General features: G+C 67.5%; 45 protein-coding genes (2 of these 45 cut by a window edge). 23 read left to right on the plus strand and 22 right to left on the minus strand.

Going from position 1 to position 57671, the window contains the following annotated elements:
* Positions 1-441, minus strand: partial view of an alpha/beta fold hydrolase gene (locus tag KPB06_RS31910; RefSeq protein WP_059583275.1) — the 5' end (the start) only. 462 nt of this gene lie to the left of the window's left edge; 441 of the gene's 903 nt are visible here — the first part of the coding sequence; its start codon is at positions 439-441; its stop codon lies off the left edge, out of view.
* A 721-nt stretch (positions 442-1162) separates the two neighbouring features.
* On the opposite strand from KPB06_RS31910, the gene betI reads away from it, so the two are divergent.
* From betI to betA, 3 genes are read left to right on the plus strand one after another with little or no spacing between them, the layout of a single operon-like run.
* On the plus strand, positions 1163-1747 hold the full coding sequence (gene betI / locus KPB06_RS31915) for a transcriptional regulator BetI (RefSeq protein ID WP_059583223.1): 585 nt from the start codon (positions 1163-1165) through the stop codon (positions 1745-1747).
* A 32-nt stretch (positions 1748-1779) separates the two neighbouring features.
* Positions 1780-3249 (plus strand): betaine-aldehyde dehydrogenase, encoded by a 1470-nt coding sequence (gene betB / locus KPB06_RS31920; RefSeq protein ID WP_059583225.1) that lies wholly within the window; start codon positions 1780-1782, stop codon positions 3247-3249.
* 16 nt (positions 3250-3265) lie between these two features.
* Entirely contained in the window at positions 3266-4966 is a 1701-nt protein-coding gene (gene betA, locus KPB06_RS31925; protein WP_059583226.1) for a choline dehydrogenase, read from the plus strand.
* 74 nt (positions 4967-5040) lie between these two features.
* Here betA and KPB06_RS31930 read toward each other — a convergent pair whose 3' ends face one another.
* From KPB06_RS31930 to KPB06_RS31955, 6 genes are all read right to left on the minus strand, one after another.
* A complete protein-coding gene (locus KPB06_RS31930) occupies positions 5041-6156 on the minus strand; it encodes a hypothetical protein (RefSeq protein ID WP_275905709.1) in 1116 nt (371 codons plus the stop codon).
* 238 nt (positions 6157-6394) lie between these two features.
* Positions 6395-6898: a hypothetical protein gene (locus KPB06_RS31935; protein ID WP_059642351.1), complete on the minus strand. Its 504-nt coding sequence runs from the start codon at positions 6896-6898 to the stop codon at positions 6395-6397.
* 121 nt (positions 6899-7019) lie between these two features.
* A complete protein-coding gene (locus tag KPB06_RS31940; RefSeq protein ID WP_059583231.1) occupies positions 7020-7844 on the minus strand; it encodes an OmpW/AlkL family protein in 825 nt (274 codons plus the stop codon).
* Between the two features lie 73 nt (positions 7845-7917).
* Complete coding sequence (locus KPB06_RS31945) at positions 7918-9171, minus strand: DUF2957 domain-containing protein (RefSeq protein ID WP_099317787.1); 1254 nt, start codon at positions 9169-9171, stop codon at positions 7918-7920.
* A 71-nt stretch (positions 9172-9242) separates the two neighbouring features.
* Positions 9243-10853: a DUF2957 domain-containing protein gene (locus KPB06_RS31950; RefSeq protein ID WP_275905708.1), complete on the minus strand. Its 1611-nt coding sequence runs from the start codon at positions 10851-10853 to the stop codon at positions 9243-9245.
* Between the two features lie 632 nt (positions 10854-11485).
* Positions 11486-11782, minus strand: a complete 297-nt coding sequence (locus KPB06_RS31955) for a cupin domain-containing protein (RefSeq protein WP_059583237.1) — start codon at positions 11780-11782, stop codon at positions 11486-11488.
* Between the two features lie 425 nt (positions 11783-12207).
* Here KPB06_RS31955 and KPB06_RS31960 point away from each other — a divergent pair, with 425 nt between their 5' ends.
* From KPB06_RS31960 to KPB06_RS31970, 3 genes are all read left to right on the plus strand, one after another.
* Entirely contained in the window at positions 12208-13152 is a 945-nt protein-coding gene (locus KPB06_RS31960; RefSeq protein WP_059583239.1) for an ABC transporter ATP-binding protein, read from the plus strand.
* Between the two features lie 3 nt (positions 13153-13155).
* Positions 13156-13917 carry an ABC transporter permease gene (locus KPB06_RS31965; RefSeq protein WP_275905707.1) on the plus strand — a complete coding sequence of 254 codons (762 nt, stop codon included), beginning with the start codon at positions 13156-13158 and terminating at the stop codon, positions 13915-13917.
* Between the two features lie 160 nt (positions 13918-14077).
* On the plus strand, positions 14078-15502 hold the full coding sequence (locus KPB06_RS31970) for an MFS transporter (protein ID WP_275905706.1): 1425 nt from the start codon (positions 14078-14080) through the stop codon (positions 15500-15502).
* Between the two features lie 67 nt (positions 15503-15569).
* Here KPB06_RS31970 and KPB06_RS31975 read toward each other — a convergent pair whose 3' ends face one another.
* The gene (locus KPB06_RS31975; protein WP_059583243.1) at positions 15570-15800 is read right to left on the minus strand and encodes a hypothetical protein; all 231 of its coding nucleotides are present in this window, start codon (positions 15798-15800) and stop codon (positions 15570-15572) included.
* Between the two features lie 272 nt (positions 15801-16072).
* Positions 16073-16504, minus strand: a complete 432-nt coding sequence (locus KPB06_RS31980; protein ID WP_059583245.1) for a TA system VapC family ribonuclease toxin — start codon at positions 16502-16504, stop codon at positions 16073-16075.
* A 30-nt stretch (positions 16505-16534) separates the two neighbouring features.
* Between KPB06_RS31980 and KPB06_RS31985 the strand changes: the two genes are divergently transcribed.
* From KPB06_RS31985 to KPB06_RS31995, 3 genes are all read left to right on the plus strand, one after another.
* Positions 16535-16705, plus strand: a complete 171-nt coding sequence (locus KPB06_RS31985; RefSeq protein WP_275905705.1) for a hypothetical protein — start codon at positions 16535-16537, stop codon at positions 16703-16705.
* A 115-nt stretch (positions 16706-16820) separates the two neighbouring features.
* On the plus strand, positions 16821-17210 hold the full coding sequence (locus KPB06_RS31990; protein ID WP_059583248.1) for a YciI family protein: 390 nt from the start codon (positions 16821-16823) through the stop codon (positions 17208-17210).
* Positions 17211-17357: 147 nt separating this feature from the next.
* The gene (locus KPB06_RS31995) at positions 17358-18293 is read left to right on the plus strand and encodes an alpha/beta hydrolase (protein ID WP_226094016.1); all 936 of its coding nucleotides are present in this window, start codon (positions 17358-17360) and stop codon (positions 18291-18293) included.
* Positions 18294-18399: 106 nt separating this feature from the next.
* Here the strand turns inward: KPB06_RS31995 and KPB06_RS32000 are convergent, their stop codons facing one another.
* Positions 18400-18630, minus strand: a complete 231-nt coding sequence (locus KPB06_RS32000) for a hypothetical protein (protein ID WP_059583251.1) — start codon at positions 18628-18630, stop codon at positions 18400-18402.
* A 207-nt stretch (positions 18631-18837) separates the two neighbouring features.
* Positions 18838-19737: a hypothetical protein gene (locus tag KPB06_RS32005; RefSeq protein WP_060011993.1), complete on the minus strand. Its 900-nt coding sequence runs from the start codon at positions 19735-19737 to the stop codon at positions 18838-18840.
* 78 nt (positions 19738-19815) lie between these two features.
* Here KPB06_RS32005 and KPB06_RS32010 point away from each other — a divergent pair, with 78 nt between their 5' ends.
* Positions 19816-20154 carry a helix-turn-helix domain-containing protein gene (locus KPB06_RS32010; RefSeq protein WP_012339501.1) on the plus strand — a complete coding sequence of 113 codons (339 nt, stop codon included), beginning with the start codon at positions 19816-19818 and terminating at the stop codon, positions 20152-20154.
* Positions 20155-20306: 152 nt separating this feature from the next.
* On the opposite strand, the gene pqqE is transcribed toward KPB06_RS32010, so the two are convergent.
* The 6 genes from pqqE to KPB06_RS32040 form a co-directional block, all read right to left on the minus strand.
* The gene (gene pqqE, locus KPB06_RS32015; RefSeq protein ID WP_275905704.1) at positions 20307-21446 is read right to left on the minus strand and encodes a pyrroloquinoline quinone biosynthesis protein PqqE; all 1140 of its coding nucleotides are present in this window, start codon (positions 21444-21446) and stop codon (positions 20307-20309) included.
* 1 nt (position 21447) lies between these two features.
* The gene (gene pqqD, locus KPB06_RS32020; protein ID WP_006480620.1) at positions 21448-21729 is read right to left on the minus strand and encodes a pyrroloquinoline quinone biosynthesis peptide chaperone PqqD; all 282 of its coding nucleotides are present in this window, start codon (positions 21727-21729) and stop codon (positions 21448-21450) included.
* The gene (pqqC, locus tag KPB06_RS32025) at positions 21726-22445 is read right to left on the minus strand and encodes a pyrroloquinoline-quinone synthase PqqC (RefSeq protein WP_059583257.1); all 720 of its coding nucleotides are present in this window, start codon (positions 22443-22445) and stop codon (positions 21726-21728) included. Before pqqC ends, pqqD begins: the two co-directional genes overlap by 4 nt.
* Before the next feature lie 2 nt (positions 22446-22447).
* Positions 22448-23371 (minus strand): pyrroloquinoline quinone biosynthesis protein PqqB, encoded by a 924-nt coding sequence (gene pqqB / locus KPB06_RS32030; protein ID WP_059583258.1) that lies wholly within the window; start codon positions 23369-23371, stop codon positions 22448-22450.
* A 61-nt stretch (positions 23372-23432) separates the two neighbouring features.
* Positions 23433-23507, minus strand: a complete 75-nt coding sequence (gene pqqA, locus KPB06_RS32035; protein WP_006485436.1) for a pyrroloquinoline quinone precursor peptide PqqA — start codon at positions 23505-23507, stop codon at positions 23433-23435.
* A 340-nt stretch (positions 23508-23847) separates the two neighbouring features.
* Positions 23848-25905 (minus strand): sigma-54-dependent Fis family transcriptional regulator, encoded by a 2058-nt coding sequence (locus KPB06_RS32040; RefSeq protein WP_099317788.1) that lies wholly within the window; start codon positions 25903-25905, stop codon positions 23848-23850.
* Positions 25906-26252: 347 nt separating this feature from the next.
* Here KPB06_RS32040 and KPB06_RS32045 point away from each other — a divergent pair, with 347 nt between their 5' ends.
* On the plus strand, positions 26253-27230 hold the full coding sequence (locus KPB06_RS32045) for an alpha/beta fold hydrolase (RefSeq protein WP_275905703.1): 978 nt from the start codon (positions 26253-26255) through the stop codon (positions 27228-27230).
* A gap of 38 nt (positions 27231-27268) precedes the next feature.
* Here the strand turns inward: KPB06_RS32045 and KPB06_RS32050 are convergent, their stop codons facing one another.
* Positions 27269-29590: a TonB-dependent receptor gene (locus KPB06_RS32050; RefSeq protein WP_275905702.1), complete on the minus strand. Its 2322-nt coding sequence runs from the start codon at positions 29588-29590 to the stop codon at positions 27269-27271.
* 432 nt (positions 29591-30022) lie between these two features.
* Between KPB06_RS32050 and KPB06_RS32055 the strand changes: the two genes are divergently transcribed.
* The 7 genes from KPB06_RS32055 to KPB06_RS32085 all read left to right on the plus strand — a co-directional run bounded on the left by KPB06_RS32055 (position 30023) and on the right by KPB06_RS32085 (position 40455).
* Positions 30023-31744, plus strand: a complete 1722-nt coding sequence (locus KPB06_RS32055; protein ID WP_059583265.1) for a methanol/ethanol family PQQ-dependent dehydrogenase — start codon at positions 30023-30025, stop codon at positions 31742-31744.
* An 80-nt stretch (positions 31745-31824) separates the two neighbouring features.
* Complete coding sequence (locus tag KPB06_RS32060; RefSeq protein ID WP_104013183.1) at positions 31825-33027, plus strand: c-type cytochrome; 1203 nt, start codon at positions 31825-31827, stop codon at positions 33025-33027.
* Between the two features lie 98 nt (positions 33028-33125).
* Entirely contained in the window at positions 33126-33440 is a 315-nt protein-coding gene (locus KPB06_RS32065; protein ID WP_059583268.1) for a high-potential iron-sulfur protein, read from the plus strand.
* Positions 33424-35304 (plus strand): sigma-70 family RNA polymerase sigma factor, encoded by a 1881-nt coding sequence (locus KPB06_RS32070; protein WP_275906022.1) that lies wholly within the window; start codon positions 33424-33426, stop codon positions 35302-35304. The genes KPB06_RS32065 and KPB06_RS32070 overlap by 17 nt, the downstream gene beginning before the upstream one ends.
* Positions 35305-35554: 250 nt before the next feature.
* Entirely contained in the window at positions 35555-37537 is a 1983-nt protein-coding gene (acs, locus tag KPB06_RS32075; protein ID WP_275905701.1) for an acetate--CoA ligase, read from the plus strand.
* A 212-nt stretch (positions 37538-37749) separates the two neighbouring features.
* On the plus strand, positions 37750-38820 hold the full coding sequence (locus KPB06_RS32080; protein WP_104012540.1) for a porin: 1071 nt from the start codon (positions 37750-37752) through the stop codon (positions 38818-38820).
* Positions 38821-39048: 228 nt separating this feature from the next.
* A complete protein-coding gene (locus KPB06_RS32085; protein ID WP_275905700.1) occupies positions 39049-40455 on the plus strand; it encodes a methyl-accepting chemotaxis protein in 1407 nt (468 codons plus the stop codon).
* Positions 40456-40476: 21 nt separating this feature from the next.
* Here the strand turns inward: KPB06_RS32085 and pbpC are convergent, their stop codons facing one another.
* Together pbpC and KPB06_RS32095 are read right to left on the minus strand one after the other, a co-directional pair.
* Complete coding sequence (gene pbpC, locus KPB06_RS32090) at positions 40477-42906, minus strand: penicillin-binding protein 1C (protein WP_275905699.1); 2430 nt, start codon at positions 42904-42906, stop codon at positions 40477-40479.
* A gap of 54 nt (positions 42907-42960) precedes the next feature.
* Positions 42961-48957, minus strand: coding sequence for an alpha-2-macroglobulin (locus KPB06_RS32095; RefSeq protein WP_275905698.1), 5997 nt, complete (start codon positions 48955-48957; stop codon positions 42961-42963).
* A 251-nt stretch (positions 48958-49208) separates the two neighbouring features.
* Here KPB06_RS32095 and KPB06_RS32100 point away from each other — a divergent pair, with 251 nt between their 5' ends.
* Positions 49209-50477, plus strand: coding sequence for a lipoprotein-releasing ABC transporter permease subunit (locus KPB06_RS32100; protein ID WP_104012537.1), 1269 nt, complete (start codon positions 49209-49211; stop codon positions 50475-50477).
* Positions 50478-50503: 26 nt separating this feature from the next.
* Here KPB06_RS32100 and KPB06_RS32105 read toward each other — a convergent pair whose 3' ends face one another.
* The gene (locus tag KPB06_RS32105; protein ID WP_104012536.1) at positions 50504-51316 is read right to left on the minus strand and encodes a hypothetical protein; all 813 of its coding nucleotides are present in this window, start codon (positions 51314-51316) and stop codon (positions 50504-50506) included.
* Between the two features lie 554 nt (positions 51317-51870).
* Here KPB06_RS32105 and KPB06_RS32110 point away from each other — a divergent pair.
* From KPB06_RS32110 to KPB06_RS32120, 3 genes are all read left to right on the plus strand, one after another.
* The gene (locus tag KPB06_RS32110) at positions 51871-53829 is read left to right on the plus strand and encodes a Xaa-Pro dipeptidyl-peptidase (protein ID WP_275905697.1); all 1959 of its coding nucleotides are present in this window, start codon (positions 51871-51873) and stop codon (positions 53827-53829) included.
* Between the two features lie 492 nt (positions 53830-54321).
* Positions 54322-55284 (plus strand): SAM-dependent methyltransferase, encoded by a 963-nt coding sequence (locus KPB06_RS32115; RefSeq protein WP_099317796.1) that lies wholly within the window; start codon positions 54322-54324, stop codon positions 55282-55284.
* 43 nt (positions 55285-55327) lie between these two features.
* On the plus strand, positions 55328-56431 hold the full coding sequence (locus KPB06_RS32120) for a terpene synthase family protein (protein ID WP_146075214.1): 1104 nt from the start codon (positions 55328-55330) through the stop codon (positions 56429-56431).
* 120 nt (positions 56432-56551) lie between these two features.
* Here the strand turns inward: KPB06_RS32120 and KPB06_RS32125 are convergent, their stop codons facing one another.
* Positions 56552-57481: a 2-hydroxyacid dehydrogenase gene (locus KPB06_RS32125; RefSeq protein ID WP_059575365.1), complete on the minus strand. Its 930-nt coding sequence runs from the start codon at positions 57479-57481 to the stop codon at positions 56552-56554.
* A 166-nt stretch (positions 57482-57647) separates the two neighbouring features.
* On the opposite strand from KPB06_RS32125, the gene osmF reads away from it, so the two are divergent.
* Positions 57648-57671: the 5' end (the start) of a glycine betaine ABC transporter substrate-binding protein OsmF gene (gene osmF, locus KPB06_RS32130; protein ID WP_104012533.1), read on the plus strand. 900 nt of this gene lie beyond the right edge of the window; 24 of the gene's 924 nt are visible here — the first part of the coding sequence; its start codon is at positions 57648-57650; the stop codon falls past the right edge of the window.

Below are 57671 nucleotides of genomic sequence, written 5' to 3' on the forward strand. Positions count from 1 at the left end.
CGCGATGTGGTCGCGGGCGCGCGTCACGTAGTCCACCATCGCGTCGTTCAGGAATGGCGAGAACGAACAGATCGCCGCGCGCCGCACGCTCGGGCAGCCGCGCGCGAGCGCGAACAGCGACGCGACGCCGCCCCACGACACCGACACGAGGAACGCCGGCGCGAAGCGCTCGACCAGGTACTGGAGGATCGCGGCTTCGTCGTCCTTGGTCAGGATGGAGCAGCCGGGGTTGTGCTGCCGCGACTGCCCCGCATACGGCAAATCGAAGCAGATTGTGTTCATCCGCTCGCCGAGATACTGGACGGTCTGGCCGAACGACGCGGTCGTCGCGAGCGCGCCGTTGACGAGCATCGCCGTGTCGAAGGCCGGGTCGAACACGTTCCGTTCGACGTAGACCTTCAGACCGTTCGGCAGCGGGACCACGTGTTTTTCGGTCGGCATCGTCGTTCTCCGGTGAGTGCGGCGTCTCGACGTCGCGGCATGCTGCAGGTGCACAATGGCCGGCGCCGGGTCCGTGCGCGATCGATCGACGCGCGCGATTGCCGACGCACCGCGGCAATCGCGCGCGGCGCCATTCATTCCTCGTGGTGCGGCGCCATACTAATACGGTCGACATTGCCCACTCAAGTCATTCCAAAAATCCCTCTACTCGGCCATGAAATACGCCGAATTCAAATTGATTTATCGATTTCTATGGTATGCGGAATCCATCCGAGGACGATCGCAATCGTTTGCGCGCAACGCTTCCTGGCGTCGAAAAATTGACATTTGTACTTATTTTTCAACTACTTATTGAGTTTAAATCGCCGAATTCAAACGGCTTTCACAAAACCGCACGCATTCACAATCCGATTTGGCAATTTCACATCGTGAATAATATTACAGACCTCGACATTCTTTCGCCTTGTAATGAAATCGAGCGCAGAAACGGTCCTCCGCATTGCATCATTTTTTCACAGCGCGTTTTAAACAGATTCAAATTTAATTAACCTTCTTTCAATGCGTTTTTCCGCATCCGCACATGGCTCCGGGCGTGACGAGTCGTTCCGTTTGGAACAGGGCCCGCCGTTCAGCCCCGATTTTTTGTTGATTGAACAATCAATAAAAAACCGCTAAGCTCTCGACTTCCATCAACGGCCCGTCCGGGCGAAGGGGAGTCGCGATGCCGAAAGTCGGAATGCGGGAGATACGCCGCGCCCAGTTGATCGATGCCACGCTGCGCTCGATCGACGAAGCGGGCCTGCCCGGCACGACGCTCGCATCGGTCGCGCAACGCGCGAACATCTCGACGGGCATCGTCAGCCATTACTTCGGCGACAAGGACGGCCTGCTCGAAGCGACGATGCGGCACGTGCTGCGCGACCTGTGGTCGGCCACCACGCGCCGCCGCGCCGCCGCACGCAAGGACCCGCGTTCCCGGTTGCGTGCCGTCGTCGCCGCGAACTTCGACGACACGCAGGTCAGCGCGCCGGTGATGAAGACATGGCTCGCGTTCTGGTCGCAGAGCATGCACGACCCGATGCTCAAGCGGCTGCAGCACGTCAACACGCGGCGCCTCCATTCGAACCTGTGCGCCGAATTCGCCAAGGCATTGCCGCGCACGAAAGCGCGCGAAGCCGCCAGCGGCCTCGCCGCGCTGATCGACGGCCTGTGGCTGCGCGGCGCGCTTGCCGGCGGCCCGATCGACACCCGAGCCACGTTGAAGCTCGCCCACGATTACATCGACCTGCTGCTCGCGTCCGACTGACGCGCCACGCAGTCGCCTACCAGGAGATCCTCATGTCCGTATACGGTTTGCAGCGCCTCTACATCGGCGGCGGTTACGTCGACGCCACCAGCGGCAAGACTTTCGACACCTTCGACCCGGCCACCGGCGAGCTGCTCGCGCAGGTGCAGCAGGCGAGCGCGGCCGACGTCGACCGCGCCGTTGCGTCCGCGCGGGAAGGCCAGCGCGAATGGGCGGCGATGACCGCGATGCAGCGCTCGCGCATCCTGCGCCGCGCGGTCGACCTGCTGCGCGAGCGCAACGACGAGCTCGCGGCGATCGAAACGCGCGACACCGGCAAGCCGATCGGCGAGACGCTCGCGGTCGACATCGTCACCGGCGCCGACGTGATCGAGTACTACGCGGGCCTCGCGACCGCGATCGAAGGGCTGCAGGTGCCGCTGCGCGCCGAGTCGTTCGTGTACACGCGCCGCGAACCGCTCGGCGTGTGCGCGGGCATCGGCGCATGGAACTACCCGATCCAGATCGCGTGCTGGAAGACGGCGCCCGCGCTCGCGGCCGGCAACGCGATGGTGTTCAAGCCCAGCGAAGTCACGCCGCTGACCGCGCTGAAGCTCGCGGAAATCTATACGGAAGCCGGCGTGCCGGCCGGCGTGTTCAACGTCGTGCAGGGCGACGGCTCGGTCGGCGCGCTGCTCACCGGCCACCCGGACATCGCGAAGGTGTCGTTCACCGGCGGCGTCGAAACCGGCAAGAAGGTGATGTCGCTCGCCGGCGCATCGTCGCTGAAGGAAGTGACGATGGAGCTCGGCGGCAAGTCGCCGCTGATCGTGTTCGACGATGCGGACCTCGACCGCGCGGCCGACATCGCGGTAACCGCCAACTTCTTCAGCTCGGGCCAGGTCTGCACGAACGGCACGCGCGTGTTCGTGCACCGCTCGATCAAGGACGCGTTCACGCAGAAGGTGCTCGAACGCGTGAAGCGCATCCGCGTCGGCAAGCCGACTGATGCCGACACCAACTTCGGCCCGCTCGTGTCGGCCGCGCAGCTCGACAAGGTGCTCGGCTTCATCGAAAGCGGCAAGGCCGAGGGCGCGAAGCTGCTCGCGGGCGGCACGCGTCTGACCGATGGCCACTTCGCGAACGGCCAGTACGTCGCGCCGACCGTGTTCGGCGACTGCCGCGACGACATGAAGATCGTGCGCGAAGAGATTTTCGGGCCGGTGATGAGCATCCTCGATTTCGAATCGGAGGACGAAGTGATCGCCCGTGCCAACGACACGCACTATGGCCTCGCGGCCGGTGTCGTGACCGAGAACCTGTCGCGCGCGCACCGCACGATCCATCGCCTCGAAGCGGGCATCTGCTGGATCAACACGTGGGGCGAATCGCCGGCCGAGATGCCGGTTGGCGGATACAAGCAATCGGGTGTCGGACGCGAGAACGGCATCACGACGCTCGAGCACTACACTCGAATCAAGTCGGTGCAGGTCGAGCTCGGCCGCTACAACCCGGTGTTCTAATACAAGGAGAGCCGTCATGACGACACGCGAATACGACTACATCATCTGCGGCGCAGGTTCCGCGGGCAACGTGCTCGCGACGCGCCTGACGGAAGATCCGAACGTCACGGTGCTGCTGCTCGAAGCGGGCGGCCCCGACTACCGCTTCGACTTCCGCACGCAGATGCCGGCCGCCCTCGCCTACCCGCTGCAGGGCCGCCGCTACAACTGGGCATACGAGACCGATCCCGAGCCGCACATGGACAACCGCCGGATGGAATGCGGCCGCGGCAAGGGGCTCGGCGGCTCGTCGCTGATCAACGGGATGTGCTACATCCGCGGCAACGCGCTCGACTACGACAACTGGTCGACACACAAGGGCCTCGAGAACTGGACGTATCTCGACTGCCTGCCGTACTTCAAGAAAGCCGAGACGCGCGACGTCGGCCCGAACGACTATCACGGCGGCAGCGGCCCCGTGTCGGTCACGACCAGCAAGCCGGGCGTGAACCCGCTGTTCGAAGCGATGGTCGACGCGGGCGTTCAGGCCGGCTATCCGCGCACCGACGACCTGAACGGCTATCAGCAGGAAGGCTTCGGGCCGATGGACCGCACCGTCACGCCGAAGGGCCGCCGCGCGAGCACCGCACGCGGCTACCTCGACCAGGCGAAGATGCGGCCGAACCTCGAGATCGTCACGCATGCGCTCGCCGACCGCATCCTGTTCGACGGCAAGCGCGCATCGGGCGTCACGTACCTGCGCGGCACCGAGCGCGCGACCGTGCATGCGCGCCGCGAAGTGCTCGTGTGCAGCGGCGCGATCGCGTCGCCGCAACTGCTGCAGCGCTCGGGCGTCGGCCCCGGCGCATGGCTGAAGGAACTCGACATTCCCGTCGTGCTCGATCTGCCCGGCGTCGGCCAGAATCTGCAGGACCACCTGGAGATGTACATCCAGTACGAGTGCAAGGAGCCGGTCTCGCTGTACCCGGCGCTCAAATGGTGGAACCAGCCGAAGATCGGCCTCGAATGGATGCTGAACGGCACGGGCCTCGGCGCGAGCAACCACTTCGAGGCGGGCGGCTTCATCCGCACGCGCGACGACGACCCGTGGCCGAACATCCAGTATCACTTCCTGCCGGTGGCGATCAACTACAACGGCTCGAACGCGATCGAGATGCACGGCTTCCAGGCGCACGTCGGCTCGATGCGCTCGCCGAGCCGCGGCCGCGTGAAGCTGCGCTCGCGCGACCCGAACGATCACCCGAGCATCCTGTTCAACTACATGGCCGAAGCGCTCGACTGGCGCGAGTTCCGCGATGCGATCCGCGCGACGCGCGAGATCATGCGGCAGCCCGCGCTCGACCGCTATCGCGGCCGCGAGCTGAACCCGGGCGCCGACTGCAAGAGCGACAAGGAACTCGACGCATTCGTGCGCGCCCGCGCGGAAACCGCGTTCCATCCGTCGTGCTCGTGCAAGATGGGTTACGACGACATGGCGGTGGTCGATGAAGAAGGCCGCGTGCACGGGCTCGACGGGCTGCGCGTCGTCGATGCGTCGATCATGCCGATCATCACGACCGGCAACCTGAACGCCCCGACGATCATGATCGCCGAGAAGATCGCCGACAAGATCCGCGGCCGCACGCCGCTCGCGCGGGTCGACGTGCCGTACTTCGTCGCGAACGGCGCACCGGCGCGCAATGTCGCGAAGGCCGTGCGGCAACCCGAGACCGTCTGATCGATCCAGCGCCCGCACCGGGCGCCGCGATACCCTCCCCCGCGGCTCGCGGCGTTCTCGCCCCGAGCCGCGTTTCATTGCGTCTTCCCGCTTGCGCCGCCTGCCCGGGCTACGGAAACGCCTCGCATCCGTTTCGCACGCACGATCGGGTTCCTGCGCGACGTCAGGCTCATCGCGTCGCGCAGGCGCTCGAATGCCGTATCGTCCTTCGGCCCGAAGCGGCTGACCGCCGGCCACGCGAGCACGTGATCAAGCCATTCCTGCCAGGTGTCGCCATGGAAGCCGCGGCCGATTTCCCGCACCGTATCCGGCGCGGCGATCATGACGCCCGCCAGCAGGTAGTAGGCCCAGAAACTGCCGGCGCCTGTCAGTCGATCGAGCCGGCACACGGATAGCGCGGCGAACAGCCCGTCCACCGACGCAAGATCGGCGCGGTGCGTGCGGATCGCCCGCGCGACGAGGTTGTGCCGGCCGCCGTACGCCTGAACCGAAACGCCGTTGCCTGCGGCTAGTTCTGCCGAAAACATCACGAATGCGGCCATCTCGTCGATGCGCGCCGCGTCGTCGCGCGGGCCGCATGCGCGCAGCACCATCGCGTCGATGACGGCGCCGGGACGAGTCGGCGCTTCCGTGCTCGTTGCCACGACCGCGGCGAGCCTGTCTCTCAGGTTCTTCGCATTGGGTGTCTCGCGCTGCCCGTCGGGTTCGCTCGCGAGGCGTGCGCCCGCGTCTTCGCCGCTGCATTCGACGCCATCGGCAATCCGTTCGAGCGCGGCCCAGCCGACGTCCGGATCGTCGAATGCGCAGGCATCGATCAGGCCGTGCGCGGTGTCGAATACGGCACGCGAGCCCGGGCAGCGACGTTCGGCTTCGGCGAGTTGCCGGACGGAAGGCACGTGCGAGCACGCGCCGAGCGGATCGGCCGGGTCGCATGCGCAGCCGCCGCCATCGGTCGCGATCCACGGGACGAGCCGGTGCAGGGCCGCGGTCGCTTCGCGGGAGAGGCTCGCGCCAGTTCCCGCACGTCGCGCGTGCGACGCGACGACGGGCGGGTCGCCGGCGTCGCTCGCGGTCATCGCGCAGGCCGCCGTGTCGAGATGGTCGATCAGGTACTGCAGCCACGCGGCCGTGCGCAGCCGGTCGGGCGTCGCGCCGTGGGCATCGCCATACTTTGCTGGATCGGTAAGCATGGTTCCGGCCAATTGGAATAGTCTCGTTTCAATCGAATCGGGAGGCGCGGTGCGTCACGCCTGCCCTGCAGGTCCGCCCGTGCCGGATCTCGACACGGGCGGCCAACCGGTCGTCACGCGGATAAGCGCGACGACGCGAATACATCGAGGAAGCGAAAGCGACAACCCGCGTGCGAACCGCCCGATCCTCACGCACGGCCCTCCCGCGCGGCGGGTCCCCGCTTCGGTCGCGCGCCGCTTACTGCACGTGGAACTTCGGCGACGTCAGGATCGTGCCGCCCACCGTGCAGTCCGGCGTCAGCGTGGCGTTGTTGAACGTCAGCGACGAGTTCGCGTCGCTCCACGCCATCACGACCTTGCTCGGCCCGCACGTGCCGAGCAGCGTGACGTTCACCTTCACGTTGTTGATCGACAGTTGCGTCGTGCTGTCGGCCTGCCCCGTCCACGGCGACGTGCTGCTCGCGCTGCCGCTGATCAGGCCGCACGTCGCGCCGCCCGTGAACGTCGTCGAGGTGATGTTGACGATACCGGTCGACGTGATGGTGCCGTTGAACGTCGCATTGCAGGATGCGGTAATCGATCCCTTGCTGAGGTTCGTGAGCCCCGTCGCCGAGAACGGCTCGCCGTTCGGATTCATCGGTTGGCCGTCGGCGCGCGACACGGTGACGGCGAAAGCAGGCGCGGCCGAAACCGCGGTGAAAGCCACTGCAGCAACAAGCGATACGATTTTGCGAATGCTCATTTGAACTGCCCCCTCTCTTCACAAATGGCGGCACGCCGCCAGGAACGCGACCTTCCGGCCGGAATGATCCGGCCGGTTGGTCACAGGAAGCCGCCGGCACGCGTCATGCGCGCCGGTCGGCTCAGAACTTGTAGGAAATCCCGACGAAGGTGATCAACGGGTCGGCCTTCAACCGCGTGCGCGTGGTCGCGAGCGTCGATCCGTCGGCCGCCTTGATCACGAGCGACGAGTAGGTCTTCAGCGGCATGTACGTCAGCGTCGCCGTGAGTCCCCAGTGCTTGTCGATCGCGTAGCTCGCGCCGACGTTGTAGACCGGCGTGAACGACGACGACGCCTTGCCCTCCACCGACGTCGCGCCCGGCTTGCCGGCGCCGGCCGCGAGCACGCTGCCGAGGTTCTCGTTGATGTCCTTCGCGAAGTTGCCGTTCAGTTCGATGTTGCTGAACCAGCTGTAGGCCACGCCGATCCCGACGAACGGGCGAAACCTCGCCGTCGGCGAATTGAAGTAGTACTGCAGGATGATCGTCGGGCTCCACTGCCGCGCGTTCTTCACGGCCGGCTGGTTCGCCGACTTGTCCATGTCGACGTTGCCGAGCGCGCCGGCCGGGCCCGGCGGCTTGATCACGCCGTGGCCCGTCAGCGTGAACTCGGGCGGCACGCCGAGCACCGACGTCACCGCGATGTGGTCGGTGAAGAAGTGCGTGAGCGTGAGGCCGACCGTATCGGCGTTGTTGACCGTCAGGCTCGTGCCCGGCGACGTGAACGAACCGGGCAGACGCAGCGGCCCGTTGATCGGCATGTTCGCGAGATTCGTCGTGAGCCCGTTGGTCGAATCCTGCGGCATGATGTGCAGCCAGCCCAGCGTCGCGACGTTGTCGCCCGCCTGCTGGGCCGATGCGAGCGTCGACGCGCCTGCGACGACACCCGCGACAATCAGCTTCTTCATGAAGTCTCCCCCTCGTTCCGTCGGGGCGCCGCGTAGTCGCGCGCGGCGCCGCCATGTCTCCATCCACACGCGGTCACTGCACGAACGCGCCGACCGTGAAGTACGGGTTGCGCGTATCGGCCATGTCGAGGAACCCGAACACGCCGCCGGTGAACACGAACTTGCCGGTCGCCGGCCCCGACGCCGCGTCCGCATGCACGGTCGTCACGACGCCCGGCACCTTCTGCGTGTAGTCGAGGTTCAGCGCGCGCGTGAGCGCGGCCTGCGACGCGTTGAACGGATCGAGCAGCGTCGCCTGCGCACCGACGAGCGCGGTCGCGCGGTAGTTGAACGCGCTGTCCACGCCCGTGTACTCGCCGTCCTGCGAACCCTGCGCGATCGCCGTCCGCGGGCTCAGGAACGAGATGCCCGATTCGTCGTCCGCGCTCGGCGGGCCCTGCGTGAGGTCCGCGTTCGCGGCGCCGGTGCGGATGAAGATCGGCACGAGCTGGTTGCGCAGCTTGCCGACGATCAGGATCCCCTTGCCGGCCTTCGCCGGATCGAGCGCGGCGAGCGTCGGCGGAATCTGCGGCTGGTAGTTCAACGACTGGAACGCCGGCGCATCGGGGCGCAGCGTGAACGGCTGGTTCACGGTCGCGCTCGACGCAAGCGGCTGCCCGCCGTTCTTCTTGCCGAAGTTGTCGGTTTCCGTATAGCTGCCGTCCGCGTTGATCGTCACCGTCTGGTCGAGCGCCACCGGTTGGAAGTTCTGCGACGGCACCTGGTGATAGCCGAGCTGGTTGTACGTGCCGGCGATCTTCGTCAGATCGGTTTCCAGCGACGAGAAGCTGATGAACGGGTAGTACGGAAACGTCGTCTTCGGAATCTTGCCGACGCCGATCACGCCGTCGAACTGGATCGTCGCGCCGGGGATCGCGCCGCCCAGCACGCCTTCGCCGAGGAACAGCCGCGCGGGCCGGCTCGGGTCGAGGCTCGCGTTCTGCATCCGGAACGTGCACTGGTTCAGCTTCACCGTCGGCAGCCCCGTCTCGTCGGCCAGCGTGCCGTCGACCACGTTCGCCGGTGCGGTGTCCCGCGTCGGCTGCACGGTACCCGTGGTGGTCGGCACCGGCGATGCGAGGTAGGTCATCCGGTACGTCATCTTCGTCGTGTCGAGCTGTACTTTCACGAGCTCGCCTGACCCGGAGCCGCCGACGAACACCGTGTTGTAATCGATCGTCTGCGGGCACAGCCGGACCACCGGCGCGGGCGGCGGGTCGCCGTCTCCGCCGCATGCGGCCAGCACGGGCGCGAGCGACGCCGCGGCCATCCACTGTTTCACATTCATAGGAATCCTCTTGAAATTCGATTCGCCGGCGGCGACGCGTGCGCCGCCGGTGCTACGTGTTCAATGCGGGGTTACTGGACGAACGCGCCCACCGTGAAGAACGGATTGACCTTGTTGTTGTTGACGACCATCGCGTAGACGTTTCCGGCCGTCACGAGCCAGCCCGTGTCGCCCTTGCTGAAGATCGCCACGTTGCCGTTCGCGCCCTTCGCGTTGAAGTCCTGCGTAGCGGTCACCTTGATCTTGCCGGGCGTGGCCTGCGCATAGTCCAGCGCGAACTGCGAGGTGACCGACGACGTCTGCGGATCGATGAACGCCGCGGTATTGCCCTGGAACAGCGTGGACGTATAGTTCGCGGCCAGCGTCGACACGGCGGTACCGTCGTTGCAGCTTCCGGCTTCCGACATGAACACGCCGTTGACGAACGCACCAGGAAGGTCCGGGTGCGGGACGGACGGATCGAAGCTCGGCCGCGCCAGCGCGATCGCGTTCGGCTGCCCGTTGGAGGTCACGATGCCGCATGCCGATGCGCTGGTCGCGCCGATGTAGCCGCCCTTCAGCGAATTCGCCGCGATCGCGCTGGCCGACGACAGCATCGAGATCCCGACTTCGGCATCCGCGACCGACGCGAGCAGGTTGGTCGGATCGACGTGCGTGTAGCCGACACGAATCACGATCGGCACGCGTACGCCGTTCAGCTTGCCGACGATCATGATGCCCTTCGCCTGACTCGGCGCAATCACGAGCGATGCGCCCTGCCCCGCGACCGGATACACGAGCGTGCCGAACTGGTCCGGGACCGCGCTGCTCACGAACACGTTGTCGGCCGACCCGTCCGCGTTCTTGCGCAGCACCCACGGCGACCCGGTCGTCTGGCACGAGTAGTCGCTGCCCTGGGTAATCGTGCATGAGCCGTCCGCATTGAGCGTCTGGTTCCAGTTGACGACGTCCGGCTCCCAGCCGACCGGCCCGCTCGAGCTCTGGCCATTGCCGCCGAGCGGCGACAGATGAATGCCGACCTCGTTGTAGTTCCCCGCGACCTTCGAGAAGTCGGTTTCCGTTTCGGCGAAGCCGATGAACGGATAGAAGTCGAACGTGCGCGACGGCACGGTGCCGAGGAACAGACCCGGTACGATCTCGATGCCCGGGAACGCGATCGTCGCCCCCGGAATCCCGCCGCCCACCACGCCGTTGCCCACGAACAGCATCGGCGGATCCGCACGGTTGATCGTCACCGCATACGCGCCGTCGCTCGTCGCGCCGCTGTCGAGCACGAACGCGCAGCGGTTCTGCTCGGCCGTCGGAAGATTGGTCGGATGGTGGAACGCGCCGCTGATCGTCAGGCCCGCGCGCGTGTCGTTGACTTGCCCTGCCGAGGTCGGCACCGACGATTCGATGAACTGCATCTGATAGGTGAGCTTCGTCGTGTCGAACTTCACCTTCACGTACTCGCCGCTGCCGGCGCCGCCCGTGTACGTCGTCGTGTAGTCGAGCGCGTCCGGACACAGCTTCGTCACGACGGGCGGCGTCGTGTCGGCGCCGCTCGGCCCGCATGCGCTGCCCGAGCACTGCGGCACGGTGATCGGCCCCGGATCGTCGCCGCCGCCGCAACCGGCGACGAACGGCAGCGCCAGCACCGCACACGACAGGATCGCCTTCCGCCATTCAGGAATGCAAATCATCAACCCCTCCTTTTCAGGTACGACAAGTCTCGTCCGGCCGGGCTGCATGGCCCGCCGGTTGGTATCGCGCCGCCGCACGGACGCGCGGCGCATGATGGTGCGCGCATCGCCGCCGCGATGCCGTTCACGCACATGCGGCACACGCCGCGGCGGCGGACAAGCGCGCTCCCGCGGCGCCGTCATGCGGCACGGCGCCGTCGGAACGATCGAAACGGAAAGTGGCTTGGCCGCTGCGGCTTTGCCGCTACACGGCGAGGCGACGATGCAGGCACGCGATCCGCGGCGCGCCTGCATTCGGCGAAAAATCGGGAAACGGCAGTCCGGCTGGCCCGGCGGATAGGCGTCTCATGATGTGGTCTCCATACGTACGCTTGATTCGTTATCGTGATGCGTCGTTCGTCGAGACTATGATCGGACCATTCCCACAAGTAAATGGATGCAGAGTTCCAAACGAATGAACCCGCGCAATCCTAGCGTTTGTACGGTATTTAACAGATTTTCAAACGGCCTTCATTTTATTTGCTCAGACAAATACCCGGCCCGTGGAACGCGCGTTTGAACGGCAGCCGCCAATCCTCGCCGAGCCAAGCCGGCCGGCCCTGGGCGGCACGCACGCATGCTGCGGCGCAACCTCACACGTCGATGATCGCGAGCGTGCCGTGGCTGCCGGGCAGCACCGCGTGGCGCGTGCCGGCGTGCGCGAGGTACATCTGTCCGGCCCCGACCACGACCGTTTCTCCGTCGACCTCGAGCATCAGCGTGCCGTCGAGCACCAGCAGCCCCTCGTTGTAGTCGTGCACTTCCGCTTGGTAAGGCTGCGCATCCATGCGCAATACCTTGATCCGGGCCGGCCCCACTTCGCCGACGATCGTGGATTTCCATGCGGCGGCCTGTGCGTCCGCCACGGATTTGAAATCGACCAAGGACATGCGCGCCGCTCCCTATCACGATGAAAGGAACGCATTATCGCGAGCGCCGCATGTGCCGTCCCGGTACGGCGCGACGGCCGGCAGGCAGCACAGTCGGTCGGCATGTCGGGCAGCCACGCCGGGCGCGGCCCGATACACGGAAAAGAACCCCGATTGTTCGCATCTTTCAACTAAAACATCGAATCATTGGAAAATCCGCACGTAATCCACGCAAATCCGGCACCGACGCTGCCCGACTTTTCCATCAGAATGCATTTCGATGTGCCGATTGCTAATATGGCGGTCCCGCGATCCCGCACCACCCTGCCGTTCGACATGACGCCCGTTCGCCATGCCGTTCCCGGTCCCGGCCGCTGCGCAGCGGCGGCGGCGCCGGGCACGCGCGGCGCCCGCCGTCGCACCGGGCGGCCGTGCCATCCGTGAGCATGCAACCGATCCTTTCCGTCTCCGACCTCTCCAAGACTTACGCGTCCGGCTTCCAGGCGCTGAAGCACGTGACCCTCGACATCCGCCCCGGCGAGATCTTCGCGCTGCTCGGGCCGAACGGCGCCGGCAAGACGACGCTGATCGGCTCGATCTGCGGCATCGTCACGCCGACCGAAGGCCGCGTGACGGTCGGCGGCCACGACATCCGCGATCAATACCGCGCGGCCCGCGAAATGATCGGCCTCGTGCCGCAGGAGCTGACCACCGACGCGTTCGAAAGCGTCTGGGCCACCGTGTCGTTCAGCCGCGGCCTGTTCGGCAAGGCGCCCGATCCCGCGTACATCGAGAAGACGCTGAAGGCGCTGTCGCTGTGGGACAAGCGCGACAACAAGCTGATGACGCTGTCGGGCGGCATGAAGCGCCGCGTGATGATCGCGAAGGCGCTGTCGCACGAGCCGCGCATCCTGTTCCTCGACGAACCGACGGCCGGCGTCGACGTCGAGCTGCGCCGCGACATGTGGAAGCTCGTCGATTCGCTGCGCGAAAGCGGCGTGACGATCCTGCTGACCACGCACTACATCGAGGAAGCCGAGGAGATGGCCGACCGGATCGGCATCATCCTCGGCGGCGAGCTCGTGCTCGTCGAGGAAAAGCGCGAGCTGATGCGCAAGCTCGGCAAGAAGCAGCTGACCGTGCAACTCGAGCACCCGCTCGCGGAGGTGCCGCCCGCGCTCGCGCCGTTCGGGCTCGAGCGCGCGGAAGACGGCGCCGCGCTCGTCTATACGTACGATTCGCAGCGTGACGACGCGAGCATCGCGAAGCTCATCAACGCGCTCGGCTCGGCCGGCATCGGCTTTCGCGACCTGCATACGACGCAGAGCTCGCTCGAGGACATTTTTGTCAGCCTGATCGACAACCGCCGCAACGGCGTGCAAGGAGCCTGACGCATGAACTGGCATGGAATCCGCGCGATCTTCCGCGCAGAAATGGCCCGCACGCGCCGCACGCTGATGCAGAGCATCATCGCGCCGGTGATCTCGACGTCGCTGTATTTCGTCGTGTTCGGCTCCGCGATCGGCTCGCGCATCAGCGACGTCAACGGCATCGGCTACGGGTCGTTCATCGTGCCGGGCCTCGTGATGCTGTCGCTGCTGTCGCAGAGCATCTCGAACGCGTCGTTCGGCATCTACTTCCCGCGCTTCACCGGCACGATCTACGAGATCCTGTCCGCGCCCGTTTCGTACTGGGAGATCGTGATCGCGTACGTCGGCGCGGCCGCGTCGAAGTCGATCCTGCTCGGCGTGATCATCCTCGCCACGGCCGGCCTGTTCGTGCCGCTGCACATCCTGCATCCGGTCTGGATGGTGCTGTTCCTCGTGCTGACGGCCGTCACGTTCAGCCTGTTCGGCTTCGTGATCGGCATCTGGGCCGACAGCTTCGAGAAGCTGCAGCTCGTGCCGCTCCTGATCATCACGCCGCTCACGTTCCTCGGCGGCAGCTTCTACTCGGTCGACATGCTGCCGCCCGCGTGGCGCGTCGTCACGCTGTTCAACCCGATCGTCTACCTGATCAGCGGTTTCCGCTGGTCGTTCTACGGGATCGCCGACGTGCACGTGTGGATCAGCCTCGCCGCGACCGCGCTGTTCCTCGTGATCCTCCTCGCGGTCGTCGCGTGGATGTTCCGCACCGGGTACAAGCTGAAGAACTGACGCACGCGTGCGTCGCGCGCGCCGCCCGCCGATGACGCATTTCGGCAAGCGGGCGGCGCTTTTCCTCTGATGCGGCAGTTTGTGGTCGCGTCTACTGAACGTGAAGCATCGGGGCCTCGAGCATGCGCTGCGCGGCCCCTTTTTCATTTCAGAGGACGCCATGCCCGCCGCCACCGCTCCCGCCTCCGCCGCCGCCCGGCTCGAACGCCTGCCGTTCTCCGGCTATCACAAGCGCATCTTCTTCATCATCGCGATCGCGTTCTTCTTCGACTCGGTCGACCTCGGCACGATGACGTTCGTGCTCGGCTCGATCCGCAAGGAGTTCGGGCTGTCGACGGCCGCCGCCGGCCTCGTCGCGAGCGCGAGCTTCTTCGGGATGGTGCTCGGCGCGGCCGTGGCCGGCCTGCTCGCCGACCGGTTCGGCCGCCGGCCCGTGTTCCAGTGGAGCATGGTGCTGTGGGGCGCCGCGTCGTACCTGTGCTCGACCGCGCAGAGCGTCGACGCGCTGATCGTCTATCGCGTGCTGCTCGGCATCGGGATGGGAATGGAGTTTCCGGTCGCGCAGACGCTGCTGTCCGAATTCGTGCCGACCGAGAAGCGCGGCCGCCTGATCGCGCTGATGGACGGCTTCTGGCCGCTCGGCTTCATCACGGCCGGCATCGTCGCGTATTTCGTGCTGCCGCAGTTCGGCTGGCGCACCGTGTTCGCGCTGCTCGCGATTCCGGCCGTGTTCGTGCTGGTCGTGCGCCGCATCGTGCCGGAATCGCCGCGCTGGCTCGAGCATGCGGGCCGGCACGCGCAAGCCGACGCGGTGATGCAGACGATCGAGGCGAAGGTGATGCGCTCGGCCGGCGTCACGACGCTGCCGCCGCCGTCGCGGCTCGCCGAGCCCGCCGCCGCACGCGGGCGCGGCGCGCTGCGCGAGATCTGGAGCGGCGTGTACCGTCGCCGCACGGTGATGGTGTGGCTGCTGTGGTTCTTCGCGCTGCTCGGCTTCTACGGCCTCACGTCATGGCTCGGCGCGCTGCTGCAGCAGGCCGGCTTCGAAGTCACGAAATCGGTGTTCTACACGGTGCTGATCTCGCTCGGCGGCGTGCCGGGCTTCCTGTGCGCCGCGTGGCTCGTCGAACGCTGGGGACGCAAGCCGACCTGCATCGCGTCGTTGATCGGCGGCGGCGCGATGGCGTATGCGTACGGCCAGAGCGCGCTGTACGGCGGCAGCACGACGCTGCTGATCGGCACGGGCCTCGCGATGCAGTTCTTCCTGTTCGGGATGTGGGCGGCGCTGTACACGTACACGCCCGAGCTGTACGGCACCGGCGCACGCGCGACGGGGTCGGGCTTCGCGTCGGCGATCGGCCGCATCGGCTCGCTGATCGGACCTTACGTGGTCGGTGTCGTGCTGCCGGTGTTCGGCCAGGGCGGCGTGTTCACGCTCGGCGCGCTGTCGTTCGTCGCGGCGGCAATCGCCGTGTGGACGCTCGGGATCGAGACGAAGGGCCTCGCATTGGAACAACTGGCGGCAGGCGACGAAGCCGGCGGCGGCAACCGGTATCCGGCGGCGGCGGCGGACAAGGCGTCCTGATCGTCGCGCGGGCTCTCGGCCCGTTTCGGGCCGGGCGGGTGTTCGGCGCCGTGCCCGGCCGGGCCGGTCAGGCGCCCGAGACGACGAACTCTTCGGCCGCCTTGCGCTGGACCGCGGCCATCACGGCCAGCTCGCGCTTGCTGCGTGCGTCGCCGGACACGACGCCCGTCGCATGCTTCGCCTTCGCACCGAGCGGGAAAAACACGAACGATGCGCCGGCCGGGGCCGCCGGCTCCGCGCGCAGGCGTTTGTTCAGGATTTTCAGGTACTTCTTCTTCGAGACTTCCTTGACAGCCATGGCGCCCTCCGCGTGAACGTGGTGTAGATCAGCATACCAGCTTTGCCGAGGCGCTCCGCGACCGTGGTATGCGCCGCCGCGCGCGCTCGTGCCCGCGCATGCTCGCAACGGGCCTGCACCGGCCTCACTACCGAACTTTCCAAACAAGGGCACGGGCGAAAGGCGCGCTGTTCAGGACGCCGAGGACAAGACCGTCCCGCTGGAAGGCACCGCGAGAAACCGACAGCAACCCGTTCAAGCGTCGCTGCCACGGCGCCCTTTCCGATCGAGCGTCAAGCAATCAGTTCAAGGTGCTTGGCGCCATTCGGCACGGCGTCGACGACCAGACGCCGATCAAAATTCGCCAGTTTGCCTTTGTGCGCGCGAGCCAGCGCCAGCAGGTACGTATCGGTCAATTGCGCGGACGACAGCAAACGGGTGGCGTCGACGTGCTGTTCGTCCAGCAAGCTCACGTCGTCCGGCCAGAAAGTGTGGCCGGCATGCGACCGCAGTTGCGCGACGAGCGGAGCTACGGACATATACGAGCCCATCGTATTCGTGTATTTCGGATTGCAGATGATCCGAATAACGCCGTTCTCGGTGAGCGGGCAGGTAGACCATGCCGAATGACCTACCCGTCCAAACCATGCATGTGCAGGCTCATGCTGAACATGCGCAGGATTCAGCAAGGCGATGAGGACGTTGACGTCGAGCAGGTAGGTCATCCAAGTGAATCGTCGCGAAGTTGATTAACGATGTCGGGCGTGACGGGACGTGCCGTCCCGGAGACCGGTATCAACGGCAAGCCGTTGCGGTTCGACGTGACGGCGCGCAGCGAGCTTGCCGATCGGATCCACAGCGTGCCTGGTGCGCGTGCCGCCCGCGGCAAGAGCGGCGGCCGGCATCGCCGTTTCCATCGCGGATGAAAACTTTTTCCCGCGATGTCGATTCGCGTCGCCGCCGCGCGTCGTGTTGTCGTAACCCTGCGTTTGCCGCCTCCGGCCGGCAGACACCCTCGTTCCCTTTCAAGGAGATACGACAATGCGCGTCATGGTCATCGTCAAAGCCACCGCCGATTCCGAATCCGGCCAAATGCCCGATACCGACATGCTGGCCGCGATGGGCCAGTTCAACGAGGAGCTGGTAAAAGCCGGCATCCTGCTCGCCGCCGACGGCTTGCGCCCGAGCAGCCACGGCAAGCGCGTGCACTTTTCCGGCAAGAACCGCACGGTCATCGACGGCCCGTTCGCCGAAACGAAGGAGCTCGTCGCCGGCTACTGGCTCTGGCGCGTGAAATCGATGGAAGAGGCCGTCGAGTGGGTGAAGCGCTGCCCGAACCCGATGCCCGGCGACTCCGACATCGAGATCCGCCCGCTGTTCGAGGCCGAGGATTTCAGCCCCGCATTCACTCCCGGGCTGCGGAAGCCGTAAGCGGCCATCGTCGCGGACGTATGCGAGCCGTCCGCCTGACAACCCGTAGGATTCGCCGAAATATGGTTGAAAGGCACGGTTGCTAGAGTCGCCGGAACAGGGTTTTCCCGGCATCCGGCCGGACTGGATCGACACATGCGAGGATCGATGAACCTGGCACGTACCTTCTGGCTGCTCCTGCTGCTCGCCGTCACGAGCCCTGCCTTCGCATTTCATGCGCGGGTCGTCGCGATTCCGAGCGCCGCGATGAGCGAAACGCTGAAGGCCACCATCGTGCTGCCCGACGATTACGCGCGCGACCACCACGGCGAACGCTATCCCGTCGTCTATCTGCTGCACGGCTCGGGCGGCGACCATACCGACTGGACGTCGAACACGCACATCGCCGCGCTCGCCGACCGCTACCGCGTGATCCTCGTGATGCCCGACGGCGGACACGAAAGCTGGTACATCGACAGCCCGTTCGATTCGGGCAGCCGCTACGAAACCTTCGTCGGCGATGAAGTCGTGTCCTATGTCGACCTGCATTTCCGCACGATCGCGGCCCAGCACGCACGCGCGATCACCGGGCTCAGCATGGGCGGCTTCGGCGCGCTGCGCATCGCGCTCGACCGGCCCGACACGTTCGGCGCGGTCGGCAGCATCAGCGGCGCGGTCGACCCGCGCTGCTGCGCGAACGAGCCGGGCATCGACCACGTGTTCGGCGATCCCGGCCGCCATCCGTCGTTCTGGAACCGCAACGTGATCGTCGAAAACGCGCGGGCATTCGTGCGCGCGCATCTCGACCTGACGATCGATTGCGGCCGCGACGATGCCTTCGTCGACTCGAACCGCACGCTGCACGAACGGCTCGTCGCGCTCGGCGTGCCGCACGACTATGCGGAGCGCCCGGGCGGTCATACGTGGGATTACTGGGCGAATGCGATCCGCTACCAGATGCGGTTCTTCGCGACCTCGTTCCAGCATCGCGGCTACGCGTCGCGCGCCGCGCCGTCCGCGCCGTCCGCACCGGACATGACCCGTGCGGGCCGACGCACGGCAACCGCTCAAGGCGGCTATCCGGCCGAAGGCCGCAAGGCCTGACATCGAGAATCGAAACGGGGTGACGAACCGGCATGCCGCGCAACGCGCCCGGCAGGAAGATGAACGCGCGTCGCACGACGCGCGAAAAAGAGAAACGACGAAGCCGTCAGTTGCCGTGCGCGGTATCCGCGCCGACGACGCGATCGAAGAATTCCTGTGCACGCGCCAGCTCGTCGAGCGCGCGATCGAGACGCGACATCGCGCGTGCGTAGTGGGCCGACGAGCCGTCGTCGTCGCTTTCGCCGCGCACGGCGCGAAACGCCTGATCGACGTTGCGCGTCGCTTCGACGAAGCGTTGTGCGGCCCGCGCTTCCCGCGAACGGATATGGGTCGACATCGACACTCCTCCCTCAGGATTGCAGTGTGAAGCACGCCGACGCCCAGTGTGCGTGGTACGCATGTCGGCGGCGTGAACCACGACCCGTCGCATGTCGACGCATCGGCCGCCGCGCCGCGCGCTTCGTGCCGATTGTCGCGCCGCGCTCGCCGATCCGCTACGGCGAGATTGCAACAAATTCTTGCGCGAACGGCTTCGCGTGGGTCGTCACGCGCGCCCGATGCGCGGATGCGCCAGCCCCGCGAACGCGGCCGCCTCGCCCGGCGACAGGTCGAACAGATCGCCGGTGAGATCGCGCGGATGCTCGACCGCCGGCCGGTGGCGCATGCGCGCGACATGCGTGGGCGCCACATACGCGGCCGCCGTTTCGAGCGGCGGCACGTCGAACAGATCGCGCGTGACGCCGCGCACGGCGTCCGTCGGCGAACGGCCGCGCAAGCGCGCGACCAGCTCGACGAAGCGATCGAAATCGCCCGCGCGCGTGGCCTTGTTCACTTCAGCGAGATCGCGCGCCTTCAGCACGCACGGCTGCGCCAGCCGCACGAAATACGGCGCTTCGAGCTCGACCGACAGCGCGAGCGGATAGCTCTTGCCCGTCTGCTCCTTCGCACGCCCGACGCAGTCGACCACGGCCGCACCCTGTGCGGCGCCCAGCGGCTTGCCGGTGCTCACGCTGCGCAGGTGATCGGGAAACACGCGCAACTGCGTGCCGACCGTCAGCGCGGTGGACGACGCGCACACGAGCGCGTAGTGCTGCTCGCGACGCCGGCCGGACGGCAGCGTCGAGCGGCTGGCGATGAACGTATGCGGCGGCAACGGCCGCACCTGCCCGCCTGCGTCGACCCACGCATTCCACAGCAATGCGTCCTTGCGCTCGCCCGCGCGCGGACGCGACGCGACCGGCGAGAACAGCGCGAGCAGCGAACCGGTGCGATGCGCGGCGACTTGCGCGCTGTTGCCGAGCGGCTGGTTGATGCCCCACAGAAAACGCCCGCCTCCGAGCCGGCGCTCCCATTCCTTGCGGAGTACGACGGTCGGCAGCTCCTCGCCGGACTCGGTGCCGATCTTGGTCCAGCAGAACGTGGGAGGGAGGTGTTTCAGTGTCATCAACTTTCTCGGGATACAGCCTCGCTGCTGACAGCAAGCCCATTCAACAGCCGTAACTGTATAGGTATAATGCATCGCATGGAAGCCCCGGACCAAGATTTTCCCGTTCAAGACCTGTTGCGCCGCCTGATGGCGGATACACGCTCGTCCAGCGAAATCGCGCGGCTTTCCGGGGTCAGCCAGCCTACCGTGTCGCGCCTTCGGTTGTCGAACGGGCGCCGGCTGCGCCGCAGCGCGCCATTCAATAAGCTATGCAGTTTCTATGGTGTCGATACGGAGCCGTCGCGCCGTCGGTACAACGACCTGCTGCGCGACGCGATCGTCGACGCGTGGGACGGGTCGGACGAGCACGGGCGCGCGCTGCTGGTCGTGATTCAGGGGCTGAAGGATTTGCAGGCGAAGGCGGATGACGGGTGATGGCGCGCGCGTGCGCGGCCATTCATCGAGATTGAATGCGGTGGGTACGCGCGCCCGCATCGGCGGCGGCGGTGCGCCGTTTTCTCCCTGCGCGGCGCGGCGGCGCGCGAGCACCGCGTCGCGCGCCGCCGCCTTCGTCCTGACCGCGCGCCTCAGCGCTCGCACGCCGCGTCGCATTGCGCGAGCGAATTCTCCTTGCTACGAAACACCAACGGCTGTTCGGCGATCGGCGCGCGACGTCGCGCGAACTGCACGGCCTGTTCGACCTGGCCGTGATGGGCGGACTTCGCGCACACCGGATCGGCCTCCTTCGGGTCGCCGGCCAGCAGGTAGGCCTGACACCGGCAGCCGCCGTGATCCGTATGCCGCTCGTCGCACGTGCGGCACGGCTCGCGCATCCAGTCGTCGCCGCGAAACGCGTTGAACGCGTCGCTGTCGTACCAGATTTCCCGCAGCGGCCGGTCGCGCACGTTCGGCAACGCGAGCCCCGGCAGCGACCGCGCGGCATGGCACGGCAGCGCGGTGCCGTCCGGCGCGACACCGAGAAACACCGAGCCCCAGCCGTTCATGCACGCTTTCGGGCGGCGCTCGAAATAGTCGGGCACGACGAACAGGATCTTGCAGCGCTCGCCGATCAGCTTGCGATAGCGGTTGACCGTGTCCTCGGCCTCGCGCACCTGCTCGACGGTCGGCATCAGTTGATCGCGATTGAGCATCGCCCAGCCGTAATACTGCGTGTTCGCGAGCTCCAGGTAATCGGCGCCGAGATCGAGCGCCATCTCGATGATCTGCCCCACGTGCGGCAGGTTGTAGCGATGCAGCACGCAGTTGAGCACCATCGGGTAGCCGTGCGCCTTGATCAGCCGCGCCACGTCGCGTTTCAGTTCGAACGTACGCGTGCTGGTCAGGAAATCGTTCAGCTCGCGCGTCGAATCCTGCAGCGACAACTGAATATGATCGAGCCCGGCGGCCTTGAGCCGCTCGATGCGCGCGACGTTCAGCCCGATGCCCGACGTGATCAGGTTCGTATAGAAGCCGAGCCCGCGCGCATGCGCGACGAGCGTCTCGAGGTCGCCGCGCTGCAGCGGCTCGCCGCCCGAGAAGCCGATTTGCGCGGCGCCGAGCGCGCGCGCGTCGCTGATGACCGTGCGCCACGCGTCGGTGTCCAGTTCCGCGCCGTGCGTCGCGAAATCGACCGGGTTGTAGCAGAACGCGCAATGCAGCGGGCAGCGGTACGTGAGTTCCGCGAGCAGCCACAGCGGCGCGGACGGACGGGAAGTGTCGGGCGCCATGTCAGTCGAGCCAGCCGCGCAGTCGCGCATGATCGAGGAAGCGGTAGACGTCGGTCGCGAGATCGGATTGCATGAACAGGCGCTCGAGCTCGCCGATGATGTCGTCCAGTTCGCGCGTGCCGTCGCAGCGCGCGAGTATCTCCCCCGCGCTCGGATTGAGCTTGACCATGCCCTCCGGATAGAGGAGCACGTACGCATCCTGGGCCGCCTCCCATTGGAGGCGGTACATGCCCCTGAGGCAGGGGCGCAGCGGCACGCCGCTGGCGGCTTCGATCGCGTTCATAGCGGATAGGCCTTTTCGACGGCGTCGAGCATCGACCACAGGATGTCGAGCTTGAATTGCAGGATGCCGAGCGCGCGCTGCTGCGCGTCCGGTGTCGTGAAATGCTCCAACGTGACCGCGAGCCCGTGCTCGACGTCGCGTTGCGCGAGCGGCACGCGGCTGCGGAAATAATGCAGTCCGGCCGGCTCGATCCACGGGTAATGCGACGGCCAGCCCGCGAGCCGGTCGAGATGGATCTGCGGCGCGAACATCTCGGTCAGCGACGAGCACACGGCTTCCTGCCACGGCGCGCGCCGCGCGAAGTTCACGTACGCATCCACCGCGAAACGCACGCCGGGCAGCACGTGTTCGAGCGACCATAGCTCGTCGCGCGTCAGACCGCATGCCTCGCCGAGCCGCACCCACGCCTCGATGCCGCCTTCGTTGTCGCCCTGCCCGTCGTGGTCGATCAGCCGCTGGATCCAGCGGCGCCGCGTCTCGCGGTCGGGACAGTTCGACAGGATCGCCGCATCCTTGAGCGGAATGCAGATCTGGTAATAGAAGCGGTTCGCGACCCAGCCGCGGATCTGCGTGGGCGAACAGGCGCCGCTGTTGAGCCGCCGGTTGAACGGGTGATGGATGTGATAGCGCGATTCGAGCGCACGCAGGCGCGCCTCGAATTCGGTCGCGGTCCAGGGCGTCGCGTGCAACGCCGTAGCGGGGATCGGTGCGTTCATCGTCAGACCTGGAATTGCATGCCGTCGTGCGCGACGTCGATGCCGTGCGCGCGCAGGTGCGCATGCTCGACGGAATGCGGATCGAGAATCGGGTTCGTGTTGTTGATGTGCGTGAGCACCTTGCGCGTGCGCGCGGGCAGCCGGTCGAGCCAGTCGATCATGCCGGGCCGCCCGTGTTCCGCGCACTGCGCGAGATGCCCCATGTCGGCCGCGTGCTTGCCCGACAGGCCGAGATCGATCATCTCGGTCCCGGTCCAGAACGTGCCGTCCACCAGCACCAGATCGGCGCCGTCCATGGCCGCGCGCACGTCGTCGGTGACCGACGCGAGCCCCGGCGCATAGAACGCGCGCCGCCCGCTCGCGACGTCCTCGATCGACAGCGCGATGTTGTCGCCGGGCGCGGCCGACGCACGCCGCGGCGAATAAGGCGGCGGCTTGCTGTCGACGGCGATCGCGGTGAAACGGATCCCGCGCGCCGCGGGCACTTCGAATGGCTCGCCGGGCACGATCGTGTGCGCGGCGACGCCGCAGTAATGGCCGAGCAGCGGCACGAGGGGCAAGCCGGTCGACAGGTCGTCGAGCACCGGCGCGCTCGCGTACAGCGGCAGCGGCGTCGAGCGCTCGCGCAGCATCAGCAGGCCCGTCACGTGATCGATCTGCGCGTCGCACAGCACGACGGCGGCGATGCCGCTGTCGCGGATCGCGCGCGCCGGTTGCAGGTCCGGATCCGCGCGCAACTGCGAAAGAATGTCGGGCGACGCATTGACGAGAACCCAGTCGATGCCGTCTTCGCTGACCGCGATCGACGACTGCGTGCGCGGCACCACGTGGCCGCTTCCGCTGCGCGCGCGGCGGCAGTTCGCGCAATTGCAGTTCCATTGCGGCAGGCCGCCGCCGGCTCCCGAGCCGAGTATCTTGATCTTCATGGGCGTCAGCTCCCGAGGCCGCCCGCGCCGACCACGGCGAAACGGGCGGCACGCGCGGCGATCAGCGGTTGGCGATGTACATCGTGATTTCGAAGCCGAAGCGCAGGTCGGTGTATGACGGTGTCGTCCACTGCATGGTGTGTCTCCTGTTGAGTTGATGAATCGATGAGTCGATGTGTTGCTGCGTGAGTCGAACAACCGCGGTGATCGAGCGGTCGCTTCCTCTTCAGCAAGGAGCGTGCCGATGCGTTGCCTTCACCGCCAGGCAGCGGCATACGGCCGTCATCCGGGCATCGGGACCCAATCCTTACGAATGGCCGACACGATTCGCGCGAATGCACCCGGCCGGCCGGACGGCGCGAGGCGCCCGGGCGGTGACAGGTGTTGAATCGTTGAACACCGGTGTTGCAACTTGACACACCGGCTGTGACACGTTGCGCACCCGGCGCACCGGCCGGTGCGCCGTGGCTCGCGTATCAGCTTTCTTCAGACGGGTGGCGCGCCGCGTCGGCCGCGGGCATCTTCCGGTAGATCGTGTTGCGCGACACGCCGAGCGCGCGCGCGGCGGCGGACACATTGCCGCCGTGACGGGCCAGCGCGGCCGCGATCGCGGATGCCGCGACATCCTGCAGACGCGTGTCGGCGGGCGGGAAGGCGTCCGCGCCGCAGGGTCCCGCGCCCGCCACGGCAGACCGGGCGGGCGCGGCTGACGACGCGCACGCCTCGGAGACGGCCTGCACGACCTGCGCATCGCCGCGCCGCAGGTCGTCGAAGAAGTCGTCCGGCAGGTGCTCGCGGCGGATTTCGCCGTCGTCGTCGACCATCGCGGCCGCCGTGCGCAGCAGGTTGCCGAGCTGCCGGAAGTTGCCCGGCCACGTGCAGCGCACGAACAGTTCCATCACGTCCGGCGCGACCGACAGCGGCGGCCGGCCCGGGCCCGCGAACGCTTCGCGCTGCAGCATCTTCTGCACGACGACCGCGAGATCCGTGCGGTCGCGCAGCGGCGGCAGGCGCACCACGAGGCCGTTCAGCCGGTAGTAGAGATCCTCGCGGAAACGGTTCTGCGCGATCATGTCGCGCAAATCGCGGTGCGTCGCGCAGATGATCGCGATATCCACGGGGATCGTCTTCGTCGAGCCGAGCGGGTTGACGAGGCGCTCCTGCAGCACGCGCAGCAGCCGCACCTGCAGCGGATACGGCATGTCGCCGATCTCGTCGAGGAACAGCGTGCCGCCGTTCGCCTGCAGCAGCTTGCCGATCGCCCCCTTGCGGCGCGCGCCGGTAAACGCGCCCTCCTCGTAGCCGAACAGTTCGGACTCGATCAGCGTCTCCGGAATCGACGCGCAGTTGACCGCGACGAACGGCGCGTCGCGGCGCGGCGAGTCGTTGTGGATCGCCTGCGCGAGCAGTTCCTTGCCGGTGCCGGTCTCGCCGGTGATCAGGATCGGGATGTCCTTGCCGATCACCTTGCGTACCTTCGCGATCACGCTGGCGACCTGCGCGTCGCCGGTGTCGAGATAGTTGAGCCGCGACAGGCCGGCCGACGTGCTCGCCGCCGGCGCGGGCGCCGCGTTCGCGCGCGCGGCCGGCGCCCCCGCATCGTGGACGTCCGTCGGCCGGCTGCCTTCGGCGAGCGTCGCGCGGCGAAAGTGCACGCGCGCGCACACCACCGCGCCGTTGCCGAGATTGAGCATCAGGTGCCGGTCGGTGCTCGCGCGCATGCGGTCGATCAGTTGCGCACTGGTGATGTCGAACAGCGACGACAGCGTGTGCGCGCGCAGCGCGGCGAGCGGCATGCCGAGCTGGAACTGCGCGCTGCGATTGGCCGACAGGAAGCGGCCGTCGGCGGTGAACGCGACGATCCCCTCCATCAGCGTGCCGAGAAATTCGGGGCGGCCATGGAACGACACCTGCAGCGTTTCCTGAAAGGTCGTCGTAAACAGGTGATTCTCGATCATCTGCACCGACATCTTCGCGAGCGCCATCGTGTGCTGGTGATAGCTGCGGTGGTCGCCCGTCACGTCGAGCACGCCGATCGCGTCGCCGTACGGATCGAGGATCGGCACGCTCGAACAGGTCAGGAAGCGGTTCGCGGCCAGGAAGTGCTGGTCGCCGTGGACGACCATCGGGCACAGCTCGGCCAGCGCCGTGCCGATCGCGTTGGTGCCCTGCCGGTTCTCCGCCCAGTTCGCGCCCGGGCGCAGCGCGACCTTCTCCGCGCGGCGCAGGAAATCGTCGTCGCCGATCGAATGCAGGATCAGCCCTTCCGCGTCGGTCAGCACGATCATGCTCTGCGTGTTGACGATCTGCTCGTGCAGCGTTTCCATCACCGGCATCGCGTGCACGCACAGCACCCGGCTCTGCTCGCGCTTGAGCACCAGCGCCGCGTTCGACAGCACGTCGTAATCGGGGCGTGCCGATACCTGCAGGCCGAACGTCTCCGAGCGCTCATGGGCCTTCTGGATCGACGGTGCGGGCCAGCCAGCGGGATGCGCGGCCCGTGTCCCGGCCGCCTGCTCTACGTCATCGCGCATTGTCTCCTCCGGGGGATCCTTCCGGTCAACTGCCGGACTCTTTGCCGTCATTGCAAGCAAGCATCGGGCCACGCTGGCGCCGCGCAACCCGATCGAAAGGAGGATGTAATGAATCGCCCGGGCGCGGTGGCGCGCATCGCGTCGCGCGACGGCCTGTCTGCGTGATACCGCGATTTCCCGGCGCGTGACTACCCGTGCGAATCCGGATCTTCGCGGCTGGCGCGCTTCTCGCTTTGTCGCAGGGCGGGCCGGGCGACCGTCCGGCCGCCGACGATTACGCCTCCCGATTCCGCCCGAACCCTATCGACATGACGCGTCGCCCGATTCAATCCACGCCGCCGCCCGCCATGCGGGTCTTGCCCGACACGCCGGCGCCGCCGCCCACGCCCGTTCGCCGACGCCTGCGCCGCGATGCGCAATCGATCGCCTTCACCGTGGCCGGCGCCGCGCGCGGCCATCCGGTCGTCGTGCTGCACGGCGGCCCCGGCAGCGGCAGCCAGGCCGGCATCCTGCGGCTGTTCGACCTCACCCGCGTGCGCGTCGTGCTCGTCGACCAGCGCGGCGCGGGCGCGTCGACACCGCGCGGCGGCACGCGTCACAACGACACCGCGCGGCTGATCGCGGATCTCGAGGCGGTGCGCGAACAGCTCGGCGTGACACGCTGGGGCGTCGTCGGCGGATCGTGGGGCGCCGCGCTCGCACTCGCGTATGCGGGCACGCATCCGGAACGGGTGACGGGCGTCGTGCTGCGCGGCCTGTTCCTGACGTCGCGCCGCGAAGTCCGCAGGCTCTTCATGACGTCCCGCACGCGTGCCCCGCGCGAATGGCGGCGCCTCAATGCAGCGGCCGGGGGTGGCCGGCCGGATCGCCTGCTGTCGCGCTGCGCGCAGCGATTGCGCCACGGCGCGAGCGCGGCCCGGCAGCGCGCGGTGGCGCTCGCGTGGCACGCATACGAAAGCGCGATCCTCGCATCGGCACGCACGCGCCGCTCGCCCATGCGCGCGATCCGTTCGAACGAGACCGTCCGCCGGCTGATCGACAAATACCGGATCCAGGCGCACTACCTGCAACACGATTGCTGGCTCGGCGAGCGCCGCGTGCTCGCGCTCGCGCGACGGGCCGCACGGGCCCACGTGCCGCTGTTCGCCGCGCACGGGATACACGATCCCGTTTGCCCGGTCGGCAACGTCGAGCGCCTCGCGCGAGCCGTGCCCGAAGCGCGAATCGAATGCGTGAAGGCCGGGCATCTGGCAAGCGACCCGGCGCTGGCGCGCAGCATCGCACGCGCGGTGAACGCACTGTTCGCGACAGCGCCGTTCACGTGACGGCCCGCGCGCGTTGGTGCCATGACGCGGGGACACGCTCAATCCCACGCATAACGCGCGCCGACCCACGCGCCGCGCGGTGCGCCCGGCCCGACGAACGGTTCGTTCACCGGGTTGGCGCCGTCAAACGTGTGGTTCGGTCCGTTGAAGAAATTCTGGCCGAGTACGCCGAAGCTCGCGTAGCGCTTGTCGAGCAGGTTCGTCACGCTCGCGAACACCTCGAACCGCTTCGTGACCCGGTAACGCATGTCGAGATCGACGAGCACGTAGCCCGCGATCCTGCCGTTCACGTCGCCGTTGTTCTCGTCGCCGCGCGCGTACACGCCGCTGCGCCACGTGACGTTCGTGCCGATGTCCCATGCAGGCGTTGCCGCATAGTCGAGCCGCAACTTCACCGTATGCGCGGGAATGCCGGGGATGCGGTCGCCCGGCTTGACCGTCACGTTGCCGTTCGCGTCGGCCGCCGAATTCGCCGGGCTGTGTTCCGTCCACGACGAACGGTAGGTCGCATCGACATGGCTGTACGACAGCCCGACACCGAGCGAGCCGAGCCGCGTGCGGCCGGCGAGCTCGATACCCTGCCGCCGCGTATCACCGACGTTGCGGAAATAGCCCTGCGCGCTGGCCGGGCTGCTGATGAACTGGATGTCATCGGTCAATGTCGTGCGATAGGCCGCGGCGCTCCAGGTCGTCGCGGCGCCGATGCGCCCGCGCACGCCGGCCTCGAACGTCCTCGAGATCACGGGTTTGAGCGCCGGGTCGGCGATGAAGTCGTTCGGCAGCGAACACGGCGCCGCCGGGTCCGCGCACGCGAGCTCGATGGCGGTCGGCGAACGCATGCCTTCGTTGTACGTCGCATACGCGGTAAAACCCGGAACCGGGTTCCAGTTGAGCCCGACCGCCGGGTTGAAGCGCGAGAACACATGGTTGCCGTCGAGCAGCGGCTGCACGCCGCTCTCGTCGCCGATCTGCGCTTTCGACCAGTCGTAGCGGCCCGACAGCGTGAGCGTCCAGTGCGGCGTCAGCGACAGCGCGTCGCTCAGGTACACGCCGAAATTCGTGTTGCGCGTCTTGGCGCGGGTCTGCTGCACGAAATCGCCGATGCCGAGCGCCGCGCGCGCATCGGTGAAAGACGCGTCCTGCGACGACGCGACGTAGCTCGAGTTCGCGATATCGGCCGAGACGCCCGCGACCAGCCGGTTCGCCATCCCGCCGAGCTTGCCGAGCAGCGTGAGCTGCACGCTGCCGCCGTAGCTGTCGGTGACGATCGTCGATTGCGCGTTGCTGCCCTGCACCGTGTCGACCGTACCGTCCTCGTCCACCGATCCGTAATCCGTATTGTTGTTGCTGCTCGTGTTCGTGTTGCGCAGGTGCCGGTAGTACGCGTTGCCGCTCAATTCGACGTTTTCCCCGAAGAAGCGGTCGCCCGACAGCGTCAGGTAGCCGGCGCTGTTGCGGTTCCGGTCCGGATACGTATACGCCTGCTTGCGGTTGTCGAGGAACGAGCGCGGGATCGTCTGGGAGCCGGACAGCGTGTTGTCCGCGCCGCCCGCCGCGATCGACAGCGTCGTGTCCGCATCGGTGTAGCGCAGCTTGCCGAACGCCTGCCGCACGCGGCTCGCGTTATGGTCGGCCCAGCCGCCGTCGTTCGCGACGTTCGCGGTCGCGTAGTAGTCGAGGTTCGGGCCGATCGTGCCGCCCTGCTCGACGCTGGCGCTCTTGCGGCCCCACGCACCGCCCGACACCTCCGCTTCGCCGCCCGGATTCGACCTGCCGTCCTTCGTCGTGATCGCGAGCGCACCGCCGAGCGTGTTGAGCCCGTACACCGGATTGGAGCCCGGAATCAATTGCACGCGGTCGATCGCCTGCATGGGCAGGATGTCCCAGTTCACGACGTCGCCGAACGGCTCGTTCACGCGCACGCCGTCGACGAACACCGACAGCCCCTGCGGCGTGCCGAGCAGCGGCGACGCGGTGAAGCCGCGATAGTTGACGTCCATCTGATACGGGTTGCCCTGCGCATCCGAGATCGTTACGCTCGGCAGGTTCGCCGCGAAGAAATCGGCGAGCGTCGCGCGGTGCTGCGCGTCGAGTTCCGCCGCACGCACCGTCTGCACGTTCGCCGGCACCTTCGACAGCGGCGTGCCGATCCCGAGCAGCGGCGTGGTGCCGACGACGACCACCGCGGGCAGCACGACGTCCGGCTCGAGCGCGGCCCCGTCCGCCTGCGGCTGCGCGCACACGCTGCCGGCCGGCAAGCCGACCAGCGCGAGCGCGCCGAGGGCCGTGCCGACGCATCGCGCACGCCGGCCGCGCCGCATCGCGGCGTCGCGCGCGGCGGCCTTTGGTCTCCTGATCATCTACGTTGTCTCCGCATTCATGTTCCGACGGCGCGTGCGAGGCATCGCGCGGCGACGGGTTGTCGCGAAGCCGGCGTGCGAGAACCGTGCCAGCGCCGCGAGCACGCGTGGCGCGCGCTGCGCCGCACATCGCGTCGGTACCCAATGTGGGCGACCGACTCGCCGCTGTTGCGCGGGCTGCGCCACCTGTCATGTTTGGCAACACTTCGCGCGCGACGGTGTACCTGAATGCAACACCTGCGTCGACGCGATGGCGCGAACCGCCCGTGCGTGCTTCCCCTGCGATACGCCGGTATGCCGCGTCATACCGGCATGCGACACCGATGGCATGCGACTTGCGTAACGGACAGTGCACTCGGCCCGGAAACCCCAACCGTGCCGGCGCGACGAATCGTTCGCGGCGGTGCGACCACAATGACTCAGGAGACAACCATGAAGAAACTCTCGGCTTCAGCGAGCCGGCTGGCGACGATCGGCATCGCGGCGGCGGCGGCCGTCGCGCTGAACCCCGGCCTCGTCGAAGCGGCCGCGGACTACCCGGCCGTGACCTACCAGCGCCTGACCGATGCGCACGGCGATCCGGGCTGGCTGACCTACTACCGCACCTACGACGGCCGCTCGCACTCGCCGCTCAAGCAGATCGACACGTCGAATGCGAAGGATCTCAAGCAGGTGTGGGCATACAAGTTCCCCGCCGACCTGAAGCAGGGCTTCGAGGCCACGCCGATCGTCAACGGCAACTATCTGTTCGTGACGACGCCGAAGGACAACGTCTACGCGTTCGATGCGAAAACCGGCAAGCAGCTGTGGAAATACGAGCCGAAGCTCGGCGCGGCGTCGTTCAAGACCGCGTGCTGCGACGTAGTGAACCGCGGCGTCGCGCTGTACGGCAAGAACGTCTATATCGCGATGCTGAACGGCGAAGTCGCGGCGCTCGACGCGCAGACCGGCAATCTCGTGTGGAAGAAGCAGATGTTCGAGCCGGGCCTCGGCTACGCGTTCTCGCTCGCGCCGCTCGCGATCGACGGCGCGATCGTCGTCGGCACGTCCGGCGGCGAATACGGCATTCGCGGCTACATCGCCGCGCTGAATCCGGAGGACGGCTCGCAGGTCTGGAAACGCTACACGATCCCCGCCGCCGGCGAAAAGGGCGCGGAAACCTGGCCCGACGGCATGCAAAGCCATGGCGGCGGCGCCGCGTGGCTCACCGGCACGTACGACGCCGCGTCCCGCACGCTGTACTGGGGCGTCGGCAACCCCGGCCCGTGGCTCGCCGCGCTGCGCCCCGGCGACAACCTGTATTCCGACTCGCTGCTCGCGCTCGATGCGAAGAGCGGCAACCTGAAGTGGCACTACCAGTACACGAACAACGACACGTGGGACTACGACGGCGTGAACGCGGCCGTCCTCGCGGACATCAAGTACAAGGGCAAGGACTACGACGCGATCATCCACGCGGACCGCAACGGCTTCTTCCATGCGATCGACCGCACGACCGGCAAGCTGATCTACGCGACGCCGTTCGTGAAGGCGCTGTCGGTCACCGGCTACACGGCCGACGGCAAGCCGATCCAGGACGCATCGAAGTTCCCGAAGGCCGGCACGACGATCGAGACGTGCCCGAGCTTCCTCGGCGGCAAGAACTGGTGGTCGATCTCGTACGACCAGGAACGCAACATCGCGGTCGTGCCCGCGCTGCATGCGTGCATGAGCCTGACCGGCAAGTCGGTCAGCTACATGGAAGGCCTGCCGTATCTCGGCGAAGGCTTCGAGATCAAGCCCGAACCGGGCAGCGAAGGCTACGGCGAACTGACGGCCATCGACGTGAACACCGGCAAGAAGCTGTGGAGCCACTGGTCGAAGAAGCCGTGGAACGGCGGCGTCGCGACCACGGCGAGCGGCCTCGCGTTCAGCGGCTCGCTCGACGGCCACCTGTACGCGTTCGATACGGCGACCGGCAAGGTGCTGTGGGAAAGCCCGCAACTGGCGAGCGGCATCATTTCCCAACCGTCGGTGTACGAAGTCGACGGCAAGGAATATGTCGCCGTGCTCGCCGGCTATGGCGGCGCGAACCCGATCTGGGGCGGCCCGATGGCCGACATCGCGAAGGACGTTCCGCGCGGCGGCACGCTGTACGTGTTCGCGCTGAACTGAACACGCGCCACGCCCGAGTCGCGCCCGCATGCGCCCGATGCGGGCGCGACGTCCCACCTGCTTCAACCGGACATACGATCATGAATACTCGCCTCACTTCCGTTACCGTCGCCAGTCTGCTCGCCGTGGGCGTGGCGCTGACACCGGCAGCCGCGTCGGCCGGCGTGCGCGTCTGCACGCTGCCCGGCAGCCCGACCACCGCGCTCGACCGCTCCGTTGCGCGCGAAGTGTTCCGCGCCGCGGGCATCGCCGCGACCTTCAACAAACACGGCGTGGACGACAACGGCGACGACGACGGCATCTCCGCCAGCGAGCTGACGAAATCGCTCGAACGCGACTGCGACGTGATCGCCGGCTTCCCGCGTTCGGCGATCGCCGATGCGTCGGGATCCAGGATGACGTTCTCGCAGGGCTATCTGCGCTCCGGCTACGTCAGCGTGTCGCTGCGCGACGCGCCAGCGCCGACCGGCGCCAAGGAAACGATCGCGGCCACGTACGGCAGCCCGTCGCAACTGATCGCCGCGCAGCAGACCAACGCCCGCTTCGACCTCGAGAACACCAGCGAGAAAACGATCGGCGCGCTCGCCGCGGGCCGTGCACAGCGCGCGATCGTCTGGTATCCGAGCGTCGTCGCGTACGAGCGAGCCCATCCGAAACAACGGTTCCAGGTCGCGGCGACGTCGTCGCCGTACTCCGACTGGCAACTGTCGTTCGCGTTCGGGCCGGGCAAGGACGCACTGCAAAAGCGCATCGACGCCACGCTGTCGCAGATGAGCGGCAACGGTCGTCTCGCGTCGCTCACGCGCGGCTGGACGCTGCCCGACGACATCGCGCAAGCCGCCACGCGCGTGCCCGGCCGGTTTCTCGACGGCGCGATCGCGTCCGCACAGCGGCCGGCAAGGAGCGGCTTCATCAAGGTGTCGACGAGCGAAGGCGGCGGCGTCCCGTCGTTCGATCAGGTGCAGGTGCAGCACGGCAAGAAGCTCTACGGCGATGCGTGCGCGAAATGCCACGGCGATCAGCTCGAGGGCAATACCGCGCCCGCGCTGAGCGGAGAATCGTTCGCGCCCGAGGGCAAGTCGCATATCACGGTCGGCGGCATCTTCCTGTACATGTCGAGCAACATGCCGGCCGATCGCCCCGGCAAGATGACCGCACAGGAGTACGAGGACCTGATGGCGTTCCTGCTTTACTCGAACGGCTACGACGCGTCGAAGAGCAAGCTGACCGCCGAGATCGCCAACGCATCGAAGGCGCCGCTCATCGCCGGGCCGCGCAAGTAATCCGCCTGCCCACCTTCGTTTCGATCGACCGCCGCGCCGGGCAGTTTGCCCGGCGCGCGAACCGGACTTTTTCTTTTCATTTCATTCAGGATCCCATCATGATCTCCCGTCATCGCAGAACCTTCTTCGTTCAGGCCGCCGGCCTGTGCGCCGCGCTCGCGGCCGGCCCCCGTGCATTCGCGGCCGCCCCGCCCGTCGACGAAAACGATGCGACGGCGAAGACGCTCGGCTACCGCGCCAAGGCGGCCGCCGTCGACGCAGGCAAGTTCCCGAAGTATCAGGCTGGCCAGACGTGTTCGAACTGCCGCTTCTACAAGGCTGCCGCGGGCGAATCCTTCGGTACGTGCCCGATGTTCGCGGGCAAGACGGTTGCCGCCGAAGGCTGGTGCAACGTCTATGCAAAGCTCGCCTGACGCCGGGCCCGCTCGCGAGCGCGACGGCGTGTCGCGTCGCGGCGCGGCCCCCGATCGCGCCGCGCATCTGCATGCGCTGATCGCGCTGGGCTTCGATCGCGGCTACGTGACGCACGGTGAAATCGCCGACGCGCTGCCCGACGATGCGGCCGACGGCGCGGATTTCGACGCGGCGGCGTCGATGCTGCGCGAGTTCGGCATCGACGTACGCGAGCATGCCGGCGCGCGCACCGCGTGGACGCTCGACGGGCATTTTGCGCAGGTGACGGAAGTCGCGTCGACGCTGGCCGACGCGTCGACGCCGCTCGCGGCCGACGACCTGCTCGCGGGCCGGACCAACGACCCGGTCCGGCTCTATCTGCGGGAAATGAGCGCGACGCCGTTGCTCGAACGCGACGAGGAAATCGCGCTCGCGCTTCGTCTGGAAAGCGGCCGCGCCGCATGCGTCGACGCATTGAGCCGCGATCCGGCGGCACTCGCCGTCGTCGCGGCGATCGCGGACGACGTCCGCGCCGGCAAGGTGGCGGCATCGGCTTACGTGACGGGGTTCGCCGGTGAAGCCGAGCCGCCCGCGAATGCGGCGACGATGTCGTCCGACGAGCCGATCATGGCACCGCCCGCGCGCGACGACGACGCCGGTCTTTCCCTCGACAGCCCGGCGTGGCGCGATACGGTCGTCGGGGCGCTCGAGCGTGCCGGTGCGTTGGCATCGGCGATGCAGCACGCATTGCGAGCGGACGGTTTCGAGTCGGCGACTTACCGCGCGCTGCTGCGCGACGCTGCCGCGTTGACCGGCAGCATCCGCTTCACCTCGCGCGCGATCGAACGCATCGGACAGACGAACCGCGAGCGCGCGACGCAAGCCCGCACGTTCGAAAAACGGCTCGTCGACACGCTGGCCGCCGCGGGCATACGCGTCGAATCCGCGCGCCACGACCTATTCACGCGGTGCGACGACGTACGCGCGTGGCTACACGCATACAGCGCCGCGCACTCCGATTGCGCGACCGCCCTCGCCCGCCACGCGCCGGCGTTGATCGACGCGCGCACCGCGCTCGCTCGCCTGGCCGCCGAGTCTCCGCTGCCGCTCGACATCGCGATTGCGCTCGATGCGCGGCTCTCGCGTGTCGAGCGCGCGATGCAACCCGCGAGAACGAAGCTGTTCCAGAGCAATCTACGGCTCGTCGTGTCGGTCGCCAAGCGCTATGCCGATCGCGGCCTGCCGTTCCCCGATCTGATCCAGGAAGGCAATATCGGCCTGATGAAGGCCGTCGATCGCTACGACCACCGGCGCGGCTTCAAATTCTCGACGTATGCGACATGGTGGATCCGGCAGGCGATCACGCATGCGCTCGCCGATCTGGGGCGCACGATACGCGTACCCGCGCATACGGTCGATACGCTCAACAAGCTGTCGCGGCTCGCGCGAATCCACCGGCAACGGACCGGCGACGTCGCCGACGCGCGGGCGCTCTCCACGCAGATGCGGCTGCCGGTCGACAAGGTGCGCGAGCTGATGAGCATCGTGCGCGAGCCGATCTCCGCCGATTTGCCGGTTTCGCCCGATCACGACCTGACGCTGTGCGACGTCACGATCGACCCCGACGCGCCGACACCCGAAGAAGCGGCGAGCGCCGGTCAGTTGCGCACGGCGGTCGCCGCGCTGATCGACCGCCTCCCCGCACGCGAAGCGTGGATTCTCCGCCTGAGGTACGGCATCGATGTCGACAACGAGTATTCGCTGCGCGAGATCGGCCGGCAACTGAACCTGTCGGCCGAGCGCGTCCGCCAGCTCGAGGTAGCGGCGCTCGAACGCATCCGGCAATTCCGGCACGCGCCGGCGCTGCGTTCACTGCTCGCCTGACACGGCCATGCCGGGGCGACCGCCTGCCGGCTCGCCCATCCACTGCTCAGGACTGCAACACGACTTGCTGCATTTCTGAACGCCGCGCCGCCTCGCGCCGTCATTCGCAACACCGCAGGGCCGATCGGATCGGGCGCCACCCGCCCGACTGCCGCGGTTTTCGCCGCAGTCGCGCCCCGGTCGCGCAACTGGCATGCATGTTGCGTTTTCACGAGCGCAGCAGGAATCACACGAACGCATGGAGACACGCTTGTCCAAGATCGAATCGGTTCTTCACGAAACCCGTCAGTGCGCGCCGCCCGCGGCGCTCGAGAAGACGGCGACCATTTCCGGCATGCCGGCCTATCGCGCGCTCGTCGCCGAGGCCGAGCAGGATTACGAAGGCTTCTGGGCGCGCCTCGCGCGCGAGGGCCTCACGTGGCACAAGCCGTTCACCAAGGTGCTCGACGAGCGTAACGCGCCGTTCTACACATGGTTCGACGACGGCGAGCTCAACGCGTCGTACAACTGTCTCGACCGTCACGTCGAAGCCGGCCACGGCGAGCGCGTCGCGGTGATCTTCGAGGCCGACGACGGCACCGTCACCCGCGTCACCTATGCCGATCTCCTCGCACGCGTGTCGCGCTTCGCCAATGCGCTGAAGAAACGCGGGATCGGCAAGGGCGATCGCGTCGTCATCTATATCCCGATGTCGATCGAAGGCATCGTCGCGATGCAGGCGTGTGCGCGTATCGGCGCGACGCACTCGGTCGTGTTCGGCGGCTTCTCCGCGAAATCGCTCAATGAGCGGCTCGTCGACGTCGGCGCGGTCGCGCTGATCACCGCCGACGAACAGGCGCGCGGCGGCAAGACGCTGCCGCTCAAGAGCATCGCCGACGAGGCGATCGCGCTGGGCGGCTGCGAAGCGGTCAAGAGCGTGATCGTCTATCGTCGCACCGGCGGCAAGATCGACTGGCATGCGGACCGCGACCTGTGGATGCACGAGCTGACCGACGGCGAATCCGACCGCTGCGAGCCGACCTGGGTCGGCGCCGAGCATCCGCTGTTCATCCTGTATACGTCGGGCTCGACCGGCAAGCCGAAGGGCGTGCAGCACAGCACGGGCGGCTACCTGCTGTGGGCCGCGCAGACGATGAAGTGGACCTTCGACTGGAAACCCGACGACGTGTTCTGGTGCACGGCCGACATCGGCTGGGTCACCGGCCATACGTACATCACGTACGGGCCGCTCGCGTGCGGCGGCACGCAGGTCGTGTTCGAGGGCGTGCCGACGTATCCGGACGCCGGGCGCTTCTGGAAGATGATCGGCGATCACAAGGTGACCGTGTTCTACACCGCGCCGACCGCGATCCGTTCGCTGATCAAGGCGGCCGAAGCCGACGACAAGGTTCATCCGAAGAGCTATGACCTGTCGAGCCTGCGCATCATCGGCACGGTTGGCGAGCCGATCAATCCGGAAGCGTGGATGTGGTACCACAAGCACGTCGGCCACGAGCGCTGCCCGATCGTCGATACGTGGTGGCAGACCGAAACCGGCGGCCACATGATCACGCCGCTGCCGGGCGCGACGCCGACCGTACCGGGTTCGTGCACGCTGCCGTTGCCGGGCATCATGGCCGCGGTGGTCGACGAGACGGGCCAGGACGTGCCGAACGGGCAAGGCGGGATTCTGGTCGTCAAGCGTCCGTGGCCCGCGATGATCCGCACGATCTGGGGCGACCCGGAGCGCTTCAAGAAGAGTTACTACCCGGAAGAACTCGGCGGCACGCTCTATCTGGCCGGCGACGGCACGGTACGCGACAAGGAGACCGGCTACTTCACGATCATGGGCCGGATCGACGACGTGCTCAACGTGTCGGGCCACCGGCTGGGCACGATGGAGATCGAATCGGCGCTGGTGTCGCATGAGCTGGTTGCGGAGGCGGCGGTGGTCGGCCGCCCGGACGACACGACGGGCGAGGCGGTCGTGGCATTCGTGGTGCTGAAGCGTTCGCGCCCGGAAGGCGACGAAGCGGCGGCGCTCGCGAAGGCGCTGCGCGACTGGGTCGGCAAGCAGATCGGGCCGATCGCGAAGCCGAAGGACATCCGCTTCGGCGACAACCTGCCGAAGACGCGCTCGGGCAAGATCATGCGGCGCCTCTTGCGCTCGCTCGCGAAGGGCGAGGCGATCACGCAGGATACGTCCACGCTCGAGAATCCGGCCATCCTCGAGCAGTTGAACCGCTCGATGTGACATCGCCCGCCACGGCGGGCGTATCGCTTCAACGCGGCGCCGCGGCACGGCCGCGATCCCGTTTCCCACGCCGGGCTCGCGGCCGCCTTCGCGCCGGCGACAGGCATCGCCGTGCGTTCCCCGACGGCACGGCATGCAGGCGGCTCGCATCGCTTTCGCCGCCTTTTCAATTAGTCGTACGTATTACAACACTCACAAAACGGAGACAGACGATGAAGAGCAGGACATGGACGATTTGCGCGGCGCTGTTCGGCGCGGCCGCCAGCACGAGCAGTTTCGCGCAGAGCAGCGTCACGCTGTACGGCGACCTCGACGCCGCGTTGCTCTATACGAGCCGATCGCTCGATTCGGCAACCGGCGGCAACGCCGGACGTCAATTCGCGCTGACCGACACGGGCATGACCCCGACCAACTTCGGCATCACGGGTACCGAGGATCTCGGCGGCGGGCTGCACGCGAGATTCAAGCTGGAGAGCGGCTTCAACATCACGGACGGCGCGTTCGGCCATTCGAACGGCAACTTCTTCGGCCGCCAGGCGTGGGTCGGGATCGACGGCGGCTTCGGCGAAACGAAGGTCGGCCTGCAGTTCTCGCCATTCGTGCTCGCGATACTCGGATCGGATCCGCGCAACGTCTCGCACTTCGGCGCCGCGCTGGTGCCGTACGTCGACAACGTACTCGTCACGGGCCTCTTCAACCCGAACGCGATTTCGTACACGAGCCCGACGATCGCCGGGCTGACGGCCAGCGCGATGTTCGGCTTCGGCGGCAAGGCCGGCGACTTCCAGGCGGGACGCCAGTATTCCGGCAGCCTTACCTATACGAACGGCGGCTTCATGCTCAACGCGGCGCTCTACGACGGCAACAGCGGCACGTCCCCGACGCCGGTGCCGAGCACGGTCGCGTTCGTCGGCCGCACGATCGGCGCCGCCTACACGTTCGGACCGGTGACCGGCAAGGCGTCGTTCACGAGCTACAAGGTCGCCGGCTCGTTCAGCAACAACGTGTACAGCGCCGGCCTCGACTATCGCGTCACGCCGGCCCTCGACCTGAACACCGGCGCGTGGTACACGACCGACCGCAACGATTCGCACAACCATTCGCTGCTTGCCGCGGTCGGCGCCGACTACAGCCTGTCGAAACGAACGGGCCTGTATGCGCAGGTCGGCGTCGTCAACAACCACGGCGCGATGAACACGGGCCTCGGCATCACGGGCGGCGCGTTGTATGGGTTGCCGGGCACGACGGTCGGCGTCAACGCCGGCATCCACCACGTGTTCTGATACAGCCCCCGAGGACGGGCGGCCACCACGCGCCGTCCGTCCGGCCACGGAAACGTCGCGCGAACGTGGCGCAAACGCGCCCCTCCCGGCGCCGGTCCCGCCATCCGGCACGCCGATCTCGATGTTTACCCGACCTCAAGTCCGCGGCCGTACGGCCGTCAAGTCAGGAACGCATACCCAACATCCGCCGGGAACCCCGCGCGCGTGTCCTCAAGGAGACCCACCAACGTGAACTTCTTCGGAATCGGCCGCGGCCGCCGTTCGTCGCGCGCGCTCGTCGGCGACATCGCCGAGCAGGCAGGCCGGCTCGGCATCGAGATCTGCGACGTATCGGGCCACGTCGAGGAAGTCGCGGCCCGCGTCGCCCGGCAGGCGGAGGTCTGCCACACGCTGCGCGAATCGGCCGCCCTCACGCTGCGCGGCAACCACCGGATCGCCGAGGCCGCGCAGCAGGTGCGCGACGTCAGCGCCAACGCATCGAACGCGGTCCGGCAGTCGCAGCAGACGATCGAGGCGTCGCTCGCCGACATTCACGGCCTCGTCGAGGGCGTCACCACGATCAGCGACCAGATGGGCGCGCTGCGCGACGCGCTCGATCACGTGCGGGCCGTCTCCGAGGAGATCTCGGTGATCGCCCGACAGACTCACCTGCTCGCGCTGAACGCCGCGATCGAGGCCGCGCGCGCCGGCGAATCCGGCCGCAGCTTCGCGGTCGTCGCGGCCGAGGTCAAGAACCTGTCCGCGAAGACCGGGCAGGCCACGGCCCAGATCGAGACGACGCTCGCGCGGCTCGCCGAGCAGACCGAGCACCTGCTCGCGGAAGGCACCGACAACGCCGCCCGCGCGCACCGCGTGCGCGAGGGCACCCGCACGATCGGCGAGGTCGTGCACGCAACCGGGCACGCGATCACCGAGCTCGCGGGCGAGGCCGAACAGATCGCATCGCTGACGGACGAGATCGAGGCACAGTGCCACCGTCTCGACGAGCAGGTGGGCGAGATGGCGTCCGGCGTCGAGAACTCGGCCGACAATTTCTCGCAGGCCAAGGACCGGCTCGGCAACCTGCTCTCCGTTTCCGAAACGCTGATCGAGCTCACGGCCGCGACCGGCATCGAATCGCCCGACACGCGCCTGATCGACACCGCGCGGAGCACGGCCGCCGCGATCAGCAAGCTATTCGAGGACGCGGTCGGCCGCGGCGATATCGCGCTCGACGCGCTCTTCGACACGCACTACGAACCGATTCCGGGCACCGACCCGCAGCAGTTCATGACGCGCTTCACGGCGTTCACCGATCGCGTGCTGCCGGCCATCCAGGAACCGGTGCTCGATCTCGACGAACGGATCGTCTACTGCGCGAGTTTCGACCGGCAGTGCTACCTGCCGACCCACAACCGGAAGTTTTCGCTGCCGCAGCGCGCGGACGCCGCCTGGAACGCGGCGAACTCACGGAACCGCCGGATCTACACGGACCGGACGGCGCGCATGTCCGTGGCGCATGACAAGCCGTTCCTGCTGCAGACCTATCGCCGCGACATGGGCAACGGCCAGTTCGTGCTGGTGAAGGACGTGTCCGCGCCGATCGTCGTCGGCGGACGGCCATGGGGCGTCCTGCGGATCGGCTACAGCGTCTGAACCGGCGCAAGCGGGCCGCGCCTACTGCTCCAGCCCCACGCCCAACGGCCGCTGGTCGCTGCGTCCGTGATCGTCGACCACCCGCACCGTATAGCTGCCGGCCGTGCGCGGCTGCCAGAACAGCGCATCGCCGGGCACACTGCGGCCGACGTACGCGTCGTTGACGAACCAGTACAGCGCATGCGCGCTCGCATCGGCGGTCGCGTTGAACGCGATGCGCGTGTCGTCGGCGGTCTTCACGCGCATCGCATACGTACTGCCGCGCAGCGGCGACGTGATGCGCGGCGGATCGCCTTCGACCTGCCCGGCATCGCGACAATCCGCATTCTGCGGCGGCCGCCGGCGCGGAATGCCGGCTTGCGCGAACACCTGCTGCAAATCCGACGGCCAGAACTCGAAGATCTCCGTATGCGTGCGCTTGCCGTCGTACGGCGGGCACGCAGCCTTCCCCGTCGCGTCGTCGATCACGACGGGCCGGTGCACGGTGCTCACCCGAATCGGCGACGTGCCCGGAATGAACCACGTCCAGCCCTGCTGCGGACACCACTCGTTCGGCAGATCGCCGCTCGCGAGGCAAACGCGCACGCGCTTCAGCCGCGGCGGCACCGAGCGCGGCGGCTCGACGAGCGTGCGTTCCGCGTTCATCGCATCGACGACCTGGAAGAACAGCGGCGCGGCCGCATCGACACCGACGAACGCGGTATTGGTCGAATTGTCGAAATTGCCGACCCACACGACCAGCACGTACGGGCCGAACACGCCGGCCGTCCACGCATCGCGAAACGACCACGACGTACCGGTCTTCCAGTACACGGGCACGCTCGACGGCTGCGCGCCGCTCGTCTCGTCGGGACGCAGGTGCTGGCGCAGCATGTCCATCGTCATGTAGCTCGCCTCGGCGCTCAGCAGGCGCCGGCCGGGCAGCGCCGGCTCGTCCGCGCGCAGCCGCAGCGGACGGAACTCGCCGCGGTTCGCGAGCATCGCATACAGCGCCGCGAGATCCTGCATCGTCACTTCGCCGCCGCCGAGCACGAGCGCGAGCCCGTAGTGCCGCGCGCTCGCGAGCCGGCGCACGCCGGCATCCTGCAGGAACCGATACAGGTCGGGCGACTTGAGCTGCGACGCGACCCACACGGCCGGCACGTTGCGGCTGCGGTTCAGCGCATCGGTCGCCGTGATCGGCCCGAGGAAATGACCGTCGAAATTCTCCGGCGCATACGGTCCGAACGCGGTCGGCACGTCGCGCAGCACGGTCTGCGGATGCAGCACGCCCTGGTCGAAGCCGAGCGCATAGATGAACGGCTTGAGCGTCGAGCCCGGCGAGCGCCGCGCAAGCGTGCCGTTCACCTGCCCGTCGATCGTCCGGTCGAAGAAGTTCGCGGAGCCGACCAGCGCCTTCACGCCCATGTCGCGCGTATCGACGAGGATGGCCGCCGCATTGCGCACGCCGCGCGTATCGTTGCGCGCGACATAACGTGAAATCTGCCGTTCGAGCGTGCGTTGCAGGTCGAGATCGACGGTCGTCGCGAGCCGCGTGCCGCCATCGCTGTCGCCATCGCGGTTGCCATCCGCCGCCGCGCCCCCCGACGTCGTGTGCCATGCGCCGCGCGCGGCGAGCGCCTGGTCGACCGCGTGCGGCGCATCGAACGGCAGCGCGGACAACGGCCGCATCGCCAGCGGCAACGCGAACAGCGGCTCGAGCGATGCATCGCCCGGATGCGTCGTCAGCCAGCGCGCATACAGCCGGTTGCGCGACGCGGCCAGCGCCCGGTTGATCGCGTCCTGCCCGCCGCGCACGCGCCGCGCCGGGTCCTGCGGAATCACCGCGAGCGCGAGCGCTTCGGGCAGCGTCAGCGCGTCCGGCATCCGGTCGAAATAGACGACGCTCGCGGTGCCCGCGCCTTCGACGTTGCGGCCGTATGGCGCGTCGTTCAGATACGCTTCGAGAATCTGCCGCTTCGAGTAGAACAGTTCGAGCTGCACCGCGCGTGCGACCTGCTCGAGCTTGCCGGCCGGCGTGCGCGTGTTCAGCTTCCACAGCGAGCGCGCGAGCTGCATCGTCAGCGTCGAGCCGCCCTGCGGATTGCCGCCGCGCACGTACGTGATCCATGCGCCGCGCGCCAGACCGTACGGGTTGAAACCCGGATGCCACCGGAACCATCGGTCCTCGTGCAGCATCACGGCTTCGACGAGCTGCGGCGACATCCGCTCGAGCGGCACCCACAGTCGGTAGCGGTCGTCCTTCGCGAGCGTCAGGCGCAGCAACCGGCCCCGCGCGTCCGTCACCGCGACCGATGACGGTTTCCAGTCGCGCAGCGGCGGATGCGGCCACAGCCGGCACGCGGCCAGCGCGCCGAACACGAGCAACGCGCCGACGAGCCAGTTCTGCCAGCGATGCAGCCAGCGGCCGGCGCCGTGCAACGCGCGCCGGAGCACGGATGCGTCAGCCACGGCCGGCCGCTCCTGGCGACCTGCGCGGCCTGCCACGCCGATGCAGCCGCCTCGTCATCGCACGCGCTCCACCGTCAGCGCCGCGCCGCCCGGCGCCTGCGCCTGCACGCGGCGGTCGTACATCGATTCGCCGTAGGCCGGCGGCGCAATGAAGCGACCCGCGTTGCTCGCCTTGATCCGGTAGACGAACTCCCGCACGTCGGTCGTCGCGGTGCCGTAGACCACCACGCGATCCTCGCGGATATCGGCGAACTGCGGCTGCCACGTCGAGCCCTTCACGCCGATCGGCGAATGCCACGGCGCATCGGCCACCGGCGCCGACGCACTGCCGTCGCCGTTGCCGTCCTCCGTATCGGTCACGGGCGGCGGCGCGATCACCGGATCGAAGCCGCCCGGCAGCAAGTCGACGATCGCGACGTTGCCGACGTTCGCCGAACCGGTCGCGCGAATCTTCATGTGCACGTCGATCTCCTGGCCGAGCGTGATCCTGGCGAGCGGCTTGCCGTCCGTATCCGTGTAGTCGCGCACGATTTCCAGCCCGTTCTTGATCGCCTTCGTCGACGTGCCGCGGTCGTAGCCCGACTGGCTCGCGACCCACCAGGCCGGCAACGCGCTGCCGTTCACGAAGTCGACCCGCGACGCGCCGGCCGCCCACGTGCCCGAGCGTACGAGGTTCGCCTGGATCGACGATACGTCCTTCGGCGCGGCGCCCGCGCGCACTTCATTGATCGCGAGCTGGTCGAGCTGCCCTGCGTTCGATGCCGCGTAAGCGTCGAGCGCGAGAATCGTCATCGCCGACGACAGCGTGTTGTAGCGATTGTCGACGAGCGGCGCGGCGAGGTTGTCCATCGCACGCGGCGACAGCTTGCGCACGCGCTCCGGGAAGTGTTTCGCGAGCAGGTACAGCACGCTCGCGTCGCGCGTCAGCGGGTCGATGTAGTAGCCGGTCGAATCATCGCCGTCCGACGCGCGCTTGCGCTCGAGCAACGCCTGCGGGCCCGCGATCAGCGCCGCGGCCTCCTTGTCCTGCTTCAGCAACTGATACGACGCGGCGAGCCACGCCGCCGCGAGATCGTTCTTCCAGTCGTTCGGATAGGCCGCCTGCAGCCGCTTCTGCACGGCCGCGAGGTTGTTGGTCGTCACGTTGCCCTGGCGCGTGAGCAGGTACACCGCGTACGCGCGCTGCCGCAACAGGTCGAGCGAGCCGAGCGAATCGTTCGCGGCGAGCCGCTGCAAGTACGCGTTGCCCGCGTCGAGCATGTCCTTCGGCACCGCGACGCCGCGGTCGCGCGCATCGAGCAGCACGTGCATCGCATACGCGGACACGAACGGATCGGCATCGGGCGTCGCACTCCACAGGCCGAAGCCGCCCTGTGCGTTCTGCCGGCTGCGCAGCACGCCGAGGAACTGCGCGATCGCGCTCGCATTCGTCGCATCGACGCCGGCTTCGGGCGCATGCATCGCGCTCGTCAGCGCGCGCACCGACAGCCACTTCGCCGCGAACATGCGCGGTACGGCCGCGCTCACCATCTGCTCGCTGCACGCGTGCTCGAAGTTGACGAGATACGACGACAGCCCTTCGGACAGCACCAGCGGCGCGGTCGAGATGCTCGCGTCGCGCGACGCATACGCGTCGTACATCGACCGCAGGTTCGGCACGCTCGCCTTCCTGCCCGGCTCGAGCCGCGCGATGTCGAGCTGCGTGCGGAACGCGGCGGCCGGCCGCACCGACACGTCGACCCGCTGCTGCGCGCCCTTCGTGCCGTAGCGCGCGCCGAACGACAGCGCGCCCGAGCCGAGCGTGTCGGTCGCCTTCACGCGGAACAGCGCGACGCCTTCGTGCTGCGGCGCGAGCGCGACGTTCTGCGTCGCCGGCCCGATCACCTGCAACTGCGGGCCCGTCTTCAGCGTGACCGCGACCGGCACCGGCTGGTTGCCGACGCCCGTCAGGTTGTTCGCGACGCCGACGCTGACGTCGGCCTCGTCGCCGGGCGCGAGCGTCGTCGGCACGTTCGGCGACAGCACGAAATCGCCGCGTACCGTCGTCGCGCCTTCGAACGTGCCGACCAGGTCCGGCGACACCGACACGGCCATCACGCGCAGCTTCCCGTTGAAATAGTCGGGCACCGTGTAGCTCAGGCGCGTGTCGCCGTTCACGTCGACGATCCCCGACCAGTAGACGACCGGCTTGTCGCGCTTGCGCTTGAACGGGTTCAGCTGGCGGCCGATCGCATCGTCGGCGTCGCCGCCGGGCGCGGCCATCGCCATCAGCTTCTCGAAGTCCGGCAGGATCAGGTCGAGGATCTGCGACGTGCCGACTTCGAGCATCCGCTTGCGGAAGAAGAACTTCAGCGGATCGCCGAGCTTGTAGCGCGCGACCTGCAGGATGCCCTCGTCGACCGCGAACACGACGACCTTCGCCGGCTTCGCCGAATGCACGACGAAATTGACGGTATCGCCCGGCTTCACGAGCGCTGGCGCATCGACGCTCACCGCGTTGCGGCGCGCGTCGAGGTTCACCGAGAACGGCACGACGCCGTAGCTCAGCGGGCTCATGAAGATCTCGTCCGACGACGGATCGCGGATGGTTTGCACGTTGATGTAGCCGTTGCCCTCGAAGCCGGCCGGCACCGTGATGTGCTGGATCGAGCTCGTCGTGTCCGCGTGGAACCACGCGTGCGCATACACCTTGTCGCGCTCGATCGTGATCAGGCCGCTGCCCGCGTAAGGCGCACGGATCGCGATTTCCACCTGCTCGCCCGGCTTGAAATCGTGCTTCGCGAGGCTCACCTGAAGCTCCGCGTTACGATCGAGCGAACGCGTGACGTTCGCGGCGCCCGTGACCGAATACTCGATCCGGTTCACCGCGGCGCCATCGGCGCGGCGGATCACGAGCGCGTAGCTGCCCGGCTTGTCGGTGCGCAGCGCGTAGTCGAGCCCGGCTGCCGGAATCGACAGCGGCTTCTCGTCGACCGGTACTTCCTTCAAGCGCGAATCGTATTTGTACGCGCCGGAATCCTGCCTGGTCAGCACCGACACGTAGCGCTGCTCGACGAGCTGCGCGCGCAGGTCCTTCACGTCGATCGCCTTCGCGCCCGGATCGATCGCGACGAGCCGCACCGTGCGCGGGCTGCCGCGCTTCACGTACCCGAGATCGTCGACCGACTTGTAGCCGACGAGCCAGTCGTTGTTCGACACGAGCGTCTGCGCGTTCGCGGCGACGTTGCGCCCGCCTTCCGCTTCGTATGCCTTCGCCTGGAAGTAGAGCTGGTAGGTCGCGTCCGCGTACTTGTCGAGATCGAGGTCGAACTCGGCATGGCCCTTGTCGTCGGTCGTGCCGTCCTGCAGCGCGGTCGTGTAGCCCTCCTTCGCGCGGCGTGCGTCGAAGAAGTGATAACCCTGCCAACTGCGGAACGACGGCCACACGGGGCGCAGCGTCAGCTTCGCCGCGACGCGGCGTTTTTCGGCCGGCGTGCCGAACAGGTTCTGCGCATCGACGAGGCCCTTCAGCCCCTTCGGCTTCACCCATCCTTCGACGACCTGCTGCGACAGCTTCGCGTCGACCTTCATCCGGTCGGGCAGGAATTCCTTCACCTGCACCGTCGTGCTGCCGATCGGCTCGGCGCCCGGCTGGCCGTCCTTGACGATATACAGGTTGACGGTCCACGTACCGGTCGGCGCCGTTTCGGCGGTCGTGTAGCCGAGCTCGGTGAAGCCCGTCGCGTCGACCGTCACGGGCTTGCGCTCGACGGTCATCCCGCGCGGGTCGACGATCTCCGCCTGCAGCGGCACGCCGGCCGGGCTGCGCGCCCAGCTCGCCGCGCGCACGATCAGGCCGATATGGAACGGATCGCCGGGCCGGTACAGCCCGCGATCCGAGAACAGGTACGCGGACAGTTGCCCCTGGCCCGTCGCGTTGCGCTCGCCGTCGACGTCGAAGCGCGAGAAGTCGAGCTGACGGTCACGGCCGGCCACCGGCAGGAACGACAGATCGGTGTCCTTCTTCACGACATACAGTTGCGGACGCTTCTCGCGGTCGAGCCCCTTGAACGCGGGGAAATGCACGACGCCGTCGGCGCCGGTCGTCTGCGAAAACAGCGCCTGGCCGTTCACCGCGAGCACCGACACGGTTGCGCCAGCAACCGGTTTGCCGGAGCGAATCGACTGGATGAACACGTCCTGGCTGCCGTCCAGCGCCTTCTTGACCAGCATCCCGAGATCGGTCACGACGATCAGGCGCGTGTCGCCGAGCGCGTTGTCGCTGTCGTCGCCGTTGCCGCCGCTGTCGCCCGAATCGACGTTGTCGGATGAATCCTGGCCGCCGTCGCCGGACGCCGAATCGCCGTCCTTCGCATCGTCGGCTTTCTTCTTCTCGGCCGCAGGATCGTACTTCGACAGATGCAGCAGGAACACGCCGCGCTTGTCGCCCTTCAGGTACTGGCCGAGGTCGATGCCTTCGTAATGGGCACGGCCGGGGTCGCCGGCCGGAAACGCACGGGTCTGCACGAAGCGCTCGACGATGTGATCCTCGCTGAACGAATACGACAGCTCGGGCCGCGCGTACGTGCCGTTGTTGAAGCTCACGAGATGCTGGATCTGGTCGGGCAGCACGCGGCCGATCTCGACCTTCATGCCCGGCAGGTTGCGCGACACGACCGACAGCCGCTTGCTGCCGCTCATCGACAGCAGCGAGCCGTCGGCCATGAAGCGCAGCAGCTTCGGATAATCGGGCACCGTGAACGCGTTCGTCACCGGCGCGCCGAGCCGGTAGCCGCCCGCCGATTTCAGGTCGCCCTCGAACCGCACGACGACGCGCTCGCCCGGCGTCGCGCGGTACTTGAAGCTCTGCAGCGTCGCGTAGTCGTTCTCGGTCGGCACCGCTTCGAGCGGCAGCGGCTTCGACTGCTTCAACACCGCGTCGCTGATGTCGGCCACGTTCCATTCGTACGGCGGATCGTCGTCCGCCTGCTCGACGCCCGGCTTGCGCTTGGGCAGCACCCATGCCTTCGCGCGCGCGGCCAGCTCGGCGCCGCGCACGCCGTCGGAGGTTTCGGCGACGAGCACCTGCTCGGGCTCGTAGCGCTCGTTGTCGACGAGCGTCGGCGCGATGTTGTCGATCGTCAGGCTGTACAGCCCCGGCACGCCGACCGATGCGTGCAGCACGTCGGGCGTGCCGTTGCCGCCGCGCGCGCTCTTCACGCCCTTGTCGACGTCGAGCCGTGCCGTCAGCGGATCGCGCGGAATCTCGAGCGGCTGCGAGTAGACCCACGCGCTCGTCTTCATCTTGTCGTAGTTGACGGTGTAACGCAGCGGCGACACGGTCTTGCCGTCGCGGCCGACCAGCACCAGGCCGATGCGCTTCTCGAACTCGGCCGGATCGACCGGGTAGTTGAAACGCAACTGCAGCAGCGCCTGCTTCTCCGCCGGATTGTCGGGGTTCTGGTAGAACTGGTTGTCGCCGAACGTCGCGGCGAACGCCGGCACGTCGAACGCGAAACGGTCGTCGTGCATCGTTACCTGCGGCGCGAACACGCGATGCACGGCGAAGCGCACCTCGACGTGCGTGCCGACCGGCCAGTCGGCCGCCGGCGTGAAGCGCAACGTCTTGTCGTCGACCCACTCCCACGCGCCCTTCAGCGCGGGCGTCATCTCGATGCCGTCGCCGGCCGGCTTGCCGACCTGTTCGATCGGCGCGGCCGATCGCGAGAACGCCACCTCGAGCGGATGCACGGTGATCTTCGGCTTGTCGGAGTCGTCGACCTCGTAGGTCGTGATCGCCGGCGCCTTCACGGTGAAGCCGACGGTTTCGGGCTCGGGCGGCTTCGGGCGATGCTTGAACCAGTAGCCGCCATAACCGAGCGCGGCCGCGAGCAGCACGATGCCGCCGGCATGCCACGGGCGGCGGCGCACGGCCGCGGCGGTGACGCCCATCCACGCAGGCGCCGTCCACGACACGTCGCCGACCAGCGGCCGCAGCGCGCAGCCAAGCAGCCAACAGACGAAGCCCGCCAGGCGAATCGGCAGGAGCAGCAGGAAACGCAGCAAATCCATTTTGTTATTTCCTTGTCAAGGACATGCTGCCCAAGCGGCAACCTTCCCCGAATCGTTATGGGTCTTGTGACGGCGCGGCCCGGTTGCGCCGTGAGTACTTGGTATCGACCGGATGCTGGGCGCCATTATCGATCAGACCCGAAACGATGGAAACAGCTGTGTGCCGGCGCGCAACGCCGGCCGATACCCGACCTCTGCGCGCGGTCGCGCCGCGTTCGCTAGAATGCGCGGCTCGGCAGGATCGAACCGAAATGAAAGGAAACCGCTTGAAACTCCCGTTCGAATGGCAGATCGGGCTGCGCTACGCGCGCGGCGGCCGGCGCTCGGCCGGCGACGGCTTCGTGTCGTTCATCGCCGGCGCCGCGATGGCCGGCATCGCGCTCGGCGTGGCCGCGCTGATCGTCGTGCTGTCGGTGATGAACGGCTTTCGCACCGAGGTGCGCGACCGGATGCTGTCGGTGCTCGCGCACGTGGAAATCTTTTCGCCGGCCGGCGCGATGCCCGACTGGCGGCTGACCGCGCACGAATCGTTACAGAATGCTTCGGTGCGCGCCGTCGCGCCCTATGTCGACGCACAGGCGCTGCTGACGAACGCAGGCAACGTGACGGGCGTCGCGCTGCGCGGGATCGATCCGGTGCTCGAGCCGCGCGTGTCCGAGATCGCGCGCAAGCTGAAGACGGGCCGCCTCGACGCGCTGGTGCCCGGCGAGATGGGCATCGTGCTCGGCGCCGCGCTCGCCGACGCGCTGCAGGTGAAGATCGGCGACCGCATCACGTTCTTCGCGCCCGGCAACACCGCGCGCCTCGGCGACGCGCTGCCGCGGTTCCGCCAGTTCAACGTGGTCGGCACGTTCGAGTCGGGCCACTACCAGTACGACAGCGCGCTCGCGTACATCCACATCCGCGACGCGCAGCAACTGTCCAACGTGAGCGCGCCGACCGGCATCCGGTTGTGCATCGACGATCTGCAGCGCGCGCCGGAGATCGCGCTCGCGCTGTCGCGCACGCTGTCGGGCAACCTGTACATCCGCGACTGGACGCGGCAGAACCGCACGTGGTTCGAAGCCGAGCGGCTGCAGAAGCGGATGCTGTCGCTGATCCTGATGCTGATCGTCGCGGTCGCCGCGTTCAACCTCGTGTCGTCGCTCGTGATGACGGTCACGCAGAAGCAGGGCGACATCGCGATCCTGCGCACGCTCGGCGCGCCGCCCCGCTCGATCATGAAGATCTTCGCGATCCAGGGGATGACGATCGGCCTCGCCGGCACGCTGGCGGGCGTCGCGCTCGGCTGCGCGATCGCGGTAAGCATCCCGGTGGTGCTGCCGGCGATCGAGCAGTTGCTCGGCATCCGCTTCCTGACACCGTCCGTCTATTTCCTCAGCGCGCTGCCGTCGAAGCTGTCGGCGCTCGACGTGATCGAGATCGCATCGGCCGCGTTCCTGATGTCGTGCGTCGCGACGCTGTACCCGAGCTGGCGCGCCGCGCGGGTGCGGCCGGCCGACGCGCTGCGCGACGAGTAGCCGCGAGCGGCTCGATTGGCGCGGCGTTACGCGATCTCGTGGAAACCGACGCTGTTGCCGCCGTCCGGCGCGTAGGCGGCGAGCACGTCGAAGCCGACGTTGACAAGTTCCGCGCGCATCCCGTAGGACTTCTTGCCGGATGAGTCGACGAAGATCGCCGCGCCCGACGACAACTGGCGCGCGGTATTCAGCAGCGCGAGCGTGCCGCGCGCGGTGCCGGCCGATGGCTCGATCGTCAGCGTCGTGCCGTCCTGCGTGGTGAAGTGCCCGCCCGGCGGCACGGGTGGCGGATTGTCCGCGACGGAGCGGTTGAGCAGGCTCATGAAATGAAAGCGCGCATCGGCGCCCTGGCTCGCCGCCGCGCGCTCGCTGTCCGCGAACGTGTCGCCGCGCACGGCCGCGCGTTGCGCGGCGATATCGACCGCCTGCTCGTGAAAATCGCGCATCGCGAGCACGAGGCCGGCGTTCGCGTTCAGCGTCGATTCGACCCACGCGCGATCGCTGTCGGTCAGCGTCTTCGATACGACCTTGATCCGGCCGTCGTCGGTCACGAAGTCGAATGGCGCGTCGGCCAGATCGGGGCGCTTCGCGACGATGTCCTGCAGGCTCGTCGCGAGCGCGTCGGTGACGCCGCGCAGCTTCATCGTCAGGTCGCCCACCATCGACAACTGTTTCGCCAGCGCCGCCTGCATCGCCTGCGGATCGACTGCCCGAACGCCGATCGGCTCGTCTGGCGACGCGCCGGACGCGGTCGTGTCCGATGCCTGGCGCCCGTCGAGCACCGCCTGCGCCATTTGCGCGAGCGACAGGTCGCCCGCCGCCGTGACTGGAATCGTCATTGCCCTCTCTCTCGTTTTCAGCCTGTTTTTTGCAGTTTACGGACGGATTCCATGGAAGTTGAGGTCGCCGGCCACACGCATACAGAAACTTTGTTTGATTTAAGCTAAAAAAGTTTGACACGCGCATTTCACTGAGATAACTTTTGCGCAAGCTTCCGGAAAGCAATCCCGGCCAACAGCGTGCCGGATCGCGTCGCGCTTTCCTGCCGTTGCAGCACCGCCGTTCGCAACATTTCCGCCTCTTCGCATCGTGCCGTTCCGTTTCATCCGAAACCTGAAGGGAGCTCGGGCATGCTTCTGTTTGATTCGCACTCCTGCTTTCGTATCGAACCGCCGCACTGACGCATTCCGCTCGGGGGCGATGCGCTCGCCTCGACGCCAGCCGGATGCGCGCCGCCTGACGCACGCCGGCATCGGGCGAGATCCCCTTCCGTCTCGCCCGCCGTTTTTGATGGTGCAGTTCCGCTTCATCCGATGCAGTACCCGGCCAGGCCGCAGGGGGCGTATCGCGAGCCGACCGGTTCCACACAATCACAAGAGACGAGGTCGCTGCAATGAACATTCATCGAACCGGATTCCGGCGCGCGTGGCTGCCCGCGCTCGTGGCGGCCGCGACGCTCGCCGCGTGCGGCGGTGACGACGGCGGTAGCGTGGCGGGCGTGTCAGCGCTCGCACAGGGCCAACAGGAGGGGGCCGCCGCCGCGGCCGATCAGTCCAATACGCAATCGCTCGCGTCGCGCTTTTCACCGTCCGGCGTCCCGTACGCGAATCCGGCGAGCGGCGGACGCTACAAGCCGGTGATCAGCAACGGCCAGGTGCAGCCGTCGCTGTCGGGCGGCACGATCGAGGAGAACGCGTGGGTCGACACGCCGGTCGATTCCGACGGCGACGGCACGCGCGACCGCATCCACGTGCGCATCGTGCGGCCGGCCGAGACCGCGAACGGCGCGCGCACGCCGGTCATCGTGCTCGCGAGCCCGTATTACGCGGGGCTCGCCGACAGCCCCAACCACGACGTCGACGTCGAACTCGACGGCACCCCGCATCCGGCCGCGACCGCCGGCGCCGCGGCATCGGCGTCCACGCGCATCCTGGCCGCCGCACCGCAAACCCGGATGCTGCAGCAAGTCGAGGCGGCGGCCGCCGGCCGCTCGTGGATCGAGAGCTACTTCGTGCCGCGCGGCTTCACGATCGTCTATGCGGATTCGCTCGGCACCGCCGGCTCGGACGGCTGCCCGACGATCCTCACGCGCGACGAATCGGTCGCGATGGCGTCGGTGATCCGCTGGCTCGGCCGCGACGCGACCGCGAAGGACGCGAACGGCAAGACGGTCGTCGCGAACTGGTCGACCGGCCACGTCGGCATGTACGGCGTGTCGTACGACGGCACGCTGCCGAAGATGGTCGCGAGCCTGCGCACGCGCGGGCTCGACGCGATCGTGCCGATCGCCGGGCTGTCGAACATGTACGGCTACTACCGCTCGGGCGGCCTCGTGCGCGCGCCGGAAGGCTATCAGGGCGAGGATGTCGACGTGTACATCAAGGCGCTGCTGACGAACGCGCATCTGGAGCGCTGCACGCACCTGATCGACGAAGCGCTGCAGCAGGAAGACCGCAAGACCGGCGACTATTCGCCGTTCTGGGCCGCGCGCGACATTCCGACCGCGTTCGCGGTCGCGCCGGCGCTCGTCGCGCAAGGGCTGACCGACGACAACGTGCGCGTAGACCAGTCGACGTCGTGGTATCTGGCGATGCGGCGCCAGGGCGTGCCGACCCAGCTGTGGCTGCATCGACTGAAGCACACCGATCCGACCCGCGTGCCGGGGATGGCCGACGCGTGGACCGCCGAGGTGAACCGCTGGTTCACGCGCTACCTGATCGGCTACGACAACGGCGTCGAGCAGGATCCGCGCGCGGTGATCGCTCAGGCCGACGGCTCGCTGCTGAAGGAAGCCGACTGGGCCGCGCGTCGCGCCACGCCGGTCACGTACTTCGCCGGCGGCGACGGCGCAACCACCGGCACGCTGCTGCGGCAGCCGACCGGCGGCCCGCTCGCGCGCTTCACCGACGATGCGCGCATTCCCGCGCTGACGCTGGCGAACACGGCGACCGGCGAAAACCGCAGCCGCTTCGAGACGGCCCCGCTGACGGCCGCGGCACGCCTGTCCGGCACGGCGACCGCGCGCGTCAGGCTGACCTTCACGGGCGTGGCGAACGTGACGGCGCTGCTGGTCGACCGCGCGCCGGACGGCACGGCGACGATCGTCACACGCGCATGGACCGACCCGCGCAACCGGCTGTCCGAGTGGGTGTCGCAGCCCGTGCTGCCCGGCATGCCGTACGACCTGAAGCTGACGTTCATGCCGCGCGACTACAAGCTGGAAGCCGGCCACCGGCTGGGGCTCGTGGTCCTCTCCAGCGACTATGAGGCGACGCTGCGGCCGACGCCGGGCACGGGGCTGACGCTCGATCCGGCCGGCACGTCGGTGACGGTGCCGCTCGCGGCTTCCTGAGCCGCGGCAGCCCGCGGTACCCCCTCGACACGATCCGGGATGCCGGTACCTCCGCATCCCGGATCGTTTCCCATCGTCCGGCTCGATTTTCTGTTTCTTTAAAAAGGCCGCCCCGTCGGAATGATCATTCCGCATTTCGTGAATCAAGCGATTCTTTGAATCGGAAAATGAAACAGCATTCTGTCGCTTGACATCGAAACCCGATCGACTAGATTGGGAAATCAATAATCCGGAAATTCGTAACCGGTTGCCCTCGGGGATTCCCTTTGCCTGTATGCCGTTTCCAGCCCGACCGGCGGCCGCCGAGTCGCGGCCCACGGTAATCGCTCGTCTTTTTTGAATCGGGTGCCGCTGATTTTCTGTCCTGGTCGAGGAAAGGGGATGTCGCCCGCTTCGATCATGCAACCGTGATTCGGCAGCAACCGCGCTCGCCGGACACGGAAGTCCGGCTATCCCGTGCATGGCGTCGTACCCCCGCCTCGGAGAATGGCTATGAGCAATATCGGCACGGACACCGCCGTCGGATCGGGATCGCCATTGAATGGCCGGACCGTCAAGCCGTTCGCTTCGATACGGGGCCGGGAACGAAACGATTACGAGTCGCGGGTCGCACTGGCTTACCAGGACGACCCGGAAAGCTGGAGCAGCGTGATCGGCGATCGCCTCTGGTTCCAGTTCGGTATCTATGACCCGGCCCGATCGCCGGAGCCGATCGGCCTCGACGAATCCGGCCTCAGGTATTTCGAGCGGCAACTCGAGCTCGCCGGCCTGGATAGGCCCGGCCGCCAGCCCGTCGAGCGGATACTCGACATCGGCTGCGGCTGGGGAACGGTGCTGCGGGATCTGTCCGAGCGGTTTCCCGACTGTCATCGCCTGGACGGCATCAACATCAGCGAACGCCAGCTCGAATACTGCGCCGAAGTCAATGCCGCGCGAGCCTTGTCGGACCGCATCAACCTGTTCCGGTGCAATGCGCTCGATATCGATTTGCTGCCGGATTTCGGGCAACCCTACGACCTTGCGATCATGCGCGGGGTGATTTCCCACTTCCCCTACGATCTTTTCGAAATCGTGATGGCCAAATTGCGGCAACGGCTGTCCGCGAACGGAACGGTCATCGTTTCGGACAATCTGTATAACGTCGACCTGCAGGACTACCGGTCCGATACGCCCGATCTCGTCGACAGGCTGGCATGCAAGTATCGCAAGACGCCCGCGTACCTGCGCCAGGTGTTCGAGCAGAGCGGCTTTGTCGTCCACGACATGAGAATCCTGCCGGACCGGATGGACGCGACGCGCTGGCTGCTGAGCGTGCAGGAGAACATCGAGCGTCATTTTCCGCGCGGTGCGGTCGGCGCGCTGGAAGAACTCCGCGTGATGTGCGAGAGCCTGGCCGTCGCCATCGTGAAGCGCCAGGTTTCCATCTACAGCTTCGTGCTCAGGCGCGATCGCTGAAGGCCGCCGTTTCCGGCCCCCGACCTCGAGCCGAGAATCCGCCATGAAAGAGATTCCCAACTTCGTTCGCGATCTCCCCGGCCTGCCGAAGCCGGGGGAAAAAATCTTCCACCCGGACTTCCATCTGCAATTGAAGCCCATGTGGCATCCGCGCCACGACGAGGCGGAGCGCCGAATCGCGCTCACCGACAGCCCGTACATCCTCGCGTACTACGGTAGCCAGAAGGCGGTCGAACATTATCTGGCGCAAAGCATGCCGTCATTCGGCGGCCTGTGCTACCCGCACACGCGAGACGACCGGATCTACGATCTCGAACGGATGATGAGCATCACCACGCTGATCGACGACACGATCACCAACCCCGACATGCTGGACCAGGCGCACAGGCGCGCGACGTTGCGGCAGCATTACTTCGACGCGATCGCCGGCGTGCGCCCGCCGGACAGCGCCCCGATCGCGCAGTTGCTGTACGAGGGGCTGCTGACCGTCAAGGAACAGTTGGCGTCGAAGCCCCGCGTCTGGCAACGGCTGGAGGAATCGCTGCGTACCTTGATCGTCAGGCAGACGGATCCGTTGGCCTTGAAGATGGACGAGCTCACGTTCGACGCCTATCTGGAGATGCGCCGCATCGACAATTACGGGGAATGGGCAGCCATCATGACGGAATACGCGATCGACGTGGACATGACCGATCACCTGGCTGCCGACCGGTCGCTGGCGGAAATGAGAACGGCCGCCATCGATTCGATCACGCTGGTCAACGACCCGTATTCATTCCGGAAAGAGATTCATATCGCCGATTCGGTCAATTCCGTCTGGCTGCTGATGTACCGCGACGGCCTGACGCTCCAGGACGCGCTGAACAAGCTGGCCACGCTGGTTGCCGAGAACGAACGCAAGCTGATCGCCGCGCGCGACCGCGTCCTCGCCGGCCCGCTCGGAGACGACGCGGATGTGCGCGCCTACGTGACCGAACTCGAGCATCTGGCGTCCGGCAATGCCGAATTTCACGCGATCAGCACGCGTTACCACGGCAGGGATTTCAAAGGAAAACGGTTCATTTCGGGCGAGGTGACCATTCGGCCGCTACCGTCCACCGATGAAGTGGCGGCCGCGGATCTCGCGGGCGGCCGCCCCGCAAGCTGATTCGATCGATGACGGTGCCGGGTTCGGTTCACGAGGGCCTGCAAGGCGTGCAAGCGGTCCGAACCGCCCCGTCTCGCGACCGGCGCGACCGCGTTTCGCACCGGCAACACCGATCGCCGCCTACACCGGCGTCAATACCGGCTGCCCTGCGAAATGCCGCGCCGCGTTGTCGAGAAACTGCCGCACCGAACGATCGAGCGCCTCGGGCGACCAGCCGCCCATGTGCGGCGTGAGCACGACGCTGTCGAGATCGGTCAGCGCACGCGGCGGCGCCGGTTCGCCTTCATACACGTCGAGCCCCGCGCCCGCGATGCGCCGTTCGCGCAGCGCGTCCGCCAAAGCAGCGGTATCGACAACGCTGCCGCGCGACACGTTCACGAGGAAACCGCCCGGGCCGAGCGCGTCGAGCACCGCGCGATCGATCAGATGTCGCGTGCCTGCACCGCCCGGCGTCGCGACGATCAGGAAATCGGCCCACTGCGCGAGTGCGTCGACCCGGTCGAAATAGCGGTACGGCACCGGCTTCTCCGAGCGGTTGTGATAACCGATCTCGATGTCGAAGCCGGCCGCGCGACGCGCGCACTTCTCGCCGATCTTGCCTAGCCCGACGATGCCGAGCTTCTTGCCCGACACGTTCGGCGGCATCGACAGCTCGTCGCGCCACACGCCCGCGCGGGTTTTCGCATCGAGCTGCACGACGTTGCGCACCGCCGCCAGCAGCAGCGCGAACGCGTGATCGGCGACGCAATCGTCGTTGGTGCCGGCGCCCGTCACCACCGTGATGCCGCGCGTCTTCGCATGCACGACGTCGATGTGTTCGTAGCCCGCGCCGAGCGCGCTGACGAACGTCACGCGCGGCAGCCGGTCGATCTCGGCGGCGCTCAACCCCGTGCTGCCGTTGGTCAGCACCGCTCGGATCGTGCTGCCGTGCTCGGCGATCGCGCGTTCGCGCGCATCGGGAGTCGGCGCGTAACGCACGTCGAACGACGCGGCGATCTCGCGATGCGCGTCGCCGCGCAGCGCGATGAGGACCAGCAGCTCGGGCTTCATGTCAGCAAATGTCCGCAGGCGGGAGTGAATTTCAGTGTAACAAGCCCGCACGATGGATGCGGGTTATCCCCACGCCGTCTGTGGACACGCGGCCGCACGCGGTTTGCCAAAGCCGGCTCAGTCAAGTAACTTTCGGCGTACGCCCCCGTCCTGGAGATTGGCCCCGATGAAGCTCGCCCTGCCCGCCCGG

Origin of the sequence: Burkholderia semiarida (assembly GCF_029268935.1) — a bacterium.
Classification (GTDB): Bacteria; Pseudomonadota; Gammaproteobacteria; order Burkholderiales; family Burkholderiaceae; genus Burkholderia; species Burkholderia semiarida.

Excerpts from the sequence above, each read along its gene's own strand:
- betI (WP_059583223.1), top strand. The coding sequence starts at position 1,163 with ATGCCGAAAGTCGGAATGCGGGAGATACGCCGCGCCCAGTTGATCGAT.
- betB (WP_059583225.1), top strand. The coding sequence starts at position 1,780 with ATGTCCGTATACGGTTTGCAGCGCCTCTACATCGGCGGCGGTTACGTC.
- betA (WP_059583226.1), top strand. The coding sequence starts at position 3,266 with ATGACGACACGCGAATACGACTACATCATCTGCGGCGCAGGTTCCGCG.
- KPB06_RS31930 (WP_275905709.1), bottom strand. The coding sequence starts at position 6,156 with ATGCTTACCGATCCAGCAAAGTATGGCGATGCCCACGGCGCGACGCCC.
- KPB06_RS31935 (WP_059642351.1), bottom strand. The coding sequence starts at position 6,898 with ATGAGCATTCGCAAAATCGTATCGCTTGTTGCTGCAGTGGCTTTCACC.
- KPB06_RS31940 (WP_059583231.1), bottom strand. The coding sequence starts at position 7,844 with ATGAAGAAGCTGATTGTCGCGGGTGTCGTCGCAGGCGCGTCGACGCTC.
- KPB06_RS31945 (WP_099317787.1), bottom strand. The coding sequence starts at position 9,171 with ATGAATGTGAAACAGTGGATGGCCGCGGCGTCGCTCGCGCCCGTGCTG.
- KPB06_RS31950 (WP_275905708.1), bottom strand. The coding sequence starts at position 10,853 with ATGATTTGCATTCCTGAATGGCGGAAGGCGATCCTGTCGTGTGCGGTG.
- KPB06_RS31955 (WP_059583237.1), bottom strand. The coding sequence starts at position 11,782 with ATGTCCTTGGTCGATTTCAAATCCGTGGCGGACGCACAGGCCGCCGCA.
- KPB06_RS31960 (WP_059583239.1), top strand. The coding sequence starts at position 12,208 with ATGCAACCGATCCTTTCCGTCTCCGACCTCTCCAAGACTTACGCGTCC.
- KPB06_RS31965 (WP_275905707.1), top strand. The coding sequence starts at position 13,156 with ATGAACTGGCATGGAATCCGCGCGATCTTCCGCGCAGAAATGGCCCGC.
- KPB06_RS31970 (WP_275905706.1), top strand. The coding sequence starts at position 14,078 with ATGCCCGCCGCCACCGCTCCCGCCTCCGCCGCCGCCCGGCTCGAACGC.
- KPB06_RS31975 (WP_059583243.1), bottom strand. The coding sequence starts at position 15,800 with ATGGCTGTCAAGGAAGTCTCGAAGAAGAAGTACCTGAAAATCCTGAAC.
- KPB06_RS31980 (WP_059583245.1), bottom strand. The coding sequence starts at position 16,504 with ATGACCTACCTGCTCGACGTCAACGTCCTCATCGCCTTGCTGAATCCT.
- KPB06_RS31985 (WP_275905705.1), top strand. The coding sequence starts at position 16,535 with ATGTCGGGCGTGACGGGACGTGCCGTCCCGGAGACCGGTATCAACGGC.
- KPB06_RS31990 (WP_059583248.1), top strand. The coding sequence starts at position 16,821 with ATGCGCGTCATGGTCATCGTCAAAGCCACCGCCGATTCCGAATCCGGC.
- KPB06_RS31995 (WP_226094016.1), top strand. The coding sequence starts at position 17,358 with ATGAACCTGGCACGTACCTTCTGGCTGCTCCTGCTGCTCGCCGTCACG.
- KPB06_RS32000 (WP_059583251.1), bottom strand. The coding sequence starts at position 18,630 with ATGTCGACCCATATCCGTTCGCGGGAAGCGCGGGCCGCACAACGCTTC.
- KPB06_RS32005 (WP_060011993.1), bottom strand. The coding sequence starts at position 19,737 with ATGACACTGAAACACCTCCCTCCCACGTTCTGCTGGACCAAGATCGGC.
- KPB06_RS32010 (WP_012339501.1), top strand. The coding sequence starts at position 19,816 with ATGGAAGCCCCGGACCAAGATTTTCCCGTTCAAGACCTGTTGCGCCGC.
- pqqE (WP_275905704.1), bottom strand. The coding sequence starts at position 21,446 with ATGGCGCCCGACACTTCCCGTCCGTCCGCGCCGCTGTGGCTGCTCGCG.
- pqqD (WP_006480620.1), bottom strand. The coding sequence starts at position 21,729 with ATGAACGCGATCGAAGCCGCCAGCGGCGTGCCGCTGCGCCCCTGCCTC.
- pqqC (WP_059583257.1), bottom strand. The coding sequence starts at position 22,445 with ATGAACGCACCGATCCCCGCTACGGCGTTGCACGCGACGCCCTGGACC.
- pqqB (WP_059583258.1), bottom strand. The coding sequence starts at position 23,371 with ATGAAGATCAAGATACTCGGCTCGGGAGCCGGCGGCGGCCTGCCGCAA.
- KPB06_RS32040 (WP_099317788.1), bottom strand. The coding sequence starts at position 25,905 with ATGCGCGATGACGTAGAGCAGGCGGCCGGGACACGGGCCGCGCATCCC.
- KPB06_RS32045 (WP_275905703.1), top strand. The coding sequence starts at position 26,253 with ATGCGGGTCTTGCCCGACACGCCGGCGCCGCCGCCCACGCCCGTTCGC.
- KPB06_RS32050 (WP_275905702.1), bottom strand. The coding sequence starts at position 29,590 with ATGATCAGGAGACCAAAGGCCGCCGCGCGCGACGCCGCGATGCGGCGC.
- KPB06_RS32055 (WP_059583265.1), top strand. The coding sequence starts at position 30,023 with ATGAAGAAACTCTCGGCTTCAGCGAGCCGGCTGGCGACGATCGGCATC.
- KPB06_RS32060 (WP_104013183.1), top strand. The coding sequence starts at position 31,825 with ATGAATACTCGCCTCACTTCCGTTACCGTCGCCAGTCTGCTCGCCGTG.
- KPB06_RS32065 (WP_059583268.1), top strand. The coding sequence starts at position 33,126 with ATGATCTCCCGTCATCGCAGAACCTTCTTCGTTCAGGCCGCCGGCCTG.
- KPB06_RS32070 (WP_275906022.1), top strand. The coding sequence starts at position 33,424 with ATGCAAAGCTCGCCTGACGCCGGGCCCGCTCGCGAGCGCGACGGCGTG.
- KPB06_RS32080 (WP_104012540.1), top strand. The coding sequence starts at position 37,750 with ATGAAGAGCAGGACATGGACGATTTGCGCGGCGCTGTTCGGCGCGGCC.
- KPB06_RS32095 (WP_275905698.1), bottom strand. The coding sequence starts at position 48,957 with ATGGATTTGCTGCGTTTCCTGCTGCTCCTGCCGATTCGCCTGGCGGGC.
- KPB06_RS32100 (WP_104012537.1), top strand. The coding sequence starts at position 49,209 with ATGAAAGGAAACCGCTTGAAACTCCCGTTCGAATGGCAGATCGGGCTG.
- KPB06_RS32105 (WP_104012536.1), bottom strand. The coding sequence starts at position 51,316 with ATGACGATTCCAGTCACGGCGGCGGGCGACCTGTCGCTCGCGCAAATG.
- KPB06_RS32110 (WP_275905697.1), top strand. The coding sequence starts at position 51,871 with ATGAACATTCATCGAACCGGATTCCGGCGCGCGTGGCTGCCCGCGCTC.
- KPB06_RS32115 (WP_099317796.1), top strand. The coding sequence starts at position 54,322 with ATGAGCAATATCGGCACGGACACCGCCGTCGGATCGGGATCGCCATTG.
- KPB06_RS32120 (WP_146075214.1), top strand. The coding sequence starts at position 55,328 with ATGAAAGAGATTCCCAACTTCGTTCGCGATCTCCCCGGCCTGCCGAAG.
- KPB06_RS32125 (WP_059575365.1), bottom strand. The coding sequence starts at position 57,481 with ATGAAGCCCGAGCTGCTGGTCCTCATCGCGCTGCGCGGCGACGCGCAT.